This window comes from Bradyrhizobium sp. SZCCHNR1053 (assembly GCF_032381235.1).
Lineage (GTDB): Bacteria > Pseudomonadota > Alphaproteobacteria > Rhizobiales > Xanthobacteraceae > Bradyrhizobium.
Genome location: NZ_JAUHJM010000011.1, coordinates 112358 through 168790, shown reverse-complemented (window position 1 = coordinate 168790; position 56433 = coordinate 112358). Strand labels below are relative to the sequence as shown.

At 65.0% G+C, this 56433-nt stretch carries 54 protein-coding genes and 2 tRNA genes (2 of these 56 only partly in view); 25 read left to right on the top strand and 31 right to left on the bottom strand.

What is annotated here, in order from left to right; translation table 11 throughout:
- From QX051_RS23400 to QX051_RS23375, 6 genes are all read left to right on the top strand, one after another.
- Positions 1–1264: the 3' portion of an NAD(P)(+) transhydrogenase (Re/Si-specific) subunit beta gene (locus QX051_RS23400; RefSeq protein ID WP_315777751.1), read on the top strand. The gene continues 134 nt to the left of window position 1, outside the view; only the last 1264 of its 1398 coding nucleotides appear in the window; the start codon falls outside the window, past its left edge; its stop codon occupies positions 1262–1264.
- An 18-nt stretch (positions 1265–1282) separates the two neighbouring features.
- Entirely contained in the window at positions 1283–2083 is an 801-nt protein-coding gene (locus QX051_RS23395; RefSeq protein WP_315777750.1) for an alpha/beta hydrolase, read from the top strand.
- A 94-nt stretch (positions 2084–2177) separates the two neighbouring features.
- Positions 2178–3515 carry a sodium:proton antiporter gene (locus QX051_RS23390; RefSeq protein ID WP_315777749.1) on the top strand — a complete coding sequence of 446 codons (1338 nt, stop codon included), beginning with the start codon at positions 2178–2180 and terminating at the stop codon, positions 3513–3515.
- 115 nt (positions 3516–3630) lie between these two features.
- Positions 3631–4728, top strand: coding sequence for an ionic transporter y4hA (locus tag QX051_RS23385; protein WP_315777748.1), 1098 nt, complete (start codon positions 3631–3633; stop codon positions 4726–4728).
- A gap of 15 nt (positions 4729–4743) precedes the next feature.
- Positions 4744–5028, top strand: a complete 285-nt coding sequence (locus tag QX051_RS23380) for a cupin domain-containing protein (protein WP_315777747.1) — start codon at positions 4744–4746, stop codon at positions 5026–5028.
- 238 nt (positions 5029–5266) lie between these two features.
- Positions 5267–6175, top strand: coding sequence for a hypothetical protein (locus QX051_RS23375; RefSeq protein WP_315777746.1), 909 nt, complete (start codon positions 5267–5269; stop codon positions 6173–6175).
- A 224-nt stretch (positions 6176–6399) separates the two neighbouring features.
- Here QX051_RS23375 and rpsU read toward each other — a convergent pair whose 3' ends face one another.
- From rpsU to purE, 3 genes are all read right to left on the bottom strand, one after another.
- Positions 6400–6702 carry a 30S ribosomal protein S21 gene (gene rpsU, locus QX051_RS23370; protein WP_011924350.1) on the bottom strand — a complete coding sequence of 101 codons (303 nt, stop codon included), beginning with the start codon at positions 6700–6702 and terminating at the stop codon, positions 6400–6402.
- A gap of 166 nt (positions 6703–6868) precedes the next feature.
- Complete coding sequence (locus QX051_RS23365) at positions 6869–7978, bottom strand: 5-(carboxyamino)imidazole ribonucleotide synthase (RefSeq protein WP_315756070.1); 1110 nt, start codon at positions 7976–7978, stop codon at positions 6869–6871.
- Positions 7975–8463, bottom strand: coding sequence for a 5-(carboxyamino)imidazole ribonucleotide mutase (purE, locus tag QX051_RS23360; protein ID WP_315756071.1), 489 nt, complete (start codon positions 8461–8463; stop codon positions 7975–7977). Before purE ends, QX051_RS23365 begins: the two co-directional genes overlap by 4 nt.
- 87 nt (positions 8464–8550) lie before the next feature.
- Between purE and QX051_RS23355 the strand changes: the two genes are divergently transcribed.
- Positions 8551–9282 (top strand): GGDEF domain-containing protein, encoded by a 732-nt coding sequence (locus tag QX051_RS23355; protein WP_315777745.1) that lies wholly within the window; start codon positions 8551–8553, stop codon positions 9280–9282.
- Positions 9283–9360: 78 nt separating this feature from the next.
- Here QX051_RS23355 and QX051_RS23350 read toward each other — a convergent pair whose 3' ends face one another.
- From QX051_RS23350 to QX051_RS23340, 3 genes are all read right to left on the bottom strand, one after another.
- On the bottom strand, positions 9361–9612 hold the full coding sequence (locus QX051_RS23350; protein ID WP_315736344.1) for a hypothetical protein: 252 nt from the start codon (positions 9610–9612) through the stop codon (positions 9361–9363).
- Between the two features lie 81 nt (positions 9613–9693).
- A complete protein-coding gene (locus QX051_RS23345; protein ID WP_315736345.1) occupies positions 9694–9906 on the bottom strand; it encodes a hypothetical protein in 213 nt (70 codons plus the stop codon).
- A 142-nt stretch (positions 9907–10048) separates the two neighbouring features.
- Positions 10049–10255: a YdcH family protein gene (locus tag QX051_RS23340; RefSeq protein WP_009028242.1), complete on the bottom strand. Its 207-nt coding sequence runs from the start codon at positions 10253–10255 to the stop codon at positions 10049–10051.
- 290 nt (positions 10256–10545) lie between these two features.
- Here QX051_RS23340 and QX051_RS23335 point away from each other — a divergent pair, with 290 nt between their 5' ends.
- Positions 10546–10731: a YdcH family protein gene (locus tag QX051_RS23335; RefSeq protein WP_315736346.1), complete on the top strand. Its 186-nt coding sequence runs from the start codon at positions 10546–10548 to the stop codon at positions 10729–10731.
- Positions 10732–10932: 201 nt separating this feature from the next.
- Here the strand turns inward: QX051_RS23335 and QX051_RS23330 are convergent, their stop codons facing one another.
- On the bottom strand, positions 10933–12036 hold the full coding sequence (locus tag QX051_RS23330) for an NAD(P)/FAD-dependent oxidoreductase (protein ID WP_315777744.1): 1104 nt from the start codon (positions 12034–12036) through the stop codon (positions 10933–10935).
- 212 nt (positions 12037–12248) lie between these two features.
- On the opposite strand from QX051_RS23330, the gene QX051_RS23325 reads away from it, so the two are divergent.
- From QX051_RS23325 to QX051_RS23305, 5 genes are all read left to right on the top strand, one after another.
- A complete protein-coding gene (locus QX051_RS23325; protein ID WP_315777743.1) occupies positions 12249–14954 on the top strand; it encodes an EAL domain-containing protein in 2706 nt (901 codons plus the stop codon).
- 131 nt (positions 14955–15085) lie between these two features.
- Complete coding sequence (locus QX051_RS23320) at positions 15086–16636, top strand: glycerol-3-phosphate dehydrogenase (protein WP_315777742.1); 1551 nt, start codon at positions 15086–15088, stop codon at positions 16634–16636.
- A gap of 50 nt (positions 16637–16686) precedes the next feature.
- Positions 16687–17859: an ABC transporter ATP-binding protein gene (locus QX051_RS23315; RefSeq protein WP_315777741.1), complete on the top strand. Its 1173-nt coding sequence runs from the start codon at positions 16687–16689 to the stop codon at positions 17857–17859.
- Entirely contained in the window at positions 17856–18770 is a 915-nt protein-coding gene (locus QX051_RS23310) for an ABC transporter permease (RefSeq protein WP_315777740.1), read from the top strand. The genes QX051_RS23315 and QX051_RS23310 overlap by 4 nt, the downstream gene beginning before the upstream one ends.
- Before the next feature lie 171 nt (positions 18771–18941).
- A complete protein-coding gene (locus QX051_RS23305; RefSeq protein ID WP_315777739.1) occupies positions 18942–19754 on the top strand; it encodes an ABC transporter permease in 813 nt (270 codons plus the stop codon).
- Between the two features lie 27 nt (positions 19755–19781).
- Here QX051_RS23305 and QX051_RS23300 read toward each other — a convergent pair whose 3' ends face one another.
- The 5 genes from QX051_RS23300 to QX051_RS23280 form a co-directional block, all read right to left on the bottom strand.
- The gene (locus QX051_RS23300; protein ID WP_315777738.1) at positions 19782–20771 is read right to left on the bottom strand and encodes an alpha/beta hydrolase family protein; all 990 of its coding nucleotides are present in this window, start codon (positions 20769–20771) and stop codon (positions 19782–19784) included.
- A 7-nt stretch (positions 20772–20778) separates the two neighbouring features.
- Positions 20779–21630 (bottom strand): carbohydrate ABC transporter permease, encoded by an 852-nt coding sequence (locus QX051_RS23295; RefSeq protein WP_172109925.1) that lies wholly within the window; start codon positions 21628–21630, stop codon positions 20779–20781.
- Entirely contained in the window at positions 21627–22502 is an 876-nt protein-coding gene (locus tag QX051_RS23290) for a sugar ABC transporter permease (RefSeq protein WP_315736354.1), read from the bottom strand. Before QX051_RS23290 ends, QX051_RS23295 begins: the two co-directional genes overlap by 4 nt.
- 102 nt (positions 22503–22604) lie before the next feature.
- Positions 22605–23987 (bottom strand): ABC transporter substrate-binding protein, encoded by a 1383-nt coding sequence (locus tag QX051_RS23285; RefSeq protein ID WP_315717541.1) that lies wholly within the window; start codon positions 23985–23987, stop codon positions 22605–22607.
- Between the two features lie 142 nt (positions 23988–24129).
- Positions 24130–26079, bottom strand: a complete 1950-nt coding sequence (locus tag QX051_RS23280; protein WP_315777737.1) for an AsmA family protein — start codon at positions 26077–26079, stop codon at positions 24130–24132.
- 310 nt (positions 26080–26389) lie between these two features.
- On the opposite strand from QX051_RS23280, the gene QX051_RS23275 reads away from it, so the two are divergent.
- Together QX051_RS23275 and QX051_RS23270 are read left to right on the top strand one after the other, a co-directional pair.
- Positions 26390–27118: a CoA transferase subunit A gene (locus QX051_RS23275; RefSeq protein ID WP_315736355.1), complete on the top strand. Its 729-nt coding sequence runs from the start codon at positions 26390–26392 to the stop codon at positions 27116–27118.
- Positions 27118–27768: a CoA transferase subunit B gene (locus QX051_RS23270; RefSeq protein ID WP_315736356.1), complete on the top strand. Its 651-nt coding sequence runs from the start codon at positions 27118–27120 to the stop codon at positions 27766–27768. Before QX051_RS23275 ends, QX051_RS23270 begins: the two co-directional genes overlap by 1 nt.
- Positions 27769–27776: 8 nt before the next feature.
- Here QX051_RS23270 and QX051_RS23265 read toward each other — a convergent pair whose 3' ends face one another.
- The 4 genes from QX051_RS23265 to QX051_RS23250 form a co-directional block, all read right to left on the bottom strand.
- The gene (locus QX051_RS23265; protein WP_315777736.1) at positions 27777–29501 is read right to left on the bottom strand and encodes a hypothetical protein; all 1725 of its coding nucleotides are present in this window, start codon (positions 29499–29501) and stop codon (positions 27777–27779) included.
- A gap of 200 nt (positions 29502–29701) precedes the next feature.
- The gene (locus QX051_RS23260) at positions 29702–30583 is read right to left on the bottom strand and encodes an SUMF1/EgtB/PvdO family nonheme iron enzyme (protein ID WP_315777735.1); all 882 of its coding nucleotides are present in this window, start codon (positions 30581–30583) and stop codon (positions 29702–29704) included.
- 52 nt (positions 30584–30635) lie between these two features.
- Positions 30636–31730, bottom strand: a complete 1095-nt coding sequence (nirK, locus tag QX051_RS23255) for a copper-containing nitrite reductase (RefSeq protein ID WP_315736359.1) — start codon at positions 31728–31730, stop codon at positions 30636–30638.
- A gap of 343 nt (positions 31731–32073) precedes the next feature.
- Complete coding sequence (locus QX051_RS23250) at positions 32074–32283, bottom strand: hypothetical protein (protein ID WP_315777734.1); 210 nt, start codon at positions 32281–32283, stop codon at positions 32074–32076.
- Between the two features lie 215 nt (positions 32284–32498).
- On the opposite strand from QX051_RS23250, the gene hemN reads away from it, so the two are divergent.
- Positions 32499–33851, top strand: a complete 1353-nt coding sequence (hemN, locus tag QX051_RS23245; protein WP_315736361.1) for an oxygen-independent coproporphyrinogen III oxidase — start codon at positions 32499–32501, stop codon at positions 33849–33851.
- 84 nt (positions 33852–33935) lie between these two features.
- Positions 33936–34127: a DUF1858 domain-containing protein gene (locus QX051_RS23240; RefSeq protein ID WP_315777733.1), complete on the top strand. Its 192-nt coding sequence runs from the start codon at positions 33936–33938 to the stop codon at positions 34125–34127.
- Here the strand turns inward: QX051_RS23240 and QX051_RS23235 are convergent, their stop codons facing one another.
- Complete coding sequence (locus QX051_RS23235; RefSeq protein ID WP_315777732.1) at positions 34128–34847, bottom strand: Crp/Fnr family transcriptional regulator; 720 nt, start codon at positions 34845–34847, stop codon at positions 34128–34130.
- A gap of 170 nt (positions 34848–35017) precedes the next feature.
- Between QX051_RS23235 and QX051_RS23230 the strand changes: the two genes are divergently transcribed.
- A complete protein-coding gene (locus QX051_RS23230; RefSeq protein ID WP_315777731.1) occupies positions 35018–36229 on the top strand; it encodes an NnrS family protein in 1212 nt (403 codons plus the stop codon).
- On the opposite strand, the gene QX051_RS23225 is transcribed toward QX051_RS23230, so the two are convergent.
- Entirely contained in the window at positions 36214–39561 is a 3348-nt protein-coding gene (locus tag QX051_RS23225; protein WP_315777730.1) for a PAS domain-containing sensor histidine kinase, read from the bottom strand. The genes QX051_RS23230 and QX051_RS23225 overlap by 16 nt on opposite strands.
- Positions 39562–39773: 212 nt before the next feature.
- Between QX051_RS23225 and QX051_RS23220 the strand changes: the two genes are divergently transcribed.
- The 5 genes from QX051_RS23220 to QX051_RS23200 all read left to right on the top strand — a co-directional run bounded on the left by QX051_RS23220 (position 39774) and on the right by QX051_RS23200 (position 42627).
- The gene (locus QX051_RS23220; RefSeq protein WP_409998131.1) at positions 39774–40061 is read left to right on the top strand and encodes a phasin family protein; all 288 of its coding nucleotides are present in this window, start codon (positions 39774–39776) and stop codon (positions 40059–40061) included.
- Positions 40062–40266: 205 nt separating this feature from the next.
- Positions 40267–40701, top strand: a complete 435-nt coding sequence (locus tag QX051_RS23215) for a phasin (RefSeq protein ID WP_315777729.1) — start codon at positions 40267–40269, stop codon at positions 40699–40701.
- Positions 40702–40950: 249 nt separating this feature from the next.
- Positions 40951–41027 (top strand) — tRNA-His (locus QX051_RS23210).
- 297 nt (positions 41028–41324) lie between these two features.
- Positions 41325–41675, top strand: a complete 351-nt coding sequence (locus QX051_RS23205) for a hypothetical protein (RefSeq protein WP_315777728.1) — start codon at positions 41325–41327, stop codon at positions 41673–41675.
- Positions 41676–41949: 274 nt separating this feature from the next.
- Complete coding sequence (locus QX051_RS23200; RefSeq protein ID WP_315736367.1) at positions 41950–42627, top strand: ParA family protein; 678 nt, start codon at positions 41950–41952, stop codon at positions 42625–42627.
- Positions 42628–42738: 111 nt separating this feature from the next.
- Here the strand turns inward: QX051_RS23200 and QX051_RS23195 are convergent, their stop codons facing one another.
- The 4 genes from QX051_RS23195 to trxB form a co-directional block, all read right to left on the bottom strand.
- The gene (locus QX051_RS23195; protein ID WP_315777727.1) at positions 42739–42909 is read right to left on the bottom strand and encodes a hypothetical protein; all 171 of its coding nucleotides are present in this window, start codon (positions 42907–42909) and stop codon (positions 42739–42741) included.
- A 160-nt stretch (positions 42910–43069) separates the two neighbouring features.
- Positions 43070–43993: a 4-hydroxy-tetrahydrodipicolinate synthase gene (locus QX051_RS23190; protein WP_315777726.1), complete on the bottom strand. Its 924-nt coding sequence runs from the start codon at positions 43991–43993 to the stop codon at positions 43070–43072.
- A gap of 443 nt (positions 43994–44436) precedes the next feature.
- On the bottom strand, positions 44437–45360 hold the full coding sequence (locus tag QX051_RS23185) for a LysR family transcriptional regulator (RefSeq protein ID WP_315717522.1): 924 nt from the start codon (positions 45358–45360) through the stop codon (positions 44437–44439).
- 7 nt (positions 45361–45367) lie between these two features.
- Positions 45368–46333 (bottom strand): thioredoxin-disulfide reductase, encoded by a 966-nt coding sequence (trxB, locus tag QX051_RS23180; protein WP_315736370.1) that lies wholly within the window; start codon positions 46331–46333, stop codon positions 45368–45370.
- A gap of 288 nt (positions 46334–46621) precedes the next feature.
- Here trxB and QX051_RS23175 point away from each other — a divergent pair, with 288 nt between their 5' ends.
- The gene (locus QX051_RS23175) at positions 46622–47101 is read left to right on the top strand and encodes an Lrp/AsnC family transcriptional regulator (protein ID WP_015664493.1); all 480 of its coding nucleotides are present in this window, start codon (positions 46622–46624) and stop codon (positions 47099–47101) included.
- A gap of 82 nt (positions 47102–47183) precedes the next feature.
- Here QX051_RS23175 and QX051_RS23170 read toward each other — a convergent pair whose 3' ends face one another.
- The 5 genes from QX051_RS23170 to QX051_RS23150 all read right to left on the bottom strand — a co-directional run bounded on the left by QX051_RS23170 (position 47184) and on the right by QX051_RS23150 (position 53111).
- Positions 47184–47582, bottom strand: coding sequence for a DoxX family protein (locus QX051_RS23170; RefSeq protein WP_315777725.1), 399 nt, complete (start codon positions 47580–47582; stop codon positions 47184–47186).
- A gap of 256 nt (positions 47583–47838) precedes the next feature.
- Positions 47839–48315 (bottom strand): transcription elongation factor GreA, encoded by a 477-nt coding sequence (gene greA / locus QX051_RS23165; protein WP_315736372.1) that lies wholly within the window; start codon positions 48313–48315, stop codon positions 47839–47841.
- 207 nt (positions 48316–48522) lie between these two features.
- Positions 48523–51987, bottom strand: a complete 3465-nt coding sequence (carB, locus tag QX051_RS23160; RefSeq protein WP_315777724.1) for a carbamoyl-phosphate synthase large subunit — start codon at positions 51985–51987, stop codon at positions 48523–48525.
- Positions 51988–52222: 235 nt separating this feature from the next.
- A tRNA-OTHER gene (locus tag QX051_RS23155) sits at positions 52223–52299 on the bottom strand.
- Between the two features lie 107 nt (positions 52300–52406).
- A complete protein-coding gene (locus QX051_RS23150; RefSeq protein WP_315777723.1) occupies positions 52407–53111 on the bottom strand; it encodes a class I SAM-dependent methyltransferase in 705 nt (234 codons plus the stop codon).
- 108 nt (positions 53112–53219) lie between these two features.
- Here QX051_RS23150 and QX051_RS23145 point away from each other — a divergent pair, with 108 nt between their 5' ends.
- Positions 53220–53747, top strand: a complete 528-nt coding sequence (locus QX051_RS23145; protein WP_315717516.1) for a DNA starvation/stationary phase protection protein — start codon at positions 53220–53222, stop codon at positions 53745–53747.
- 94 nt (positions 53748–53841) lie between these two features.
- On the opposite strand, the gene QX051_RS23140 is transcribed toward QX051_RS23145, so the two are convergent.
- From QX051_RS23140 to QX051_RS23125, 4 genes are all read right to left on the bottom strand, one after another.
- A complete protein-coding gene (locus QX051_RS23140) occupies positions 53842–54636 on the bottom strand; it encodes a sulfite exporter TauE/SafE family protein (protein WP_315777722.1) in 795 nt (264 codons plus the stop codon).
- Between the two features lie 106 nt (positions 54637–54742).
- The gene (locus tag QX051_RS23135; protein WP_315772347.1) at positions 54743–55636 is read right to left on the bottom strand and encodes an MBL fold metallo-hydrolase; all 894 of its coding nucleotides are present in this window, start codon (positions 55634–55636) and stop codon (positions 54743–54745) included.
- 11 nt (positions 55637–55647) lie between these two features.
- Positions 55648–56100 carry a DUF6691 family protein gene (locus QX051_RS23130; protein WP_315777721.1) on the bottom strand — a complete coding sequence of 151 codons (453 nt, stop codon included), beginning with the start codon at positions 56098–56100 and terminating at the stop codon, positions 55648–55650.
- A gap of 6 nt (positions 56101–56106) precedes the next feature.
- A protein-coding gene (locus QX051_RS23125; RefSeq protein WP_315777720.1) for a YeeE/YedE family protein crosses the window boundary here: on the bottom strand, positions 56107–56433 show its 3' portion. It continues 144 nt past the right edge of the window; only the last 327 of its 471 coding nucleotides appear in the window; the start codon falls outside the window, past its right edge; its stop codon occupies positions 56107–56109.

The following is a 56433-nucleotide window of genomic DNA, read 5'->3' as shown; positions in this document are numbered from 1 at the left end:
CGCCACCACGCTGGCCGGGCATCCCCCGGCAGATGCGATCGCCTGGATCCTCGTGGTCCTCGGCGTTGCGATCGGCGGCGGCATCGGTGCGGTGATCGCGCGCCGGGTGCCGATGACGTCGATGCCCGAACTCGTGGCGGCGTTCCACTCGCTGGTCGGCATGGCCGCGGTGCTGGTCGCCGCCGGCGCGTTCTTTGCGCCCGAAGCCTTCGACATCGGTACGCCCGGCAACATCCATCCGCAGAGCCTGGTCGAAATGTCGCTCGGCGTCGCCATCGGCGCGCTGACCTTCACCGGCTCGGTCATCGCCTTCCTGAAGCTCTCGGCACGGATGAGCGGCGCGCCCATCATCCTGCCGGCGCGCCACATCATCAACATTGCGCTCGCCGTTGCGCTCGTCTTCTTCGTGGTCCGTCTGGTGATGACGGGCGGCGGGTTTGACTTCCTGATGGTGACGCTGCTGGCGCTGGCGCTCGGCGTGCTCATGATCATCCCGATCGGCGGCGCCGACATGCCGGTCGTGATCTCGATGCTGAACTCCTATTCGGGCTGGGCCGCGGCGGGTATCGGCTTCACGCTCGGCAATTCGGCCTTGATCATCACCGGCGCGCTGGTCGGCTCGTCCGGTGCGATCCTGTCCTACATCATGTGCCACGCGATGAACCGGTCCTTCATCTCGGTCATCCTCGGCGGCTTCGGCGGCGAGACCGCAGCGGCCGGCGGTGGTACCGGTGAGCAGAAGCCGGCCAAGCTCGGCTCGGCTGACGACGCGGCCTTCATCATGAAGAACGCCTCGAAGGTGATCATCGTGCCCGGCTACGGCATGGCAGTGGCCCAGGCCCAGCACGCGCTGCGCGAGATGGCCGACACGCTGAAGAAGGAAGGCGTCGAGGTGAAGTACGCCATTCATCCGGTCGCGGGCCGGATGCCCGGCCACATGAACGTGCTGCTCGCCGAAGCCAACGTCCCCTATGACGAGGTGTTCGAGCTCGAGGACATCAACTCGGAATTCGCCCAGGCCGACGTCGCCTTCGTGATCGGCGCCAACGACGTCACCAACCCGGCGGCTGAGGAGGACAAGTCCTCGCCGATCTACGGCATGCCGGTGCTGCAGGTCTGGAAGGCCGGCACCGTGATGTTCATCAAGCGCTCGCTCGCCTCGGGCTATGCCGGCATCGACAATCCGCTGTTCTACCGCGACAACACGATGATGCTGCTCGGCGACGCCAAGAAGATGACCGAGAACATCGTCAAGGGCATGTAGCTGGCATTATTGGGAGCCATGGCGGTCCTGAAATGGCTCCTGATCGTCGTGGTGGCGATCTACGCCACCGTGCTTGCTGTGCTGTTCATGCGCCAGCGCGCGATGCTATTTCCGATCCCGCCGGTCGCTCGCACCGCGCCGGACGCGGCCGGATTTCCGCAGGCTGAAGAGCACGTGCTGACCTCGGCCGACGGCGAGAAGGTCATCGCCTGGCATGTGCCGGCGCAGCCCGGCCGCAAGGTCGTGCTGTATTTCCCAGGCAATGGCGACTTCCTCGCCGGCGTGGTCTCGCGCTTCAAGGCGCTGACCTCCGACGGGACCGGCCTCGTCGCGCTGTCCTATCGCGGTTATGCAGGCTCGAGCGGCAACCCCAGTGAGCAGGGGCTGCTTCAGGATGCCGCAGCCGCCTATGCCTTCACGCGCGAGCGCTACGCGGCGGAGCGCATCGTGGCTTGGGGCTTTTCACTGGGCAGCGGCGTGGCCGCCGCGATCGCCGCTGAGCGTCCCATCGCAAGGCTGATCCTGGAGGCGCCCTATACGTCCACGGTCGACGTCGCCTCCGACATGCTCAAAGTGGTTCCCGTCAGCCTGCTGATGCGCGACCGCTTCCAATCCGATCAGCGCATCGCCAAGGTGCATGTGCCGCTGCTGATCATGCATGGCGCCAAAGATCCGGGGATTCCGATCCGCTTCGGGGAACGATTGTTCGCGCTTGCGCATGACCCCAAGCGCTTCGTACGGTTTCCCGACGGCGGACATAATGATCTGGATTTCTATGGTGCGACAGGTACGGCCAAGAGTTTCATCGACAGCCCGTAATGTCCTCGGTCGGTGGCCAGCTCTGCTTGTAGTCGCGATCGTCGCAGGTCTGCCGATCCCCGCGTATGCCGCCGCCGGCCTCGATGGCGCTGCGATGACCTGGCCGTTCGCGCTGCCGTTTGCGGGATTGCTGCTATCGATCGCGCTCGGCCCGCTGCTGTTTGCCCGCCTCTGGCATCACCATTACGGCAAGATCGCCTTGGCATGGGCCGTGGTGACGCTGGCGGCGCTGACCTGGCAGGCGGGACTGGCGGCCTCGCTCGCGTCCTTCATCCACGCGCTGCTCGCGGAGTATCTCAGCTTCATCGCGCTGCTGTTTGCGCTCTACACCGTCGCCGGCGGCATCCTGGTGACCGGCGACATCAGAGGTACGCCGGCGATCAATACGGCCATCCTGGCACTCGGCACGATCATCGCGAGCGTGGTCGGCACGACGGGTGCCGCGATGATCCTGGTACGTCCGCTGATCCGCGCCAATCTGACGCGGCCGCACAACGTGCACGTGCTGGTCTTCTTCATCATCCTGGCTGCCAATGTCGGTGGCGCGCTCAGCCCTCTGGGCGATCCGCCGCTGTTCGTCGGCTTTCTGCGCGGCGTCGATTTCTTCTGGACGACGCAACACCTCTGGCTGCAGACCGCGATCGTCGCCGGATTGCTGCTCATCGTCTTTGCCGCTATCGACTGGTGGCGCTTCCGAGCGGAGAAGCTTGCGTCGCAAGCGTTCGTAACGAAGGAGCCGGTGCGCATTCGCGGCCTCATCAATATCGTTCTGATCGCCGCGATCGTTGCCAATACGCTGCTCTCGGCGACCTGGAAGCCAGGCATCTCCTTCGACGTCTTCGGCACGCATGTCGAGCTTCAGAACCTCGTGCGCGATGCCATCCTCGTGGCGATCGCCGGCCTGTCGCTCTGGCTCACGCCGGACGAGCACCGCGAGGCGAACGGGTTCAACTGGGAGCCGATCCGAGAGGTCGCCAAGCTGTTCGCGGCGATCTTCACCGCGATCGTCCCGGTCATCGCCATGCTGAACGCGGGGCGCAGTGGCTCGTTCGGCTGGCTCTTGGATGCCGTGACGACACCCGCCGGCGCGCCGAGAGAGGTCGCCTATTTCTGGTTCACCGGGCTGATGTCGGCCTTCCTCGACAATGCCCCGACCTATCTCTTGTTCTTCGAATTGGCGGGCGGCGATCCCAAGGTGCTGATGGGCGAACTCTCGGGCACGCTGGCGGCGATCTCGATGGGCGCCGTCTACATGGGTGCGCTGACCTACATTGGAAACGCGCCGAACTTCATGGTCGCAGCGATCGCCAATGAGCGCGGCATCAAGATGCCGAGTTTCTTCGGCTACATGCTGCGGGCAGCTGCCGTCCTCATTCCGCTGTTCGTGCTGCTGACCGTGCTTCCGATCCATCCGCTGCTCAGCCCGCATTGACCTGATCGACGGCACTTTCAGAGACCGTCCTGGTTGACCCTGTCACGGCCGGACCGCGTGACGATCGCCTCGCTGTCGCGCATAGTCGGACAGAACGGATCGAAGGACGCGAATCATGAGCGTGAAGGGCGCCACGCCCGCATCATCGGTGGTCTTTCCCGGCCTGGCGGTCGCGCTCGTCGCAATCGTTACCGTGACGAATTATGACTTCACGCCGTCGGCCGCCGGCGTGGTCTTCGCCGCGGTGCTGCTGGTGATCCTGTTCGGCACGGTGTTCGCGGCCGTGCACCATGCCGAGGTGATCGCCCACGAGATCGGCGAGCCGTTCGGCACGCTGCTGCTGACCCTGGCGGTGACGGTGATCGAGGTGGCGCTGATCGCCACCATCATGCTCGGCGACAAGGCGGCGCCCGCGCTGGCGCGCGACACGGTGTTTGCCGTCGTCATGATCGTCTGCAACGGCTTGGTCGGCATCTGCATCTTCATCGGCGGCCTGCGCTACCGCGAGCAGGACGTGCTGGTCTCCGGCTCCAATCTGTATCTCAGCGTGCTGTTCACGATGGCGACCATCACGCTGGTGCTGCCGAATTATACGCTGACCTCGCCCGGTCCGGTCTATTCTGCCGTGCAGCTCGCCTTCGTCAGCGTCGTCACGATCCTGCTCTATGCCGTCTTCCTGTATATGCAGACCACCCGCCACCGGGACTATTTCGTCGGCGGCTCGGCTGGGTTCGCCGATGACGATGTCCGGCTGCCGCGTGCGAAGCTGTTGCTCAGTGTCGGGCTGCTGCTGGTCGCACTGCTCGCTGTGGTCCTGCTTGCCAAGAAGTTCTCGCTGGTGGTCGACGCCGGCGTTGCCGCAACGGGTGCGCCGCAGGCGGTCGCAGGCGTGCTCGTGGCGCTGTTGATCCTGCTGCCGGAGAGTATCGCCGCCCTCTCGGCCGCCCGCGCCAACGACCTTCAGAAGAGCATCAATCTCGCGCTTGGCTCCTCGCTCGCCACCATAGGGCTGACCATCCCGGCAGTGGCGGTCGCCGCCCATGTGCTCGACAAGCAGCTCGTCCTCGGGCTGGACCCGCAGGGAATAGTGCTGCTGGTCCTGACCTTCGTTCTGAGCATGCTGACCTTCGGCACGGGACGGACGAACATCCTGTTCGGGCTGGTGCACATGGTGGTGTTCGCGATATTCCTGTTCCTGCTCTTCGTCCCCTGATTCAAGAGATCCCCGATGCTCAGCGCCCAGTCCGACGTCCAGGTCGACACGCCCGAAGTCCGCGTCACGGAGTGGCGGCTATTGCCCGGCAGTGCGACGGGGCGCCATATCCATGAGATGGATTATGTCATCGTGCCGGTCACCGCGGGCGAGATGACGATCGTGGCGCCGTCCGGCGAGCGCTCGAAGGCGCAGCTCGCGGTCGGCAAATCCTATTTCCGCAAAGCCGGTGTCGAACACGATGTACTGAACGAGACCGGTTCCGAGATCGTTTTCCTCGAGGTTGAATTGAAGCCGTAACCATTTGTTTACCGGGATGCCGCTGATTGTGGTATCTTGAGCCGGCGATCCGGAAGCAGTTGGCAGCGCCCATACGATCTTGGATTGCAGCACGGCTTCGGTCTCAAAGGGCTTCAGGAGAACGACTTTTCGGCGGTTGCGCCTGCAGGGATCGCAGGTTGCGGGCTCCGGAAGGTACTGGGATGGTCCCTTAATTGTGCCTCAAAGTTCCCGCAAATACCGCGCGGGAGTGGTCAGCATGCTGAAATATCTCACAAAGTTCGCCATGGAGATCGTCCCGTCGGTGGTTGCCACCATCATCGGGGCCTACATCGTCAACCACTACATCAATACCAAGCCCGACTCGCCGCCATCGACCGTGGCGGCGGTGGCGTCGGCTGCCTACGCCAAGCTCACCGGCTCAAAGAGCGACGCTCCGAAATCCACGGGCAAGGGGACCGACCCCGCCAAGCTGGAAGCGAAGTCCGATCCCAGGTCCGACGCCAAGCCGGCGGAAACGTCGACGGAGGTCTCCAGCATTCCCGCTCCTGGCATCAAGGCCAAGGGGGTCTCGGAGAAGTCGCTCGCCGACAAGGCTGCGGAGAAGGCCGTCGAAGTGAAGCCGACCGAAACAGCGAGCCTCCCGACCGATGTGCAGGCCGCGCGCCATCCCGGGTCGCCGCGGGAAAAGCTGATTGCGCGCGGTACTCCGGCCGAGGCCCCAGCGGCCCAGCAGGACGATCGCCGGGATGCTGCTGATCTCGCCCGCGCGGCGATCGAGCGGTTGCGCGCGAGCGAAGGTGCCGGCAAGACGGCTGCCGAGAAGCCGTCGAGCGACGCAGCCCGGGGCGCTGGCGAGACCCCGCGCATCGCGACCGTCGCGCCACAGGTGTCGCCGGTCCGTCCGCTGCCGCCTCCCGTGACGGTCTCTGCGCCACCGGCCGAGCAGGGCTTTGCCTTGCCGTCGGCCTCGAGCCCGACCTACACGGGATCATTGCAGCCGGACGGGCGCCCGACCCCGCCGGCGGAGATCCCTGTCCAGCAGTTGCGTCCGCTCGACCTGCGCGCCGACAAGACTGATCCATCGATCAAGGACCAGATGTCCAGCGTGGCGCAGGACATGATGTCGGCGGCGAAATCGGTGTTCCACTCAGTGCTGCCGAAATAGCCGGTCGAATCGTTCGCGGACGTGATCGAGGCGGTGGGCCTGGCCGGTCTGCCGCTTTTTCTTTGGAGTGGCGAGCTCTGCAGCGATGCGAGGGGCGGGCGCAGCAACCCGGATTCAATCCGGTCGCCGGATGGCCAGAGGCGCAAAATCAAAAAGGAGCGCCCAAAACAAAAACGCGAGCCAAAGGCCCGCGCTTCAGACGACGTCAGATTGAAGTGGCCAGATCAGCGCGGCGCGCCGGGACGGGCACCTGCGCCCGGACCACGACCAGCACCACGGTCACCGCCGGGGCCAGCGCCGAACACCGGCTTCGGCTTCATCGGCAGCAGGCCTTCACGCTGCAACTTCTTGCGGGCCAGCTTGCGCGCACGGCGCACGGCTTCGGCCTTCTCGCGGGCTTTCTTCTCGGACGGCTTCTCGTAATGGCCGCGAAGCTTCATCTCGCGGAAAATGCCCTCACGCTGCATCTTCTTCTTGAGCGCCTTGAGGGCTTGATCGACATTGTTATCGCGAACGAGAACCTGCACGCGGCATCCTCTTTCTCAGTCTATCGGTTTGAAATCTGGTGAAGCCAGGGCTGGCAAATGCCCGCGCCCTTAACCTTGAGCGCGCCCGTGTATCAGAGGACACCGTCGCTGTCCACCCGCTGACGGGCTCTTGACCGCAAGTTTAACCTCGCCGGAGCGGTTTATTTCAGCCCTGCCTCGGCGGCAGTGGCGAGACCTGGGTCACATGCCCCATTTTGCGGCCCGGACGAGCGGCGCCCTTGCCGTAGAGATGCACGGTCGCGCCGGGAACCGTGAGCCACTGCTCGTAGCTGTCGATCTCGTCCCCGATCAGGTTCGTCATCGTGACGTGGCCGTGGCGCAGCGGCTTGCCAAGCGGCCAACCGGCGATCGCCCGGATGTGCTGTTCGAACTGGGAAATCGAGGCGCCATCGAGGGTCCAGTGGCCGGAATTATGCACCCGCGGGGCAATTTCGTTGACCAGGACGCCTGGAGTAGGACCATCCGATACCACGAACATCTCCACGGCCAGCACCCCGACGTAATCGAGGGCGGTGGCGATCCGGCTCGCAATGTCCCTGGCCTCGTCGGCGAGCGCATCCGGGATGCGCGCCGGCGCCCGCGACACCTTCAGGATGTGATCGCGATGCTCGTTCTCGGTGACGTCGAAGCACTCGACCTGTCCATCGGCCGCTCGGGCCGCCACGACCGATATCTCGCGCTCGAACGGAACGAACGCCTCAAGGATCGCCGACTTGGTGCCGAGTTCGGCCCAGATCCGCTCGAGATCGTCACCCGGGCGGATCTTGATCTGGCCCTTGCCGTCATAGCCGAACCGACGCGTCTTCAGCACGGCCGGCAAGCCGATCCGGAACGCGGCTTCGCGCAAGGTGGCGACCGAGGACACGTCGGCATAGGTCGCGGTGCTGATGCCCAGCGAGGTGACGAAATCTTTCTCGGTGAGGCGATCCTGGGTCGTCTCGAGCGCCGAGCGGCGCGGCAGCACCGGGCGCCTCGCCGCCAGCACCATGGCCGCGGCCGAGGGGACGTTTTCGAACTCGTAGGTGACGACGTCGACGTCATTGGCGAACAGCTCGAGCGCCTCGACGTCGGCATATTCGGCGCAGGTTGCGTTCAGCACCACGTCGAAGGCGGGGGAGTCCGGGTCCGGCGAGAACACCTGGCAGCGCAGCCCGAGCCGCGCCGCAGCAAGCGCCAGCATGCGGCCGAGCTGGCCGCCGCCGAGAATACCGATGGTGTCGCCGGGCTTGAGCTTCACCCGATTGGAGTCGGTCACGCCGTGCCCTCCGGACGTTCGGCGATCGCATTAGTCTGCGCCTGGCGCCAGGCCGACAGACGGCCGGCGAGTGCAGGATCGGAGAGAGCGAGCACGCTCGCCGCCAGCAGCGCTGCGTTAATGGCGCCGGATTTGCCGATGGCGAGCGTTCCCACCGGAATTCCGGCCGGCATCTGGACGATGGAATACAGCGAATCGACCCCCGACAGCGCCTTCGACTCGACGGGAACGCCGAACACGGGGAGCTCTGTCAGCGAGGCCGTCATGCCCGGCAGATGGGCGGCGCCGCCTGCACCGGCGATGACGACCTTGTAGCCGGCCGCCTTGGCGCCCTTGGCAAAGGCATACAGTCGGTCCGGGGTGCGGTGCGCCGAGATGATACGGGCGTCGTAGCTCACGCCCAACGCTCCGAGTGTGTCGGCGGCATGGCGCATGGTATCCCAGTCCGACTGGCTTCCCATGATAATGGCGATCGGGGCGGTCATAACCTCAAATCTTCTCGGGAATCCATCAGCATGGGCCGGAGTATAGGATCGGTCCCGACAGCGGCAAGCCATGGCATGGAGGCCCGAATGGACTATCCTGTCTTGGTTAAGCCCGGCAAGCCCAAACGACGGCGCGGCAGGTGTCCGATGAAAAAGAAGCGCATGGCGGCCGCGTGGCGGGCCGGGAAGCGAAGAACCCGGTACCGTCATCGGGTTCTTCGGGGCGCGCGCTCACCTGAACCTGGTTCCGCACCGGCGGGCACGCGGCAGACGATCCGACGCCTGAAGGCCGAGCTGAGGGCAGCGCAGGCGCGGATCGCCGAGCTCACGGCCTCCGCCGAGCGCGATTTCCTGCTCGACATCTTCAATCGTCGCGGCTTCGCCCGCGAGCTCCATCGCTCCATCGCGTTCATCAAGCGCTACGATGCGACCGGTGCCCTGGTCGTGCTCGACGTCGATCGGTTGAAACCCATCAATGACACCTTCGGCCATGCGGCCGGTGACGAGGTCCTGAAGGCGGTTGCGCGTGTCCTCGGCGAGCGGGTCCGATCCTCCGACGTGATCGGTCGGCTCGGCGGCGACGAGTTCGGCGTGCTGCTCTGGCACCTCAGCGCGACGGAGGCGCATGCCAAGGCGGCGGAGCTGGAGCAGGCCATCGACAGCCTGACCTTCACCTTCGGCGATCAGACCGTGTGTGCCGGCGCGTCGGCCGGGGTTGCCCTTCTCGACAAGCGCGTCAACCCAGTACGTGCGTTGGAGGAAGCCGACCGCGCGATGTACATGCGCAAGGGCCAGCGAAGGTACGAGAGCCCCGCGTAACGAACGACCCTGCCGGGCGACAAGCGGTGACGCTCGCCGGCCATCCGCGCCCACGACCGAGCTGGCGGAACACGGCGCTCACAACTCGCCGAGATCGTCAGGCAACTCGCCGAACTTGTGCAGCAGCCGGGCGTCGCTGAATTCTCCCTTCAATGGATCGCCGCTGCGGCTGAAGGCAATGGCGCCGATATTGTCTGATAAGCGCGACATGGCCTCCGCGCGACGCAGCGCGGCCGACGAGCTCTGGCATTCCTCAGCCGTTCCCGCGACCAGCATGCCACCCTCGTCCCGCCTGAACGGCATCGCGACGTAGTAGGTGATATCGGGCATTGCACGCTCCTCCTGACCTCTCGCCGAAGCTCCGAGCGAGTGCATGGGTCATCGCCTGGAGAGCCTCAAAGGCCGTCGGGCTCAGGCCGCATCGCTCTGCGCGGCGTCCGAGGCGGTGTTGGGCATGCAGCCGCAGGAGATCGCGGCCCGCAGCTCCTGCAGCTCCAGCTCGAGATACTCGTTCGCCATGATCAGCGCCTTGATCGTGGAGCGCAGATTGCCGTCGCACATCGCGATGGCTTGGTCACATGCCTGTTCGTAGAGGCGATCCTGTGGGGAGAAGGAGGCGGGCATCACAACCATCCTTGTTGTTGTCCGGGGACTACGAGGGATGGCCTAATTGTTCCCTTTTTGTTCCTTTTGTCAAGGCGCTTCGGCAAATCCTGCATCGCTGTCTTGCCTGGGTGCATACGGTCAGCCGTGCTGACGCTTCGCCTCAGGCGATGATGTCGGGCGTGATCTGGTCTTCGATGAAGGCGATCCGATCGCGTAGCAGAAGCTTCCGCTTCTTCAGTCGTTGCAGCCGCAACAAATCGGGGGCGGGCGATTGATGCAAAGCGTCGATCGCCGCGTCGAGGTCGCGGTGCTCCTGCTGCAGGCGCGCGAGTTCGGCCTGCAGTTCGCGCTCGTCTTGGTCAGCCATGATCTATGATAGCAAAAAAGCGGAAGGAAGTGGAAAGCCTTGCGAAGGCGGGCGCAAATATTGCGCCTGCGAAGCTGATAAGCAAGTCGCACCCCTCAAGATCCGTGCAGCTGTCCCGTGAATTTCAGGTTGGCGCCGGCGTTAGATTCGCCCGGATCAGCTCACGCTTCGTTACACACGGCGCTCAAATTTGCATGTGCGGTCTTTTGGCCCCATCGACAGGTCAAGCGACTAGTGTACACTCATTAGCCCTGGTCGAATCTCAGGTTCACCTACCGAGGAGGTTTCGAATGGCTATTCAGGCGCATCTCGTTGAACTGGAGCGTAAGCATAAAGTTCTTGAAAACGAATTGCATCAAGCTCTCCTGCATCCATCGACGGACGACCTGCGAATTGCCGAACTGAAGCGACGCAAACTGATGGTGAAGGATGAGATCGAGCGCTTGAGACAGGTAACCAGCGAAACACTTCACTGACATGTGACCATCATCCGCCGTATCATCTGATCGCAAGACCGTGCGCCTGGGATGGCGACGAGTCCATCCCAGACGCAACTTCAATCGAATTAGTTACGATACACGACTTAGTTTCGATACGCGACGACGCGAACGCATCTGCCTGCGTTGTCTCCCAGCGTGTCTATCGCGACAGGCTGTTCATCGCGATATCGAGGGTCTTCAGCTCGAGGCGAGATCGCCGACGTGAGCCGCGATCGCGAGCGATGACGTCAATCCAGGCGATTCGATTCCGAACAGATTGATGAGTCCGGGCACGCCGTGATCGCGCGGGCCCTGAATGACGAAATCCTGCGACGCCACGGCCGGCGGTACGATCTTCGGCCTGATGCCGGAATAGCTCGGCATCAGCGCCCCATCCGGCAGCGACGGCCAGTATTTGCGGATCGCCGGGTAGAAGCGCTCGGCGCGCGCCGGATCGACCGTGTAGTCGATGCAGTCGATCCACTCGACGTCGGGGCCGAATCTGGCCTGGCCTGCCATGTCGAGCGTGAGGTGAACGCCGAGCCCGCCCGGTTCCGGCACCGGGTAGATGAGCCGGCTGAACGGTGCCCGAGCGCTGCAGCTGAAATAGTTGCCCTTGGCGAGATAGGTCGTCGGCACCAGCGGCGACGGCATGCCGTCGATCCGCCGGGCCACCGCGGGCGCGTCGAGGCCGGCAGCGTTCACCAGCAGCCGGCAGCTCAGCGTCATCGGCTGCGCGCCGCCCGCGTCGACCTCGATTGATTCTCCGGCTGCCTTGGCCCGCAGCAGCGGCGTGTGGAAGGCGAAGGCGCCGCCGGCGTCCTCGATCTCGCCGCGCAGCGACAGCATGAAGGCATGGCTGTCGATGATGCCGGTCGACGGCGACATTAGGGCCGCCTCGCAGGCCAGGGCCGGCTCCAGCGCCAGCGCTTCGGATCCAGCCAGCAGCCGCATTCCTTCGACGCCGTTGGCTTCGGCGTGCGCGCGGATGCCCTGCAGCTTCTCGGTCTCGGCCGGATTGGTTGCAACGATCAGTTTGCCGCAATTGCGGTAGGGCACGCCATGCTCGTCGCAATAGCGGTAAAGCATGCGCTTGCCGGCCACGCAGAAGCGGGCCATCAGGCTCCCGGCCTTGTAGTAGATGCCGGCGTGGATCACTTCGCTGTTGCGAGACGAAGTGACGGTGCCGATGCCCTCGGCCGCCTCGAGAACGATGACCTCGCGTCCGGCGCGGGCCAGCTGTCGTGCGACGGCAAGTCCGACGACGCCGGCGCCCACGACGACGCAATCCACTCTATCCATGCACGGTCCTGAGACGATTCGGGGAAATCATGTCTTGCTGCAACCCCTGGTGGGTGGAGCCTTGGTCCGGAGTGCGCACGCCCTTAGCAAACCGTTCATCATAGGGAGGCCATTGACCAAATTTGCTTCGTCTTTTTCGAAGTTTGCCGAACCCGTTTACCCGATCCCAATAGGTGAAGCCAGATACTGTCGCCGAATACCGCGGGTGATTGATGGCTGGCAAGAATTGGCAGGCGAGCGACCGAAACGCGTTTTCTGCGTGCGTCGTTGCGGCCTCGATGGCCGCCATGGCAGCGTGGGCGGCTGCGCCGACGCGCGTCTGGGCTGCGTCGTCCGATTTCTCGCCCTCCGGCTACCTGGGCACCATCGAGCCGGACGTGCTCTGGGAAGTGTTGATCGCCGGGGTCGTCGTCTGCGCCTTCCTCGCCTCGGTCGTGATCTGGATCCATTCGGCCTTGCGGCGCGCCAAGCGGGCACAACTGCGGCGTAATGTTTTCATCAGCTCCGCGCTCAACAATCTGAGCCAGGGATTGATGCTGACGGACGCCGCCAACCGCGTCGTCTTCTACAACCATCGCTTCCTCGAAATCTACGGCATGAGCCGGGCCGACATTCCGCCCGGTTGCACCGGCCGGGATCTGGTCGAGTTGCGGCGGCAGCGCGGCCTGCTCAATCTGACGGTCGAAGACTATGCGCGCCAGGCGCGGGAGCCGGACGGGTGCCTGACCGAGCTGCCCGGCGGACGTGTGGTGCGAGCCCAGATATTCCGTCTTCCGACCGGCGGATCGATCGGCATCCACGAAGACTGCACGGTGCAGCGCCGGCTGGAGCGCGAGCTCGCCTCGACCAAGCAGTTCCTGGAATCGGTGGTCGATCAGGTTCCCGTCTGCGTCGCCGCCAAGAACATCGACGACGGCCGCTACATCTTCGCCAACCGAGCATTCGAGCAGTTCTCTCGGATGCCGCGGGATCAGATCATCGGACGGCGCCCGAGCGATCTCTTCGGCGACGCGACCGCGGCCGACATCGCGGCTGCCGACCGCGAAGCGATGCTGGCGCCCGGCACCACCTATTGCAGCGAGCTGGTCGTTCAACGCGGCAACGACAAGCGCATCCTCGAAGCCCATCGGGTCGTTGCACGCAACGACAAGAACGAGCCGCAGTTCCTCATCGCGCTGTTCGACGATGCCACGGAGCGGCGATCGCTGAGCCGCGAGCTGGAGAACAGCAAGAAGTTCCTGGAGCTGGTCGTTGACAACATTCCGGTCTCGCTCATCGTCGAGAGCGTCAGCGACGGCCGCTATCTGCTCGCCAACCGCAGCGCCGAGATCATCCTCAACCGCAAGCGCGAGGATGCCACGGGCCTGACCGCCGCCGACATTTTCAATCCGCGCGAGGCCAGACTGATCATGGCGCGCGACGAAGCCGCCATCAAGAAGCGCAGCCTTCTGACCGAGGAACATCCGATCTCGACCAAAGACGGTCTGCGGCTGTTCTTGACCCGACGGGCAACCGTGCTGGGCGAGACCGGCGAGCCGCAATATCTGATCAAGACCTATGAGGACGTCACCGACCGGCGCCAGACCGAATCGCGGATGGCGCACATGGCCTATCACGACGGCCTGACCGATCTGCCTAACCGCGCCGCGTTCCTGCAGGCCTTGAGCCAGATGATCGAGGCCTGCGCGGACACGGACGAGGAGTTCTCGGTCCTGAACGTCGATCTCAAGGGCCTGAAGGACGTCAACGACGTCTTCGGCCACGCCATCGGCGACAAGCTGTTGATCGAGGTCGCCCGCCGCGTCCATGCCGTTGCCCGGGGCGGGGTGGTCGCGCGTCTCTCCGGCGATGAGTTCGGGCTGATCATCGACGGCAAGCAACCGGAGATGGGCAGGGCGCTGGCCGAGCAGTTGGCGGCGGCGATCGCGGTGGACTTCCAGATCGACGGCAAGTCGATTCGCACAGCGCTGACGACGGGCATCTCGGTGTTCCCGCACAATGGTTCGGATCCGGCGTCGCTGCTCGCCAATGCGGGTGCCGCTCTGTTCCGCGCCAAGGCCAAATCGCGCGGCAGCATCACCTTCTACGAGCCCGAAATGGATCAGCAGATTCGCGACCGCCGCGTTCTGCATCAGGAGCTGTCTGTCGCGATCAAGCATGGCGAACTGTCGCTGTACTTCCAGCCGCAGGCCGCCTCCGGCCGCACGGTCGACGCCAGCGAGATCATCGGCTTCGAGGCGCTGGCGCGCTGGCAGCACCCGGTCCGCGGCTTCGTGCCGCCGAGCGACTTCATTCCGCTCGCGGAAGAGAGCGGCCTCATCGTCGAGATGGGCGAGTGGATCCTGCGCGAGGCCTGCCGCGAGGCGGCGTCGTGGCCGAAGCCGCTGCAGGTCGCGGTCAACCTGTCTCCGGCCCAGTTCGTTCATGGCGACCTTGTCGCACTGGTCCATTCGATCCTGCTCGAGACGGGGCTCGCGCCCGGCAGGCTCGAGCTCGAAATCACCGAGGGTGTGCTGATCGAGGATTTCGATCGTGGTGTCGCGCTGCTGCGCCGGCTGAAGGCGCTCGGCGTTCGCGTCTCGATGGACGATTTCGGCAGCGGCTACTCGTCGCTGAGCTACCTGCAGGCCTTCCCGTTCGACAAGATCAAGATCGACCGCGCCTTCGTCATGAATATCGGCCGCAACCCGCAATCGGCGGCGATCATTCGTGCGGTCATCGGTCTGGGTCACGGCATGAACATGTCGATCGTGGCGGAAGGCGTCGAGACGCCCGAGCAGCTCGGCTTCCTCGCCGAGCAGGGCTGCGACTCGGTTCAGGGCTATCTGCTCGGCAAGCCCCTGCCGATCGACAAATACGACGGCATCGTCGGTCGCGCTCACGACGACGACGACGCGTCCGTTCGCAAGACCGGCTGACCGGGCACTCGTGGTCAGAGGCCGTTGCGCAACAGCGCGAATTTATCCGCGCGCATGACAGCTAAGCCGCTACGAGAATCATCTCCGCCGGTCTACGATCGTTCGTCCTGGCACGCTCGAAGACCTTGCGTATGGCGGACTACGATCTTGCGATCATCGGCGGAGGTCTGAACGGCGTCAGCTTGGCGCGTGATGCGGCTGGCCGCGGTCTGCGCGTGCTCCTTGTCGAGCAGGGCGATCTCGGCGGCGGCGCCTCGTCGGCCACGTCGCGGCTGGTGCATGGGGATCTCGCAGCGCTGGAGCGCCGCAGCTTTCTGCGCGTGCGCCGCGCGCTCGCCGAGCGCGACGTCTGGCTCACGGTCGCGCCGCATCTGGTCCGACCGATCCGCTTTGCTATTCCAGCTCACGCCAATGAGCGGCCGCCATGGCAACTGCGCGCAGGACTCTGGCTCTACGACCGCCTCGCTGCGCGCAACCGGCTGCCGTCAGCGTCGGCGCTCGACGTCACGCATCATCCGATCGGAGATGCCCTGAAGCGTCCGATCGGGACGGCATTCGACTATTCCGATTGCGTGGTCGACGATTCCCGCCTGGTGGTCCTGACCGCGATGGATGCTGCCGAGCGCGGCGCGTCGATCCGCACCGGCGCCCGCTGCGTGCGGGCCGACCGCGACCATATATGGCGTCTCGCCATCATCGACCGCGGCCATCGACGCATCGTCACCTCGCGCGCGCTCGCCAACGCCACCGGCGCGTGGAGCGTCTCGACGGCGGAGACCGTGCTGCGTCAGCCGCCGCCGCGGGTCACCGCGCGGCAGGTCAGCCAGATCATCGTGCCGCGGCTGTTCGATGTCGAAGCGGTCTACGTGTTTCAGAATTCGGATGGACGGCTGATCTTTGCCCAGCCCTACGAGCAGGATTTCACCCTGATCGGCACGGTGGTCCACGGCTTCAAGGGCGACCCAGCCGTGGTGGCGGTGCCGGCGGCAGACGTGGCCTATCTCTGCAAGGCGGCGAACCGCTATTTCCGCTCGGACATCCAGCCTGCGGACGTGGTCCGGAGCGTGGCCGGCGCCAACATGATGGTGCTGCGCGCCGCCGACAGCGGGCGGCTGGAAACGGTCGTGAGCCTCGATGCTGGCCGCGCCAAGGCGCCGCTCCTGACCATGTGCGGCGGCGACGTCACGACAGCCCGGCACCGGGCCGAGCAGGCGGTCTCCCGCCTCGCGCGCTTTTATCCGATGTCGCCACGCTGGACTGCGAGAGCGCCGCTTCCGGGTGGCGACTTCGCCTGGGACCGGTTCGAGGATCTCGTCGATGACGCACGGGAGCGCTGGCGCTTTCTCAGCGAAGCCGAGGCCCGGCGGCTGCTCGGCGCCTACGGCACCCGGCTGGCGGAGATCCTTGGCGAGGCGAGGTGCCGGGCCGATCTCGGGCAGGCGTTCGGGCCGCAGCTGACCGAGGCGGAGGTCCGCTACCTCATGGCGCGCGAATGGGCGCGGTTTCCCGACGACGTGCTGTGGCGGCGGACCAAGCTGGGTCTGACGCTTCCCGCTGCCGAACGCGATGCGCTCGCTGCGTTCATGACCACTGCGGCCTGTGGCCGGGGCACGCCGCAGGCCGTTGACGCGAGCGGGGATAGTCCGGCCCGCGCGGTTGAGCTGCAATCCGTGGGCGGCTAGCTTGCCGACCGGTCGGCCGTTGTGGCCGGGCAGGGTGATTTGATCGGGACATGGCTGACGACATCGCAAACCCAGCGCCTGCCGGAGAGCCGGCAGCATCACCAGCGCCGGAACCGCGTCCCGATGCTCAGCCGCCGATCCTGCGGATCGAGAACCTCGTCAAGACATTCGGCAGCTTCCGCGCCGTCGACGGCGTCTCGCTCGACATCCGCGCCGGCGAGTTCTTCGCGCTGCTCGGCCCCAGCGGCTGCGGCAAGACGACCTTGCTGCGCATGCTGGCCGGCTTCGAGACGCCGGATGAAGGGCGCATCCTGCTTTCGGGCGAGGACATCGCGCAGGTGCTGCCGCATCAGCGGCCCGTCAACATGATGTTCCAGAACTACGCGCTGTTCCCGCATCTGAACGTGCGCGACAACATCGCCTTCGGCCTGAAGCGCGCCGGCATGCCGCGCGCCGAGATCGCCACGCGCGTTGCCGAGATGGTGGCGCTGGTGCGGCTCGAAGGGCTGGAGAAGCGCAAGCCGGATCAGCTCTCGGGCGGGCAGAAGCAGCGCGTCGCCCTGGCGCGCTCACTGGCGCGCCGGCCGCAGGTGCTGCTGCTCGACGAGCCGATGGCTGCGCTCGACAAGAAGCTGCGCGAGAGCACGCAGGTCGAGCTGATGGAGCTGCAGCGCAAGCTCGGCATGACCTTCATCATCGTCACCCACGACCAGGAGGAGGCGATGACGGTGGCGAGCCGGATCGGGGTGATGAACGCGGGAAGGCTCGAGCAGGTCGCGGTCCCCCGACGTCTGTATGAGGAGCCCGCGTCGCGGTGGGTCGCGGAGTTCGTCGGCGACATCAATCTGTTCGAGGGCGAGGTGACCGCGCGGGAGCCGCTCCGGCTCAGGGTCGTGACCCACACTGCGGGTGAGCTGGTCGTGGCGCAGCCGATGGCTCCGATCAGCGAGAGCAAGGTCGCGGTCGCGATCCGTCCGGAGAAGATCCGCCTCGCGCTCCGTCGACCGGCCGGCGATGCTGCTGCGATCAATTGTGTCGAGGGCGCCATCACCGATGCGAGCTATCTCGGCGGCAAGACCATATACAAGATCAAGCTCGACGGCGGCGCCGTGCTTCACGCCGCGCAGGCCAACACCGCCCGGCTCGATGCCGACGGCTATGGCCTGAACCAGCGGGTGGTCGCCTGGTTCACGCCCGACGATTGCCTGGTGCTGGAGCGATGAGCGCGCGCCGCATCTTCTCGCGTCCGGCCCGCTTTGCGGCGATCGCGCCCTATGTCTGGATGGTGCTGTTTTTCCTGGTGCCGTTCGCCTTCGTCGCCAAGATCAGCCTGTCGCAGACCGCGATCGCGCAGCCCCCCTATACGCCGGTGTTCTCGCTGGCTGATGGTTTGTCGTCGCTCCGGGATGCATTTGCGGCGCTGTCGCTCGACAATTTCCGTCTGCTGCTGTCGGACGATCTGTATCTCGCGTCCTATCTGCGCAGCGTCGTCGTCGCGGCGACGTCGACCGCGATCCTGCTCCTGATCGGCTACCCGATCGCCTATGGCATGGCGCGCCTGCCGAAGCGTTGGCAGGGCATCGCGATGATGCTGGTTATCGTGCCGTTCTGGACCTCGTTCCTGATCCGCATCTACGCCTGGGTCAACATCCTGCAGCATGACGGCCTCCTGAACCAGATCCTGCTCGCGCTGCATCTGGTGTCCACGCCGGTGGTGTGGCTGTCGACCGACAGCGCGATGTATGTCGGCATCGTCTATTCCTATCTGCCGTTCATTATCCTGCCGCTGTTCGCGACGCTGACCAAGCTGGAGCCGGCATTGGAGGAGGCCGCCGCCGATCTCGGCGCCTCGCCGCGTGAGATCTTCTGGCTGGTGACGTTTCCGCTGTCGCTGCCCGGCGTCGGCGCGGGCGCGCTGCTGTGCTTCATCCCGGTGGTCGGCGAGTTCGTCATTCCCGATCTGCTCGCCGGGTCGAAATCGCTGATGATCGGCCAGACGCTCTGGCTCGAATTCTTCACCAACAAGGATTGGCCGGTGGCCTCCAGCATCGCCGTGGTCCTCTTGGTCGTGCTGCTGCTGCCGCTTCTGCTCTACGACCGGCTGCAGCGCCGGCAGTTGGAGGAGAGCAGGTGATGGATGGCGCACAGCAAGGCACGCTCTCTCGCTCCCCTCCCCCTTGCGGAGAGGGGTTGGGGGTGGGGGTCCGCATTGGCGGTCTTTGCTGGGTGCCCCCCTTCCTGACCCTCCCCCACAAGGGGGGAGGGAACGGAGAAGGTTTCACTGGGATTGAGGGAGGAGGAGATCGTGCCTAATCCCTCCCGCCTGTCGCGCTTCAACGTCGCGTCGCTGACGCTTGGGCTCGCCTTTCTTTACCTCCCGATCCTGATCCTGGTGATCTACTCGTTCAACGCCTCGCGCCTGGTCACTGTGTGGGGCGGCTGGTCGCTGCGCTGGTATCACGAGTTCTTCAGCGATCGCGCCATGATCGATGCGGCCTGGATGAGCCTGCGCGTCGGCGCCACATCGGCCACCGCGGCGACGGTGCTCGGCACGCTGGTTGCGGTGGCGCTGTCGCGTGGTCAGGGATTTCGCGGCCGCATGCTGTTCTCCGGCATGTTGTATGCGCCGCTGGTGATGCCCGAGGTGATCACCGGCCTGTCGCTGCTGCTGCTGTTCGTGGCGCTGGACGCCGAGCGCGGCTTCTGGACGGTGACGGTCGCCCACACCACCCTCACGATGTGCTTCGTCGCGGTGGTCGTGCAGTCGCGGCTGGTCTCGCTCGACCGCAGCCTGGAGGAAGCCGCGATGGATCTCGGCTGCGACCCGTTCCGTGCCTTCGTCATGGTGACCCTGCCGCTGATCGCGCCGGCGGTGGTCGCGGGCTGGATGTTGGCCTTCACGCTGTCGCTCGACGATCTCGTGATCGCGAGCTTTACCACCGGCCCCGGTTCGGCGACGCTGCCGATTCGGATCTATTCCGAGGTTCGGCTCGGGGTGAAGCCGGAGATCAATGCGATCTGCACGCTGGTGATCGGGCTGATTGCCGTGGTGATCATCATCGCGTCGCTGGCCTCGAAGCTGTCGAGTGATCGCGGCGAGAGCGCAGCTCCGCTATAATGACGGAGAATGCTGAGACAGCATTGATCAACGCGAGAACAGCCGCAAGGCGGCGGTGACGACCGCGCGATGGATCGTGCCGCGGTCGACGGATGGCGGGTCGACGCAGCAAGCCGGATCGCTCTGTCTGCCGAGCTCGGTACTCTCCGGCAGGAAGACGTAGTGCCCGGCGTCGTCGGCGACGATCTCGAATGCGCTACCGCTCAGTCGCTCATGCAGCCAGCGTGAGGCCGGCAGCAGCGCATCGGCGCCGCCGACCATGATGCGCGTCGGGACGTTGATCGCGGCGATGCTGTCCTCGGAGAAGCCCTGCACCGAGCGCCCCGGCGCCTGCAGCAGCGCCGCCTTGATGCGGGGATCGCGATAGGATGCGGACATGCGCGCCCAGGAGTCGCGGAAGATTGGGCTCTTCTCCATCAGCCGCGGCAGATGATCGACGAGATCGGGAAACTCGCGAGGGCCGCGGCCGTGATTGGCGCCTGGCTCGAACGGCGAGCGGATCATGATGGCGCCGATCAGGGCGGTGGCCGTGACGCCGCCGAGCGAATAGCCGACGGCGTAGATGCGGTCGAGGTTGATGCGGCCTTCGAAATCGGGATGAGCCACGATGTGGTCGATCAGCAAGGACACGTCGCGTGGGCGTTCCCATGAGCAGAGGAAGCCCTCTGCTCGGTACGGCTCGGCATTGCTGTTGCCATGATGATTGACGGCGACCGCGACAAAGCCGCGACTTGCCAGCTCGCGCGCCAGCCATTCGAACTGCAGGCCGTTGCAGCCGGTGCCGTGAGAGTACACGACGAGAGGACAGGCGCCCGCGCTTGCAGCGAGCGGCGCATTCAAAGCCGCTGGTCCCGCTTTGAACCAGCCCTGCGGCCAAGGTGCGATAGCGAGCGCCGTCTCCACGGCGCCGTTGGCGGCTGGATACCAAGCGAACCAGTCGATCGGGCGCGGCCCGTCGCCATCCCAGTTCGGCCGCGAAGCGTCCTCGAACCGTCCCTGACGAAATCCGACCCTCATCGCTCCGTCACGACTTCACGGCGCCGGCGGTGAGGCCGCCCACCATGTAGCGCTTGAAGGCGTAATAGACCGCCGCGGGCGGCAACGCGTAGATGAAGCCGGTGGTCATCAGGAGCTCCCACGGCGAATCGTCGGCGGCCAGGAAGTTGCCGAGCGCCACGGGCAGCGTGATATCCTTGTCGTTCGAAAGCAGCAGGAACGCGTAGAGGTATTCGTTCCAGGCGAGCAGCACCGCATACGTTCCGATCGCGACCAGCGACGGCATCATCAGCGGTACATAGACGAGGCGGAAGATCTGCAGCGGGCTGGCGCCGTCCATGACGGCAGCCTCGTCCAGCTCGACCGGCAGCTTGTCGGAGGCCTGCTTCAGCACCCAGATCGCGTAGGGCGAGGCAATCGTCACCATCGCCAGGATCAGCGACCAGTCGTTGTTGAGCAGGCCGTATTTGCCCATGGTGCGATACATCGGTACCGCGAGGAACGCGGCGGGGATGAAATAGGTGAACAGCGCGAGGTTCATCACCACCCGGCTGCCAGGCACGCGCAGGCGCGAGATGGCATAGGCCGCACAGGTCGCAATGATCAGTGTCAGCGCGCCCACGGCCATGGCGATCACGACCGAGTTGCCGAACTGGACCCAGAAATCGCGCAGGAAGTAATGCTGCTGGTGGAACACGATCGAGAAATTGTGCAGCGTCGGATGGTCCGGCCACAGCTTGCCCGAGAACGCGTCCTCCTTCGGCGAGATCGCGAACAGGAACATGTGGTAGATCGGGATCATCGTCCAGATGAAGACGGGAATGCCGATCAGCAGCAGCCGGGCCTCGGTGCCGACTTCGCGGAGGGTGGGGAGCTTCATCGCGACAACCGCTTCATCATGAAATAGACCAGGGGCAGCACTAGCGGCATCGCGCAGACGATCGAGGCCATGGCGAGGCTGAGCTGATCGAGCCGGAGATAGCGGATGCCGAGCGTCGCCAGCACGTGGGTGAGATCGGCCGGACCGCCGCCGGTCAGGAGATAGACGCTGTTGAAGTCTCCGAGCGTCCAGATCATCGAGAGCAGCGTGCAGGTGATGTAGAGCGTCTGCATCGACGGCCAGGTGATGTAGCGGAACTTCTGCCACCAGGTGGCGCCGTCGACCTCGGCCGCCTCGAACAGGTCGTGCGAGATCGCCAGCCGCCCGGTCATCAGGATCAAGGTCCAGAACGGCAGCGACTTCCAGATGTGCATGCCGATCGCCATCGACAGCGCGACCGTCGGGTCGTTCAGCCAGTTCGGGCCATCTTCGCCGGTGAACTTGAAGATCAGCTGGTTCACCACGCCCCATTCGGGATTGAGCATGAAGCGCACCGACAGGATGGTCGGGATCGAAGGCACCGCCCAGGGCAGGATGAAGATGACCGACAGCCATTTGATCCAGCCGCGCTGCTGCACGAAGAAGCCGGACAGGAACAGCGCGATCACCATCTTCAGATTGATGCCGACCAGGAGGAAGATCAGCGTGTTGACGGCGGCCCGCGCGAAGATGGGGTCGTTGTACAGCGCGACGTAGCTGGCCGGCTCGCGGGCGAGCCACAGGCCGTAGCCGACGGGATAGACGACGAAGGCAAGGAAGACGAGCAAATAGGGGGCAAGCATGACGATGCCCCATACCTGTGACGGTGTCAGCAGCACCGGGCGCGGCGCTTCCGCGAGCGCGGAATCGGAAGCTGAGAGCGTGATCGCCATAGTCGTCTGTTCCAAGCCTATTGCCAAACCGGCCGCAGACACTGCGGCCGGCACTTGTTGTCGTTTTCAGGATCTCAAGCTAGTGTCTCGCGAGGCGAGAGACTAGCCGGCGACCTCCTTCAGCCGCGCGATCAGCTCATCGACGGCCTTTTCGACCGGCACCTTCTCGCTGACCACGCGGTTCATCGCCTTGGCCCAGACGTTCTCATTGTTGAGGATCGTGAACTTGTAGTTCTTGGTGAAGTCGAACGGCGTGGTGCCGCCGGTGAACTGGGTGTACACGGCCTTGCGATGGCGGTCGGCCTGCCAGAACGGGCTCTTCTGGCCTGCGGTCGTCACCGGGAACCAGCGGCCCAGCGCGCCCTCGATGTAGGGGCCGAGGTTCTCCTCCTGCATCAGGAACTTGATGAATTCCTTGGCCTGCGCCTTGTGAGGAGCATTGGCGAAGATCAGGCCGGTCTTGACGTCGGAGCGGTACTTGATCGGCGTGCCGTCCGGCTTGTTGGGGAAGGACGCGGTGATGATGTCCTCCTCATAGGCCTTCTTGCCGGCCGCGCGCTGCTCGGGCGTCAGCGCCGGGTTGGTGGAGTCCTCGAACCACTTAGCCGCGATCGAGATCGTGAAATTGTGGGTCATCACGATCGTCTTGTTGTGGAACGCGACGTTGTTGTCCGGATCCTTCCAGGTCGTGGACGACGGCGGCGTGCAGCCCTTGATGTAGGTGTCGGTATAGTCCTTCATCGCCTTGACGAGGCCGTCGCGCACCTTGGGGTCGTCGACCAGCAGCTTGCCGTCGTCGTCGACCAGCTTGACGTTGTAGGCGTCCATGAAGGTGTAGAACGACTGGAACGAGTCGGTGGATTCCACGCCCATCGGCTGACCGACGCCATACATGCGCTGGCCGGTGGCCTTGCGGACCGCCGGCTGCACCTTGTCGCACCAGAACGTCCAGTAGTCTTCCCACTTGGTGGGGATGTCGCTCTGCTTGAAGCCGGCCTTGCTCAGCAGGTCGCCCCAGATCTGGACGTGCATGCTCTGCTGCTTCAGCGGGAAGCCGTAATAGGCCTTCTTCTTGGTGACGTTGTTGTAGAGGTAGGCGGTCTCGAGCGTGTTCGGAGCGAACGCCGACTTCATCGGCTCCAGGATGTCGGTGAGATCCTCGAGCTTGCCTTCGTAGGCCCACTTGCCCTGGGCCTGAACGTCGTAGGTGTCGGCGTAGGCCACGTCGGGCACGGTGCCCGAATCGAGCGCGGCGACCGTCTTCGGAATCATGTCCTGGATCGCGTATTGCGACAGCTCGACCTTGATGCCGGTCTTGGCCTCGAACTTCTTGACGACGTTGAGCAGCGCATCGTCCTCGGACTTGTAGAAGCCCTTGCTCCACCAGATCGTGATGGTGTCCTGCGCGATGGCTGGTGCTGCAGCGCAAAAAAGCCCGGCGGCTGCGACTGCGATCGAAAGCGCACCCATTCCCCTGGATTTCACGTGTCTCTCCCTGATCCGCCGATCTTGCTTGATCGGTTGTGGCGGGACACTAGCCCAGGGACCCGACGCGATCCAGAAGTAATATATCAGACATGGGTCGGGGCGGCGGCCGTGTATCGGCACGCGAAGCAAGCCGCGTTGGTCAGTTCTGCTTGGTGGGAGTGTCGCCTGTCGGAGCGTCAGCCTGCGGCACGTTGTCCGGCTGGGCCGGGCGCAATCCGCCGCCGGTGAATCGTTCCAGCACCGAGCGCACCGCATCCCTCGTCTTGCGGTCCTTGACCGCATCGAGCAGAGGGGCGGCGGCCGGGGCGCGGCGGATCAGGCTTTCCGGATCGGGAAAGATCAGCGGATCTTCCCAGGGGCCCTGGACGACGAAAGGCAGCTCGAAGCCGTTGCTGCCATTGCCTGACGACAGCAGGCTCGCGACGCCCTTGAAATCGTATTCCCGTGTCGGCACCGAGGCCGTGCCGGTCATGGTGATGCGCGCGGTCGGGCTCTCGACGCGGATGTCCTCGGCGGTCGCGATGCCCTCGGAGAATTTGACCGCGATCGTCAGCGAGTCGTAAGGCGTCGAACCGGAGCGGAAATTGCCGCCGCGCGACAGCGGGCTGCGCTCGAGGCGCTTCAGGAGCTGCTCGACGTTGAAGCCGGAGATCGCGCCATCGCGGCCCTGCAGGTTGGCGCTGCCATCGAGCGACTGGGCGAGCCCGAACGGGCTCGAGCCCGAAGCCGTCAGCGAGACGTTGAGATTGCCGCGTCCCGACAGAGACGACACGCCGAACATCTCGTTGGCGCAGGCCTGCAGATCGACGTCGTTGAATTGCAGCTCGGCCTTCACGTCGGCCACGGTGTCGGCACGGGCGATCCCAAACGAGCCGCGCACGATGCCGCCATACATCTGCGCCTCGCCGACCGAGAGGGCGAGTACGCCGTTGCGCAGGTTGGCGCCGAACGCCGTGCGTCCGATTTTCGAGGAGCCGACCGTGACCTTTGCGGCCGATAGCCGCATGTCGAGGTCGGTGGTGGACAAGGCCTTGAGGTCGAAGAGCTGCCGATTCCAGTCGCGGGCCCCATTGGCCAGCAGCCGGATTGTCGAGATGTAGGGGGTGAAGTCGAGCGCGTCGGCCGCCAGCGTCGCCTGCAGCGTCTGCCGGCCGTTATTGGCGTAGGTCATGACGCCCTCGGCGGTGTTGCCGTCGAGCTCGACATTGACATTGGTGAGTGCGATCGAGGCGCCGACCACGTTGGCGCGCGCACGCAAGGCGAAGCGCCCGAAGCCGCCGCCGCCGAGCGGCGTCTGCCCCGTCCAGCGCAGCGCGTCGCGAAGCGACGGGCTGTCCACCGTCAACGTACCTTCCATCAGCGCGCTGGTGCGATTCGCGACCGTGCCGTCAAAGGCGACCTTCAGCGGCGGGCTGGCGAGCCGCATCTTCAAGCCGGACCGGTCTCCCGACAGCGCAGCCAGGAAGTCGCTGACGCTGATGGAGCCCTCGATGCGCTGACCGCGCCAATCGAACTGTCCGGTCGCCGCGAACGAGCGCGAGATCGACGGCCAGGCGAGCGACAGGTCGATATCGTCGAGCCGCTCGGAAGCATGATGGCCGGTGTCCTCGTAGACCAGGATGCCATCCTGGATGCGGATCTCGGAGAACGACATCTGGTTGTCGGGCCCCGGGCGCATCGTGCGCGCGATGGTCTCGATGAAGGGCGTCCAGTTGCTGTTGCCGTCGGCCTCGCGGCTGACGTTGATCTGCGGCCGCAGCATCATGACGTCGGCGATTTCGAACCGCTGCAACAGCAGCGGCAGCAATTGCAGATTGGCGGTCAGCACGTCGACGCGCAGAGCCGGATCCTCGGTACCGCTGCCCTTCAGACCGACATCGTGGAACGAGACATAGCTGCCCGGAAACAAGGAGACGTCGATATGTCCCTTGACAACGAGCTCGAGCCCGGTCACGGCGCGGATCTGGCTCTCCACCGCCTGCCGCAATGCCTCGCGATTGACCAGCCAGGAGCTCGCCAGCAGGCCCACGAACGCGATGCCCAGCAGCACCGCGATCGGTGTGCCGAGGCGCCTCATTCCTTGGGCCATGGTCACGGACATGTCCTGGGATCGTCGGATCGCTGGTTACTCGGGATGGGCAGGGTGCGCCGAAAACCCCTGCCAACATCAACAACTTGATGCGCTTTCTTGACGCTTTCAAGGCCATGCCGCCGGTGTGGCCGGATTGCGGCGGAGCCCTGATATCCCGGACTCCGGATCGCCTCGGAGGCGCAGGCTGGTGCGACAGCTAAAGCAGGATGTGCGCGTTGGGAAGGCATCATTGACGCATTGCGAAGATTTCGCCTAATAATCCGGTCGATATCCGCGCGATCGCCGCTCTGCAGCAGGTCATTCCCGTATGAACAAGGTCTATCCGGACGCCAAATCCGCCCTTGCTGGCCTCCTCAAGGACGGCATGACCATCATGTCGGGTGGGTTTGGTCTTTGTGGCATCGCAGAAACGCTGTCCGACGCCATTCGCGAGTCCGGGGTGAAGGACCTCACCGTCATCTCCAACAATGCCGGGGTCGATGGCATCGGCCTCAGCCGGCTGCTGGAGACGCGGCAGATCAAGAAGATGATCTCGTCCTATGTCGGCGAGAATAAGCTGTTTGCCCAGCAATATCTGGCCGGCGAGCTGGAGCTCGAATTCTGCCCGCAGGGCACCCTGGCCGAGCGCATCCGCGCCGGCGGCGCCGGCATCCCGGCCTTCTTCACCAAGACCGGCGTCGGCACGCTGGTCGCGGAGGGCAAGGAGGTGCGGGAGTTCGACGGCGAGAAATATCTGATGGAGCGCGGCCTGTTTGCCGATCTGGCGATCGTGCACGCCTGGAAGGGCGACACCGCCGGCAACCTCGTCTACCGCAAGACTGCGCGCAACTTCAATCCGATGATGGCAACTGCGGCCAAGGTGACGGTCGCGGAGGTCGAGCACCTGCTGCCGGCCGGCCAGATCGATCCCGACCACATCCATACGCCCGGCATCTTCGTCAAACGCATCATCCAGGTCGGAACCGAACTGAAGCGCATCGAGCAGCGCACCGTGCGCAAACGTGAAGCCGCCGCTGCAGCCGGGGAGGAAGTCTGATGGCCTGGACGCGAGAGCAGATGGCGGCGCGCGCCGCCAAGGAGCTGCGGGACGGCTACTACGTCAATCTCGGCATCGGCATCCCGACGCTCGTCTCAAACTACATCCCGCCGGGCGTCGACGTGGCGCTGCAGAGCGAGAACGGCATGCTCGGCATGGGTCCGTTCCCCTATGAGGGCGAGGAGGATCCCGACCTGATCAATGCCGGCAAGCAGACCGTCACCGAGCTGCCGATCACCAGCTATTTCTCGTCAGCCGATTCCTTCGCCATGGTCCGCGGCGGCCACATCGACCTGTCGATCCTCGGCGCCATGCAAGTCGCCCAGAACGGTGACCTCGCCAACTGGATGATCCCCGGCAAGATGGTCAAGGGCATGGGCGGCGCGATGGATCTCGTCGCCGGCGTCAAGCGCGTCGTCGTGGTCATGGAGCATAGCGCCAAGGACGGTCCGAAGCTGCTCAAGCAGTGCACGCTGCCGCTGACCGGCGAGCGCGTCGTGGACATGGTGGTGACCGATCTGGCGGTGTTCACGATCGACAAGCACGGCAATGACGGCATGGCCCTGATCGAGCTCGCCGATGGCGTGACGCTCGACGAGGTCAAGGCCAAGACCGAAGCCGAGTTCCGGGTCGCGCTGAAGAATGCCTGAGGGCGCGACTACCAGCGCCGGCAGAGCATCTCCGCGACCTTGACAGCGAGCCGGCATGCCGCATGCCGCGCCCGGCTCGCAGCAGCGGGCGGCGCCGTCTCCGCCAACCCCTGAATGATCAGGCACGGCACACTGCGGCTGAGGCAGATCAGTCCCATCGCATAGGCCGTGTCATCCGTCGCAAGCGCGCCTGGAAACGCCGCCGAGATTTCGGCGTCGGTGCCGTCGCCATCGCACGTCACTGTCATTCCTTCGAAGAACACGTCGATGTCGTCCAGCATGCCATTTGCGGCCTCGTGCGCGAGGCGGCAAAGCTCGGGATCGGCCGGAATGATCATTCCGCTGTCATCGACCGAGGGCGGCTCGGCCATGCTGAGCGCGTCGCGCAGCTTGATCTGAATCCGGAATGGCGCGACCGAGGTGGCGATGACGAGATCGCCGGGGCCGGCGCCGATGAATCGCGGGCCGCGGGCCACTTGCGGGAGATTCGCTCCCAGGAGGGCATCGGCCCGTCCCGGCATGATCAGCCACTGCGCCCCATGCTCTTCGATCGCCACTGCGGCCGCGCTCGCCACCTCGGCGATCGATCGCCCGAGGCACACGACTGCATGGAAGCAGGAATGCCTGATGATGGCGCGCGCCGCGTTGCGCTGTTCGATCAGCGTGCCCGGGCCCATCGCCTGGACCAGGGCTTCGATATCCTCCGGAGTTTCGACCACGAAACCGATCGTGTTGGCTTTGGCATGGAGAAATCGCAGCGCGTCGAGCATCGCGTTGATGCTGGCCTTCTCACGACCGTCGAGCTGCTGCCACAGCGCTTCGAGCACGTCCAGGGAGGCCTCGATGTCGGCGCCGATCACGCCCTGGCCGAGCGGCCGGCCGGGTGTCTCGCAGCGATAGAGCTCTTCGAAGGCCTGCAGGACGGTCCTGCGGTCCTTCACCGCGCAGGCGCCTTGCAGGATGCGCGCGAGAACTTGGGCGCGCTTGCTGAGTTCGAGGGGAACGGCGAGCCAGGCAAAATCAGCCAGCTCGGCCGCCTGCTCGCTTGCGGCGCGCTGGAATTCGCCGACGACCTGACCGTAGTGCCAGCTCAATTGCCACGGCGTCACCTGCCGTCCGCGATACCTGCCGCGCTCGATGCGTTCGAGCGATTGCGCCTGCAACTCGTTGCGCAGGTCGGGATCTATTCCCGATGCGCGGGAATCCAGCAGACGATAGGCGCGTGTTGCGATCGCCGGTCCGAACCATTCGTGCTCGAGGTCGCCGACCGAGAGACCGCTCGGCATGCGGATGTGGACGGTCCTGCGAAACTGGTCGAGCTCGCGTCTTGCGACCTGGGCCGCGGTCACCGAAACCTGCTGTACCTCGCACAGACCGTCGACCACACTGGCCCAGTCCCAGAAGTCGTCGCCATAGAACGGAATGCGATATTGGCGGCTCGCGACGATCCGTGCGCAAACCCGTTCGATGGCGGGAGCCACGCGATCGAGAATATCGTTGCGCGCCAGCGCGCCGTCCGTGAGACATTGATGCACGAGACGCGCCGCGCCCGCATTCACCACGTGCCAGTCCTTGGCAGCGAATTTAGGCGACGTCCGCAGATATTCGAGCGCGTCGATGAGGCAGCGTCCAGCCAGTGCGCTCGGCGAATCGTCGTCGAACCAGCTGGTGTTGCCGATCCCGTAACCATGCAGGTCGGACGTGAAGAAGACCGGCGGATGTCGAGAAATCACACTCGCCTCCTGGTCCGCTCATCGCGTCGCTCAACGGCAATTGTCTAACGTTTGCAACTCAGATTTCGCAACCGAAAGTTGTTTTTGCGTGACTGTCATTTGTGCCAGTGTCAGGGCACCGTCGATCCGGCGCCGGCGTAGGTTGCAGGCAAGCGTGCTTCGAGCGCACTTTTCGAGCGGACTTATGGAGGCCGAGCATGTCAGGCGCGGATGGCGCCGAGTAGCCGGCCGAGGCGCCGCGTCATGCTGCGGCTCCATGAGGGGTGCTCGCGGACAAGCCGGAAACCGAGATTGGCAGGTGGCGTGCCGGAGGCGCAGCCGCCGGCGCGCGCATCGCGGATGAAGTCGGTCACGTAGGCTCGATGGGCGCCTTCGGCCAGACGGACGCCGCAATTGCTGACGGTCTTGATGACGCGACCGGCACTATCCTGCAGCTTGCGTGTGAAGCAGGTCGAGGTCCATTCCCAGACATTGCCCGCGAGGTCGGCAATGCCGTGCTCGTTGATGCCGAAGCCGCCGAAGCCGCGCGTCTTGGGATCGTCTTGCAGGGTGGCTTCCCGTTCGTAGCGGGCGATCCAGCGCCGCGAGGGATCGGCGTTGTCGATCGAGATGCCATCGTCCTTGAATCGGCTCCCGGCCGCATAGGCCCACTCGGTATCGGTCGGCAGCCGATAGCTCTCGCCGGTCTTGTGCGAGAGCCACGCGGCGTAGGCAACGGCGTCGTGCCAGCTCACCTGCACCGCCGGACGATCGATGGCGATGGGGACGTCGCGATCGAGCGCGCGGCATGCATGGGCTTCGACGCAGGCGTGGTAGTCGGCGGCGCTGACCTGGTTCGTCATCATGGTCAGCGGATGATCAAAGCGGACCGTCGTGATGGGAGCTTCGGCCTGGCGGCCGTTGCGGAGATGGTCGCCGGAGTCGCGGTAGCTGATCGTCCCAGGTGCGATCTCGGTGAGGGCGGGGCCGTCGAGACCGGCGGCGCGGTCTGGCAGCCCTGCAAGGATCGGGGCCATTGTGGTCGGGCCAGCCAATCCGACGACGCAGGCGAGGGTGAGCTTGATCTTGAAAGCGAGCAGCATGGCAGCACACTGAGAAGAGTGGGGGGCCGGACATGCCGGCCCCCTGGGCCGATCAGTTCGTCGTGCCGGTCGGAATGTCGGCCGGGGCCTTCACCTGCATCATCAGGTCGTCATTCCACTTGCCTTCGACCTTGAAATGGGCCGTTGCGCCGAGATTGGCCGCCTCGATCAGGTTGTGGGTGACGTAAGCGTAGATGCCGGGCTGCAGGAATTTGTAGAGCGCGGCACCCGCGGAGCCGCCGCGGATGAACCAGGTCTCGAGCCCGGTCTCCGGCGCGTTGGAGAACTTGCCGGTCTCCCAGACATAATCGCCGTGGCCGCCGATCAGATGCGGACGACTGTCGCGGTTCGCCTGCGAGTGCACGATCAGCACGTTCTCGCCGACATTGGCCGTGAGCGCATTCTTTCCGGTGAGCGCGCCGGCCTTGCCGTTGAACACCACATGGGTCGGCGTGAGCTTGCGCATGACCTCCTCGGTGTCGCTATAGGCCTCGCCGGGCGAGTCATAGGATTTGAAGTTGCCCTTGTCGTCGCGCGGGACGTAGAGGTCCTGCTCGCCGATGTAGTAGACGCGATCGTAGCGCAACGCGTGTCCGCGGCCGTCATTGAGACCGTCGCGCGGCAGCACCATCACGGCGCCGTTCATGCCCGAGACGACATGCCAGGGGATCATCGGTCCGCCTGGGGCGCAATGATAGACGAACACGCCGGTCCGCGTCGCCTTCCAGCGCAGCACGACCTGCTCGCCGGGATTGACCAGGGTCAGCGCGCCGCCACCCAGCGCTCCGGTCGCGGAGTGGAAATCGATGTTATGCGGCATGCTGTTGGTCGCGGGATTGACGAGGGTCACCTCGACATAGTCACCCTCATGGACCACCATCAGCGGGCCCGGCATCGAGCCGTTGAACGTCATGGCCTGGAAGGTGGTGCCCTTCTCGTCGATCACCATCTTCTTCTCCTGGACCACGAGCTTGAACTCCATGATCTTGGGCCCCTGCTTCGTCGCCTGCTCGTGCGCATGCACGAACGGCGGAGCCACCAGATCGACCTTCTGGCGCGGCAGCTTGAGGTCCTCGGCCATCGCGGGAGCCGCAAGCATCATCGCGGCGATGGCTGCACTGAACATGGCGGTGCGGCGGGTCAACATGGATCGCTCCTTCATTGGATCTGTTGTAGTGCCGCAATCATCATGCTCCCGTTGGAACCCGGCTTGTTTGTGCTGCAACAAGCAACTTCGCATTTGCGGAATGCGGTGGCGGGTTCGGAGCGAAATTGGCGCGGCTGCGCCAGCGCAGCGCGCGAATGAGTTGCATCGGCGAGTAGTTCTTGGGGAGTCCGGACGGGGCGCGGAGCAAAGGGGGCTGGACTGTCCCCGCGCAACTACGCGCCGAGAAATGATCCATCCGTTTGCCGAGATGGCAGGACAGTCACGAGCACCAGGATGCGAGGTTCAAGGCATTGCCCCGGTCGACGATGGGCTACCAAACTCGTCAGCTCAGCCAGCGCACCGCCAGCAACGCGGCGAAGGCCCCTGCCGCCGCGAGGCAAAACATCGTGGTCATGAACATGGCGATATTGCCGAGCAGGCCTGTCGGCCCCGACTCGTCGCGGAACGATTCGAATCCGTCGGACTGGGGGATATGGCCGCGGATGCCGGCGAGGAGAGCAAATGAACGGATCAGCAGTTGCAGAGCTTCCATTGCGGTTTTCCTCGAATCGTCGACAGATCAATGATGATGTGAAATGAGCCGGCCACTTTGAGGAAGCGCAAAGTCCGGGGCGATAACCGGCGTTCTACTGGTTATCCAACGGGGCATCTGCCGGCTGCGCCTTGAGAAAGCTCAAGGCCGCCCCTCTTGCCTTATGTCAAGGACCTCCGAACCCCAGGTCGACACGCTCAGGTGACAGGCAGGACATGAGACCAGATCTTGCGGCATGCTACGGACAGGAGCGCCTTCCGCGCTACACCAGCTATCCCACGGCGCCTCATTTCTCCGCCGCGGTCGGCCCGTCCACCTACGCAGAATGGCTGCGCGCGATACCGGCGAGCGCGACGGCATCACTTTACCTGCATGTGCCCTTCTGCCGCTCGATGTGCTGGTATTGCGGCTGCAACACCATGGTCGCCAAGCGCGACGAGCCGATTGCGGTCTACGAATCGGCACTGCGCTGCGAGATCGACATGGTGGCGCGCCAGATTGGCCGGCGGCTGCAGGTCGGGCACATTCATTTCGGTGGCGGCACGCCCACCATCATGGCGCCGGAGTCCTTTGTGGATCTCGTCGGATCGCTGCGCCATTCATTTTTCGTGCTGCCATCGGCGGAGATCGCCATCGAGATAGATCCCCGCACGCTGACGCCGGAGATGATCGCCGCGCTGGGGGTGAGCGGGGTCAATCGTGCCAGCCTGGGCGTGCAGAGCTTCGATCCGCGGGTGCAGCAGGCCATCAACCGGGTACAGAGCTTCGAGCAGACCGCGGCGGCCACGAATGGATTGCGTCAGGCCGGCGTTGCCGGCATCAATTTCGACCTGATCTACGGGCTGCCACATCAGAGCGTGGCGTCCTGTCTCGACACCGTCCGGCGTGCCATCGACCTTCGCCCCGACCGGCTCTCCGTGTTCGGCTACGCTCATGTGCCATCGTTCAAGACGCACCAACGCAAGATTCAGGACTCGGCGCTGCCGGACAGTCTGGAACGCTACGATCAGGCCTGTGCGATCGCTGATGCGCTGAAGAACGCAGGCTACGTCCAGATCGGGCTCGATCATTTCGCCTTGCCCACCGACCCGATGACCATCGCGTTCCGCGAAGGCCGGCTGCATCGCAATTTCCAGGGCTACACGACCGATGCCAACGATCTGCTGCTCGGGTTTGGCGCCTCGGCGATCGGGCAACTGCCGCAAGGTTATGTCCAGAACGCGCCGCAGGTCCGGGCCTATGAGCAGAAGATCGCGTCCGGCAGCCTCGCGACCGTGAAAGGCTATGGACTGACGGATGACGACCGCCTACGGGCCGACATCATCGAGCGCATCATGTGCGACTACGGCGTGGACCTCGACGTCATCTGCACCCGCCATGGCACGGACACCGACGACATGCTGAGATCGGCGCCGCGGCTGCAATCGCTGATCTCCGACGGTGTGGTCGAGCTCAACGGCGGTGCGCTCGCGGTGACCGAGCATTCCCGGTTCTTGGTGCGCAGCGTCGCTGCGGCGTTCGATGCGCATCTCGACGCGTCGAAGCAGCTGCACAGCCGGGCGGTCTGACCGGCCAGCTGCCGCGGTGCTTGTGCCGCGACAAAGACCGCCAAGGGCATGCCCGCTACCATTCGCGCTGGAATGGAGGCGCGCATGCCAATCTCCTTCGATGAACTGGTCGACGACGTCATGCGGCGAAGGCCGGAGACCATCCGCGTCTTTCTTGCTTTCCAGATGCGTTGCGTCGGTTGCCCGATCGCCTGTTTTCACAACGTCGCGGATGCCTGCCACGAGCATGGCGTCGATCCCGACGCGTTCCTCGCGGCCCTAGGTGCCTGCGCGTGATCAGGTCCGCGATGCGGCCGCGTCACCGGCGTTCTGCTGCGCCAGGAGCACGATCTTGTGCGGCTCGCGCAGCACGATCTTCTGACGTCCGCTTTCGACGAGGCCGAGCTGCTCCCAGCCCGAGAGGATGCGGCTTACCGTATGCAGGGTCGTTCCGGTCATCTGCGCGATATCCTGCCGGCTGATCGGGAAGTCGATCTGAACGCCGTGATCGAGCTTGCGGCCGGCCTGGTTGGCGAGCCGAAGTAGGGCATGCGCGATGCGCTGCTCCACCTGCTGCGTCGACATTTCGATCACGCGCGCATGGGTTTCCTGCAGCCGCTGGCCGACCGTCTGCAGCGTGTTCGCCGCCAGCGACGGGAACTTCGCGACCAGCCGCGGCCATGAGGCGGACGGCCAGGCCAGCACGATGCTGTCGTCGACGGCTGTCGCTGTCGCCGGATAATGTTGGAGACCGATGGCCGGGGCGACGCCGAACGTGTCCCCTGCCACCACATAGCGCACCACGATCTGGTCGCCGGTGGGCGTCGTCTTGCTGGCGCGGACATGACCGTGGAGCAGCAGGAAGAACGAGGTCGCATCGGCGCCCTGCTCGAACACCGCGCCGTTGCGGGGGACGCGAAGGGAGCGGGCTTCCCGCAGCACGTCCGTGAGATCCTCAGCGGACAGCCCTGCAAACAGCGGCAGATGCGCGACCAGCGAACGGTCGATGGAAGCCATGATGTTCTCCGGGGCCGGGTTCGGCTCAATTTTGCGGCGCTCAATAGCACGTTTTTGCGATCCGTCGGAAGTTTGTGCTGGCGCAAGTCATAGTGGGCGACGCGCAACTACATGTTAAGCACAACGCCGCGATCGGTGCGGTTCCCGTCCTTCATCGAGCGAGCATGCACATGGCCATTCCACGCAACTATCAGGGCTGGACCGTTCTCGCCAACGGGTTCAGGCCGTTCTTTCTGCTGGGCGCGCTCCAGGCCGCGCTGGCGATCCTGATCTGGGTCCCGGCCTTCTACGGCGAGCTGAAGCTGAGCTCCGGCTTCGCTCCCCGAGACTGGCACGTGCACGAGATGCTCTACGGCTATTTGCCGGCCGTCGTCACTGGCTTCCTGTTTACGGCGATCCCGAACTGGACCGGACGTCTGCCGATCCGGGGCCTGCCGCTGCTCACCCTCGTGATCGTGTGGACGGCCGGACGACTGGCCGTCACGATGTCCGCGCTGGGCCCCTGGTGGGCCGCGCTGCTGATCGATGCGAGCTTCCTCATGCTTGTCGTTCTGGCCGCCGCGCGCGAGATCGTCGCCGGTCGCAATTGGCGGAATTTGCCGGTGGTCGCAATCGTCGCGGTGCTGTGCGCCGGCAACATCGCGTTCCACGTCGAGGCTCATCTGCGTGGCTCGGCCGACTACGCCATTCGCGTCGGTGTTGCCGTGATCGTGCTGCTGCTCGCACTGATCGGCGGCCGCATCACGCCGAGCTTCACCCGCAACTGGCTAGTCAAGCACAATCCCGGTCGGCTGCCGGCGCCGTTCGGCCGCTTCGACATCGCCGTCGTGCTGTTCAGTGCGCTGAGCCTGCTCGGCTGGATTCTGGTTCCTGAGAGCGCGCCGACCGCGCTTGCGCTCACGGCGGCCGGATTGTTGCATGTGGTGAGGCTCGCGCGCTGGGCCGGCGATCGCACCTTGCGCGAACGGCTGCTGGTCATCCTGCATGTCGGCTACGTGTTCGTCCCGCTCGGCTTCCTGCTCACGGCGGCCGCCAGCCTCGGATGGGTTCTGCCAAGCGCCGGGCTGCACGCCTGGATGGTCGGGGCCGCCGGCATCACGACGCTTGCAGTGATGACGCGGGCCACGCTCGGCCACACCGGCCAGGCGCTGACGGCCGCGCCCGCGACCCAGGTGATCTATCTGGCGATCATCGTCGCAGCGGTCACGCGGGTCTGCGCCGTGTTGGCGCCGGCGCATACCGAGGTGCTGCTGCACGTCGCGGCGCTTGCCTGGGTGGTCGCATTCGCCGGCTTCGTTCTGGCGTTCGGTCCGCTGCTGCTCGGTCTCAAGCGGCGTGCGCTGGCCGTACGCCGGGCAGGATCGGTTCAGCCGGTGCTCTGATTGCGCGCCATGGCGCGCGAGAACACCACCTCGATCAGCGTGCCGGATTTCGGCGCGGCCTTGATATGGAACTGCGCCCGGTTGGCTTCGACAAGCGCCTTGGTGAGCGACAGGCTGAGACCGGCGCCATCGGAGCCTTGCTCGGAAGCCGAGGGCGCACGGAACGGTTCGAGCGCCGCGGCCACCTCCTGATCGTTCAGGCCATGACCGGTGTCGCGGACGCGCAGCGCGACCTCGCCGAAATCGGTCAGCGCGGTCGAGACGATGACCTGGCCGCCGGGATTGGCCAGCGAGATCGAAGCCGAGATCACGTTCATCGCGATCTGGCGCAGCGCCCTGGCGTCGGCGATGACCGGCGGCAGCAGTTGCGACAGCGAGGTGCGGATGATGATGCGGGCGCGGTTGGCCTGCGGCTGCATCGCTGCGACGCAGCTCTCCACCAGTTCGTTGAGATTCTGGCTGGTGAAAGCGAGCTCGAGCTTGCCGGTCTCGATGCGCGACAGCTCCAGCAGATCGTCGATCAGGGAGACGACGCGCTCGCCCGAGGTGCGGATGTCCTTCATGTATTCGGCGTAGCGGGTGTTGCCGATCGTGCCGAACCGTTCGCCGATCATCACCTCGGCAAAGCCGATGATCGCGTTCAGCGGCGCGCGTACTTCGTGGCTGATCCGGGCCAGCATGTCGGCCTTGGCGTTGGCGGCCCGATCGGCCACGCGACGAGCCTGCAGCAACTCGCTTTCGCCGCGGTGGAGCTGCGACAGATCGCGGAACACGGCAAAGAAGTTCGGACCGTCGGGCCTGGTCCGGCCAATTGCCATCGACAACGGAATGAGGCCGCCCTGAGCGATCTTCCCGAGCACCTCGCGGCCCTGATCGAACCCGCTCGACGCGCCGGCCTGCTGCACGCTGTCGAGGTAATCGAGCACGAGGCGGGCGCTTTCCGGCGCGAACAGCTCGATCAGGTTACGGCGCACCAGCGCCGCGCCGTCGTGACCGAACAGCGCCTCGGCGCTGCGGTTGCAGGCGTGGATGTTGCCGCCGGCGTCGAACATCAGGATGCCCTCGGCTGTGACGTCGAGGATCGCCGCAAGATCTTCGGCTTCGGCGTGGCCGGCGGCCGGAGGCGGGGCCACGACCAGGGGGGCTGGTGCAGCCGAGGCCGGCACTGGCATCGGCGCAGCGTCGGTCGCCGTCGGAACCGCGGCCGCGGTTCCGGGCACCGGAGCGAAGATCAGGGCATGGGCGGTATCGCCGTCCCAGGTGATCGTGAACAGGCGGGCTTCCGCCTTCACCTCCTCGCTGGAGGAGCCATCGGCTGCCGAGATCGTGACGGGGGTGCCGGCCTCGGATTTGTTCGACGCTGACGACACGCCCGGCTCGACATAGAGCGCATCGAGCCCGCCCGCCTGCTCCAGGGCCGCAAGGTCGGCGTAGCCCATCTGCCTGAAGAAGGCCGGATTGCCATAGAGCAGGCGATCGAGCCGGTAGATCAGCATGCCCGTTGGCAGCAGGTCGAGCAGGATGCGGTCGCGCTGGCTGTCGCCCTGGGCCGGCGGCTCCTCGGGGATGAGCCATTCGGTCTGCAGCCCCGCGCCATGATCGGTCGCCGTCTCCGTCGCCGATGGGGTCTGCTGCTGCGGCGGGACCAACGGATCGCTCACGCGCGATCCCGGCTCGAACGCCGTACTCGCGACGTCCGCGGCTGAGTTGCGGATCTCGCCTTCGAGCCGGGCCGACAGCTGACGCGCGAGTTCATGAAACGCACTGTTCTCCACCGGCGTGAGCACCGGATGCTTGGACTCGCCCGGAGCGCGGAACGGGACCACGTTCCCGGTCGTTTCGAGCCCGATGCCGTCGATGTGGTGTACGTCCGCCGCAATGGAAGCCTCACGCGATGACGCCGTGACGTTGTCCTGCTGCGGCGGCACATCTGCGGCCTGCACATGGTCGGATTGGGCAGGCTCGGTTTCGTCAGCGTCCGGAGCATCGGCCGCGTCTGCATCGGCCAATGCGGGGCGACGCAGTGCGGCCAGCCGGTCGAGAGCGTCGAGGTCGCGACAGACGCCGAAGCCGCGATAGCCGGCATGGGTCCTGTCCTCCGTCAGGACAGGCAGTCCCGACAATTCGACCGCAAGCCGCTCGCCGTCCGCGGGCCAGCTGACGACGAGCCCGCTCCAGGTCTCTTTCGTTTCGATCGCCGCACCGACCCGCCCGTCTGGATCGAGGCCTAGCGATGCAGTGAGCTCATGCCAGGGACGGCCGAGCTTGGCGGCGCTGTGCCGCCCGATCAGGCGGGTGAATTCGTCGGAGCCGATCGAGAACCGTCCCTCGGCATCCATCTGCCAGGAAAATCGGAGTGGGTGGCGGCGGCCGACTGAAGGCTCCGCCGCGCCGGACTCGGCAGGATGCGTCTCATCCGTCGTTTGCGGCACCGGCACCGGCGCCTCGAACAGGTCGGCCTTGGCCGGATCGTCGATCAGCAGGAACTCGGCCGGCGCTTCGTTCGACAGCGCGGGGGATTCGTAATCGGTTCGGCGTTCAGTCATTGCATCCACCGGAAGAGGAGGCGAAATCACGACGACGGGCCCAGCGGCAACGTGCGCGGGGGCTGGTGATGCGGGGGCGGCATCTGCGGTTGGCTCTGATGTCTGCGCCGAGCCTGGCGCCTCCATCCCGTCGGCTAGGGCCGGCATCGGGACGGCCACCAGCCCGACCTGGTTGCCGCTGCCGATGCGGTAGAGCGCTGCGCGCTCGGTGCCGAACGTCACCTCGGCCATGCCGTCGATAAGCGCCGCTCTGCGGATCTCGGCGAAATCCGGCTCGCTCAGGTCGCGCGTGCCAAACAGGCGCCGTCCGGCTGCACTGATGCCGGCGAACTGGCCATCCTGGGTGAATGCGATCAGCGCATGTCCGCTGGCTTCCACGAGCCGCTTCAGGCGTTCCGCCAGCGGGACGCTGCGTCCGCCCCCGTCGGTGCTGGTGATCAGCACCGCGCGCGTGCCATCCGGCAGATCGATCCTGGTGCAGCCGCAGGTCGCGAGCGTGCCGAGCGGCGCGCCGAAGCCACGGAGGCGTTCGAGTCGCAAGGCGCCGGTCTCGGGCAGACGCCGTCCCAATTGAGCGACCTGGCGGCGATGCGCGTCGGCGGGGCCGAGCGCCTTCGCGATCAGCGCCGTTGCGCTCGCCGCGCCGAGGGCGCGTGCACCGGCCGCATTGGCCCACAGCACACGGCTGCCATCGGCCGACCATAGCCAAGCCGGCAGACTGCCGGCGGCGTGGACAGCCAGCCGGGGGTCGCTGAGGGCCTGCAATTCGAGATCGGCGTAGGTCATGGGCGACGACGGCGAACGGCTCTTGTGATGTTGATCGGCGGCCGGAACTGGTGGCGTTAAGAATTCGTTACTATCGCGCGTTTTGAGGGCCAAGGTCCACGGCGGGGCCGTACCCCTGTCCTGCTAAAGCTTGGATAACCTTAATGTGTTCCTCGTGAGCGCAGCGCACGGAATTGCGGCGAACCCGGGCATGGCCCGTTGCAATCCCCCCGTTGGGGACCACGGCGGAGGCGACGGCAGGCTCGCTCGAACAGCGCAGCGCGACGGTACGGGCCGGGACCAAGGACATCGGCGCCAAGGTCTTGTCCTATGCCGAAAAGAACGTCCAATCGTCGCTCGACGACGCTCAATCGCTGGTGCACGCCAAAAACCTGCCCGAGGTGCTGCGGCTGCACCGCGAATTTTTTCAGGGCCAGATGCGGTCGCTCGCCGAACAGGCAAGCGAAATGGGCGAAGCCATCGGCAAGGCTGCGATCGACACTACCAAGCCCAAGGCCTGAGGGGACGTTCTCCGCTCCCGTAAATTCTGGAGGCGGGCGCGACAAAGAGTTCCTGATAATGGAATTTCCATTGCGTTGCACAAAAACGACACGATATAGCTCTACGCGAGGTTGTTACCTCCCAGGGGCGGTTCCTCTGCGTGATCCGAAGTGACTTCCCGATTGCCGGGACGGTCCAGTCTCAATGTTTCGAAGGATACATGCCATGACCAATGCCACCGATCCGTTCTCCGCGTCCATCATCCCGTTTGAGGTTCCCGAGCAGGTGCGCGCGCTCGCCGAAAAAGGCGTGTCGCAGGCCCGTGAGAACTACGCCAAGTTCAAGGACGCTGCGGAAACGCACAATTCGGCCATCGAGGCCTTCTTCGCAAACGCCAGCAAGGGCGCCGGCGTCTACTCGTCCAAGGTCATGGAATTCACGAAGGCCAATACGACGGCTTCGCTCGACTTCGCCCAGGAGCTGTTCGGCGTGAAGTCGCCGTCGGAGGCGATGGAGCTGTGGACCGGTTTCGCGCGCAGGCAGTTCGAGACCTTCACGTCCCAGGCCAAGGAGCTCGGCGAGCTCGGCCAGAAGGTTGCGGCCGAGACGGTCGAGCCGATCAAGGAAAGCGCCAGCAAGCTGTTCAAGACGGCGGCCTGATTCGAGCCAGGTGCGCGGTACGGCCGTGCGCCGGTGAGGCCAGCGGAAGATCCAGGACCCGGACGAGTTGCGGCCGGGTTCGATGCTTTCTGGGCTCCCGCTTGAACGGGGGCTCACTCGGGCCGAAACAGCGTCAAAAAACGCCGGCATGGCCGGGGACTTTATCCGTTCTCGGCCTTGCCAAATTGGCCCGTTGCACCTAGTTTCCGGCCCGTTCGGACGCCCCCTCGCGGGCAGTCCATGGCGGATGCAGTTGTAGCTCAGTTGGTTAGAGCGCCTGTCTGTGGAACAGGAGGTCGGTGGTTCGAGCCCACCCAACTGTACCATGGCCAGGACCATTGCTGTGCCGTTCGCAAGCTCACCTCTATCCGTGCTCCGCGCCCGGTTGATCGTGCACCGTGATTTGTAGCCCTGTCGCGACCTCTCGCGTATGGCTGTAGACTGGGCGTGTGCGCAGAGCTGTGCGGAAGCCTGAGCCCGGTCTCCGTATTTCGACGGATATATCGCCGGGGCGTGCGCTCGCTTGCGGTTTGCTGCGCCGGATCAGAAGCACGGCGTGGCGCTGTTGCTTGCGAATCCTGTCTCCTTCAATCACACTTTGCGGCAACGAGGGGGAGGGGACGATGAGAGGGATTGATCTCGATCCATGCATCTCTGCCGTACTGATCGTAGTAGCCGCGCTGTTAGTCCCCGTAACCGCACGGGCCTATACCCCCGAGCAGGAGCAGGCGTGCACGGGCGATGCGTTCCGGCTTTGTAGTTCCGACATTCCCGACGTCGATCGTGTCACTGCCTGCATGGTCCGCCGCAAGGCCGAGCTGTCGCCGCCATGCCGCGCCCAATTCGGGCCACCGCAGCGCCAGGCCGCGTCATCTGGCCGCGCGGAACGGCCGATGAGCATTCGTCCTGTCACCAAGCCGGTCACTGCGCGCGCCGGCAAAGCGAGGAAGTCGACGCGACCGGACGCGACTTGAGCGATGCCGATGGCCGCATTTGGCGGCACTCGGAATGACCGAGGTCCTTGGATGCGCACCTCGATGCGCAGCCTCAACATGTAAATGCGATGGGACATGACCGGATGTTGTCGAACATCGCGGCCGGATCTGCTGTTTTGCCTGCTTTGGTGTGACTCAAAAACCAATCCGTTTCGGCAATCAGGAGTTACGTCTTATTAATCGCTAAATTTTTCTTCCGCGAATCAGTCCGCTGATTCATTTTCGCTGCCGGGGTCAATCTGGAGGCCAAGGTATGAACGTCATTGTTTTCGCATCGCGTAAGGGCGGCTCAGGCAAGAGCACCCTGGCCGCCCATCTCGCTGCGCAGATCAAGTCGAGCAAGTCTAGTCTGCTCATCGATGCGGACCCTCAGGGGTCGCTGACGCTTTGGCACAAGCTGCGCGGCACCAACGAGCCGCCGATCAAGACGGCCGTGAACTCGGTGAGCGCGATCGTGTCCGCCGCCCGCCGTGACGGCGTCGAGTGGGTGCTGATCGATACGCCGCCGACCATCTCGGCCGTCGTCGAGGATGCGATCAAGAACGCGACCATGGTGATCATCCCGGCCCGCCCCGGCGTGTTCGACGTCAACGCGGTGCAGGAGACGATCCAGACCTGCCGCGCCGCGCGCAAGCCCTACGCGGTCGTTCTCAATGGCGCACCGGCGCGCCGCGACGATGCCGAAAGCCCGATCGTGACCATCGCCCGGGAGGCGCTGGCGAAGTTCAAGGCGCCGGTGTGGGGCGGCCAGATCACCAACCGCGCCGATCTGCTGATGGCGCTGGGCCAGGGCGAAGGCGTGCGTGAATATTATGCGGAGGGGCGTGCCGCAGCCGAGATCGCGCGCCTCTGGGCTGCGATCGAGCGCTCGGTGCGGGCGATTCGCGGGACCGTGTCGGCCAACGGCGCCATGCACAAGCAGGCGGCCTGATCGCGGCATCAGATGAGGCATCGACGCGCGGTCTTCCGCGCGTTTTTTGCGTCGGGTCACACGATCTCGCGTGAGTGCCGACTTCGCGCCGCGCGAGAGGGCGCGGCGAGGTCAGGCGACCATCAGGAAATAGAAGGCGATAGCCGGCGTCAGGGTCAGGATCACGGACCAGATCCCGACCGCCCAGAGAATGTCTTCGACGCTGAATCCCTGATGCTCAGGGTATGGATGATCCTGCAAAGCCACGACGCCCCCGCGCTCTTTGACGTTTTCAACATCCATAGCGGAACATCTTTAAACACGAGGTTGCGGACTGCGCCGCTTTTGATCGCGTTTGTTAGCTCGGATTAACCACGGAGGTGTCGGCCTCCGTGGTCTCCGATGTGGCCCGCGGCCGCGCTGCGGCTTCGTCTCTCGGTCCGACGATCGTTTCGGGGAGCGCTCAGGCGACGCAGCTCTGCGTCCTTGTCGCCGTGCGGCGCTCGATCTCCTGGTCGAGGCGTACGGCAAGGCCGGCACCGATCTCCACCATAGGTAGTCGCACGTCGGGGCTCGCGATGATGCCGGTTCGCGCCAGCCAGTACTTGGCCGGGGCCGGGCTCGGCTCGGTGAACAGCAGCCGCGTGAGATCCTCGACCTGCGCCCAGCACGCTGCTGCCGCGTCGTGACGGCCGGCCTTTACGTGCTGCAGGATTGCGGCAAACGTCTCGGTCTCCAGATGCGCCGAGAGCAGGATGGCGCCGTCGGCACCGGCCTGCAGCGCATCGAAGCTCTGGGCGTCCTCGCCGGTGAGGATGCGAAATCCGGGCGGTCGGCGTGCGATCAAGTCGCGCGTCTGCATGCGATTGGCGCAGCAATCCTTGAGGCCTGCGACGGCCGGATGTTGCGCGAGCCGCAGCAGCGTCTCGTTGTCGAGGCCGACCGCCGAGCGATAGGGAATGTTGTAGAGCACGATCGGATGGGTGGTGCGGTCAGCCAATGCGGTGAAATGCGCCAGCAGGCCGCGCTGCGACGGGCGCACGTAAGGCGGACTCGAGATCAGATAGAAGTCGATCGGCCATTCCGCGGTTCGGTCGAGCGATTCGCTCACCTCGGCCGTCGCCACGCCGCCGACACCGAGACAGATCGGCAGCGACCGGCCGGTGGCGTCGAGCTCGTCCCGGACCACGCTGATCAGGCGGGCGCGCTCGTCCCAAGACAGCGCCAGTCCTTCGCCTGACGTGGCACCGAGCACCAGTCCATCGATCGGCTTGGCGGCGTAGTGCCGAACCAGATTGCGTAAGGATGGCTCGTCGAGCGCGCCATCGCGGAACGGCGTGATCAGGGGCAGCCAGAGGCCCTGCAGTCGGGTCGTAATGTTGGTCATGGTCCATCTCCTTGGGTAGCAGGAGCCGGAGACGGGACACGCAAAAAAGCCCCGTCCTCGCGGCGGGGCTGGTGATGCGGCGGTGAATTCGAGAGATTCTAGCGCGCGCGTCCACATGTCCCCGGGAGGGGAGCTTTTTTCGACGACAGCTTGGCGTGCGAAGACGTGGACATGCGATCTAGATGCGCGGTGCAGGCGATGCTGTCAACGCCGCATCGGGCACGACACGGAAACATTCGGCAAAAAAAATAGCCGGGCCCAAATGAGCCCGGCTGGAGGTACTGGCCAACGAGGCCGACACAATCACCTTCCAGAGGGATTTCTGAACGCTCGCGCCACTGGAGGAGGGGGACAATGCGCAACGCCAACGCTCAGCACAACTTCAGTATGGGCTCAATGGCGTCGCAGCAACCATGCAAGCCGCATGTCAGACATGCACAATCTCACGCCGGCCAGCGCTGCGCTTTGCTCACGACGAAGTCACGGAACACTTGAACGCGTGCGACCGTTTTCAATTCCTCGGGATAGACGAAGTAGGTGTCGAGCTGGATCGAATCCGACTCTCCGAACAATTGCACGAGACGGCTGTTTTCCTCGACGAGGTAGTCCGGCAGCGCGGCGATGCCGAGGCCTTGCTGGCAGGCGCGGACCAGGCCGAGGATGTTGTTGACCCTGAAATAGGCCTCGCGCGGACCGGACCCGTTGCGGCCGGCATCGACCAGCCAGCTGCGGTTCTGGAGATGCGGGGCGACTTGGCCGTCGGCCAGCATGATGATGCGATGATCATCGAGCTCGTCGAGTGTGCGCGGTGTGCCGAAGCGCTTGACATATTCCGGCGAGCAATAGGCGTGGAAGCTGATCGCGAACAGCTTGCGCTGGATCAGATCGGGCTGGGTCGGCTTGCGGGTGCGGATCGCCACGTCGGCCTCGCGCATCGACAGATCGAGCTCCTCGTCGGTGACGATCAGCGAGATCCGGATCTCCGGATAGAGCGCGGTGAATTCGCCGAGTCGCGGGATCAGCCAGTTGATGCCGACGCCCGGCGTGGTCGTGATCTTCAGGTCGCCGCTCGGGCGCTCGCGGCTGTCGGTCAGCTTGGCGCGCGCCGCCTGCAGCTGCATGAAGACGTCATGCGCGGTTCGGAACAGGAGGTCGCCTTGCTCCGTCAGGATCAGTCCGCGGGCGTGGCGGTGGAACAGCGAGACTGCGAGCTCCTGCTCGAGCGCGCTGACCTGGCGCGACACCGCCGATTGCGACAGCCCGAGCTGCTCCCCGGCATGCGTGAAGCTGCCTGCTTCCGCCGCTGCGTGAAACACCTTCAGCTTGTCCCAATCCATATCCGTAAATCCATCCCGTGATCGTGGCATCGTCAGTTCATTCCGCCGCGGCGCGTTCGCTCGCGGCGTGGGCGAGGAAGCGTTCGGCCTCCAGGGCGGCCATGCAGCCCATGCCGGCTGCGGTGATCGCCTGCCGATAGGTTTCATCGGCAACGTCGCCGGCTGCAAACACGCCGGGAACGGAGGTCGCGGTCGAGCCCGGCATCACCTCGACATAACCGGACGGTTTCAGTTTCAGTTGCCCCGCGACCAGCTCGGTTGCTGGCGCGTGGCCGATCGCGACGAAGACGCCGTCGGCGGGCAGCTCGGTGAGCGCGCCGGTCTTGACGTTCTTGAGTCGGACATGCGTGACCTTGGATGGCGAGCTGGCGCCGCAGATCTCATCGAGGGCGCTGTCCCAGACGACCTTGATCTTGGGATGCTTGAACAGCCGCTCCTGCAGGATGCGCTCGGCGCGGAAATGGTCGCGCCGGTGCACGACGGTGACGGTCGAGGCGAAATTGGTCAGGAACAGCGCTTCCTCGACCGCGGTGTTGCCGCCGCCGACGACGATGACTTCCTTGCCGCGATAGAAGAAGCCGTCACAGGTCGCGCAGGCCGAGACACCGAAGCCCTTGAAGGTCTCCTCCGACGGCAGCCCGAGCCAGCGCGCCTGGGCGCCGGTCGCCAGGATGACGGTCTCGGCGAGGTAGACGTCACCGGAGTCGCAGGTCAGGCGGAACGGACGCTGCCCCAGCTCCAGCTTGGTCACGAGGTCGGTCTTGATCTGGGCCCCGACATGCGTCGCCTGCTTCTCCATCTGCTCCATCAGCCAGGGACCCTGGATGACGTCGGCAAATCCCGGATAGTTTTCCACGTCGGTGGTGATGGTGAGCTGGCCGCCGGGCTGGATGCCCTGGATCAGCACCGGCTCCAGCATAGCTCGTGCCGCGTAGATCGCCGCCGTATAGCCGGCAGGGCCGGAACCGATGATGACGACTTTGGCATGGATCGGAGCTTGCATGTGGCCGAAGACTCGCTGGAAAAGGGAGGATTAACGACGCAGCGAGCGGAATGCGCGGAAGAAACGCTCCGAAGCCCCATCGAAAATGTCAAATCCAAGTCTAAGCCATCTGGCAAGCTATGCAAGAATTGCAACGCATCTCGGCGAATTTTCCCTTCACGACCCGGTCAACAGGGGAAATCTAAAGTAATAAAATTGCGCGAATTGACCGGCTTGCGCTAAGAGAGTTGCCCATCGTCTCCCGGCGCCCCTGCGCCTCCTCCTGTTCCGCCAGAGCCCACAATCCCCGTGTCCAAGAATCTTGATGAGATCGATCTCAAAATCCTGAGTGAAATTCAGGCCGACGGCAGGATCACCAATGTCGAGCTCGCCAAGCGGGTCGGCATCTCGCCGCCGCCTTGCTTGCGCCGGGTGCGGACCCTGGAGGAGGAAGGCTACATCACCGGCTACCGGGGCCTGCTCGACCCGCGCAAGCTCGGCTTCGACGTGACCGTGTTCGCCTCGGTCCACCTGTCGAGCCAGGCGGACGCCGACCTGAAGGCGTTCGAAGAGTTCGTGCGGTCCGAGCCGCTGGTGCGGGAATGTTGGATGCTGTCCGGCGAGGTGGACTTCATCCTGAAATGCGTGGCACCGGACATGGCGACGTTTCAGGAGTTCGTCACGCACCTCACGGCGGCGCCCCACGTCCGCAACGTGCGGACGTCCCTGGTGCTGCATAACTCGAAATACGAGGCGGCGGTGCCGCTCGAGGTCAAGGGGCGCAGCTAGGCCCGGCTGTCCTTCCGGGCCAGCCTCGCGAAGGCTGAACCCGGAAGCTCGAGGTCGCGAAGCGAACAGAACGCGAGAGAGTTCAGTTCTTTTTGCGCAGCAGCGCGTCCAGACTGATCGAACCCCCGCCCGAGGTCGTCAGATAGAGGCAGGCAAAGCAGAGGGCGATCGCCAGCGAGCCGTTGTTGACGACCGGGAAGAAACCTCTCGGGAAGTGGCCAATGAAATAGGCGAAGGCCATCTCGCCGGACAGGATAAAGGCGACCGGGCGCGTGAACAGCCCAAGGATCAGCAATCCGCCGAGCACCAGTTCGAGCGAGCCGGCCGCACCGTACAGCGACAGCAGCTCAACTTTGGCAAACATGTCCACGGCCGGAAACTTGAAGATCTTCGCCACGCCATATTGAAACAACAACAGGCCCGTGACGAAGCGAAACAGGCTGAGCACAGCCGGTTGCCATTTCGAGAACATCTGCTCCATGTCGATCATCCCCCAATCAAAGCCATCATGATGCGACGGACCGGACCCATTCTCCCGGCACGGCTCGTCGGTTCTGCACTAGCTCATTCCCGAAAGCCCGTCACCGGCGTGTGGCCTGCAGCCCGATGAATTGACCGTGTGCTGCCGAACGCCATTGTGCCGCAGTGCGGCCGGCCAAACGACGAAGGGCCGCGCCTTCGCGCAGCCCTTGGTTTCGTCCGAACGGTCACAGGCACCGCTCCGATGCCTCGGGTCCTCAGCGCCACTCGACCTTGGCGATCTCGTAGGACTTGGCGCCGCCGGGCGCCATGACCTCGACGGTGGTGCCCATCTTCTTGCCGATCAGCGCGCGCGCCAGCGGCGAGGTGATCGAGATCTTGCCCTTCTTGGCATCCGCCTCGACCTCGCCGACAATCTGCCAGACCGCCTTCTTCTCAGTGTCCTCGTCGATCAGGGTCACCGTCGCGCCGAACTTGATCGTGTCGCCGGAGAGCTTGGTCACATCGATGATGTCGGCGCGCGCGAGCTTGTCCTCGAGCTCGGCGATGCGGCCCTCGTTGTGAGACTGCTCTTCCTTGGCGGCGTGATATTCCGCGTTCTCGGACAGGTCGCCATGCGAACGCGCTTCCGCGATATGTTCGATGATGCGCGGACGGTCCACCGATTGGCGCTGCTTGAGCTCGTTCTCCAACGCGGCGTAGCCCATCGAAGTCATGGGAACCTTTTCCACCATCTCTTCTCGTCCTTCAGTCGTGCGGGCGGGGGCGCGCACGATCAGCAGCTTCAGAATAGGCCTTTGCGGCTCAAAGCAAAGCCTGAAGGCCCGGCAAGACCGTCCCGTCAAAGGCCGGTACAACATCGAACGGGGCGGCGGGTTCCTGAAAGCTTCTATTGCCGATTGTTGCCAACCGCTTAGCGGGCGTTCGCCCGCGCGCTGCGATTAGTTTTCGGAAAAGTAACTCTGCAGGGTGCGGACCTCAAGGTCTCCCCCGAGATAGGCACGGATGCCTTGCGCGGCCGCCACGGCACCCGAAAGAGTGGTGTAATACGGCACTTTATGCAAGAGGGCAGCGCGCCGCAGCGAACGGCTGTCGGCCAGCGCCTGCGGGCCTTCGGTGGTGTTGAAGACCAGCTGGATGTCACCGTTGGTGATGGCGTCCACGATGTGCGGCCGTCCCTCCAGCACCTTGTTGATCTTCTCGGTCGGCACGCCCTGGTCGGTCAGGAAGCGCTGGGTCCCGGATGTCGCCACCACCTTGAAGCCGAGCTCGTGCAGCATCCGCACCACCTCGGTGATGCGCGCCTTGTCGCTTTCACGTACTGACACGAACACCGTGCCTTTGCGCGGCACGCGTGTGCCGCCGCCGAGCTGGCTCTTGGCGAACGCCACGGCGAACGAGCGGTCGATGCCCATCACCTCGCCGGTCGAGCGCATCTCCGGGCCGAGCACGGTGTCGACGCCCGGGAAACGGGCGAACGGGAAGACCGATTCCTTGACGCCGACATGCCTGAGCGCGCGCTTCTTCAGGCCGAAATCGGCGAGCTTCTCGCCGGCCATGATTCGGGCGGCGATCTTGGCGACTGGCGTGCCGACCACCTTGGCGACGAAGGGCACCGTGCGCGAGGCACGCGGATTGACCTCGAGCACGTAGATCGTGCCGTCCTTGATCGCATATTGCACGTTCATCAGGCCGACGACGTCGAGCCCGAGCGCCAGCTCGCGGGTCTGCCGCTCCAGCTCGGCGATGGTCGCCTCGTCGAGCGAATGCGGCGGCAGCGAGCAGGCCGAATCGCCGGAGTGGATGCCGGCCTCCTCGATGTGCTCCATGATGCCGACGATGAAGGTGTCCTTGCCGTCGGAAAGGCAGTCCACGTCGATCTCGGTCGCGTCCGACAGATAGCGATCGAACAGCAGCGGGTTCTTGCCCAGCACCGTGTTGATCTGGCCGGTCTTGTCGTTCGGGTAGCGCGCCTTGACGTCGGCCGGTACCAGCTCGGGCAGGGTGCCGAGCAGGTAGTCGCTGAGTTGGTTGTCCTCGCGGATGATCTGCATCGCGCGGCCGCCGAGCACGTAGGACGGGCGCACCACCAGCGGCAGCCCGAGATCGGCAGCCACCAGGCGGGCCTGCTCGACCGAATAGGCGATGCCGTTCTTCGGCTGCTTCAGATGCAGCTTGTCGAGGACGCGCTTGAAGCGGTCGCGGTCCTCGGCGAGGTCGATGGCCTCCGGCGAGGTGCCGAGGATCGGCACGTCGGCCGCCTCCAGCGCACGCGCCAGCTTCAGCGGCGTCTGGCCGCCGAACTGCACGATGACGCCATGCACCGTGCCGTTCTTGCGCTCGGTCGCGATGATCTCCAGCACGTCCTCGGAGGTCAGCGGCTCGAAATAGAGCCTGTCGGCGGTGTCGTAGTCGGTCGAGACCGTCTCCGGATTGCAGTTGACCATGATGGTCTCAAAGCCGGCGTCGGACAGCGCGAAACAGGCGTGGCAGCAGCAATAGTCGAACTCGATGCCCTGGCCGATCCGGTTCGGACCGCCGCCGAGAATGATCACCTTCTTCTTGTCGGACGGCGCGCTCTCGTCGGCGAGTTGGCCTGCGAACAGCGTTTCGTAGCTCGAATACATGTAGGCGGTGGGCGAAGCGAACTCCGCCGCGCAGGTATCGATGCGCTTGAACGCCGGACGGACGCCCAGCGCCTGCCGCTTGGCCGCGACGTCGGCTTCGGTGGTGTTGGTCAGCACCGCGAGCCGTGCATCCGAGAAGCCCATCGCCTTCAGCGTGCGCATGCCGCTCGCGTTCGGCGGCAGGCCGTGCCGGCGGACCTTGTCCTCCATCTCGACGATGCCGCGCATCTGCGCCAGGAACCACGGGTCGATCTTGCAGGAGTTGAAGATGTCCTCGTTCGACCAGCCCAGCCGCATCGCCTGCGCGACCTGCAGGAGACGGTTCGGCGTGGGCGTGCCGAGCGCAGCCCGGATCGCGTTCTTGTCGTCGCCGCGCCCGAGACCTTCGATCTCGATCTCGTCGAGGCCGGTGAGGCCGGTCTCGAGACCGCGCAGCGCCTTCTGCAGGCTCTCCTGGAAGGTGCGCCCGATCGCCATCACCTCGCCGACAGATTTCATCGAGGTCGTCAGCGTGGTCGAGGCGCCCGGGAATTTCTCGAATGCGAAGCGCGGGATCTTGGTGACGACGTAGTCGATGGTCGGCTCGAACGAGGCCGGGGTCGCGCCGCCGGTGATGTCGTTGGCGATCTCGTCCAGCGTGTAGCCGACCGCGAGCTTGGCCGCGACCTTGGCGATCGGGAAGCCGGTCGCCTTGGAGGCCAGCGCCGAGGAGCGCGATACGCGCGGATTCATCTCGATCACGACCATGCGGCCGTCGGCCGGGTTGACGCCGAACTGCACGTTGGAGCCGCCGGTCTCGACGCCGATCTCGCGCAGCACCGCCAGCGAGGCGTCGCGCATGATCTGGTATTCCTTGTCGGTCAGCGTCAGCGCCGGCGCGACGGTGATCGAGTCGCCGGTGTGCACGCCCATCGGATCGAGGTTCTCGATCGAGCAGACGATGATGCAGTTGTCCTTCTTGTCGCGGACCACCTCCATCTCGTACTCCTTCCACCCGAGCACCGATTCCTCGATCAGCACTTCGTTGGTGGGGGAGGCGTCGAGACCGCGCTCGATGATGTCGAGATATTCTTCCTTGTTGTAGGCGATGCCGCCACCGGTGCCGCCCATCGTAAAGGAGGGACGGATGATCGCGGGCAGGCCGATCTCGGACAGCGCCATCAGCGCCTGTCCCAGCGCATGCTCCTGGTAGCGCTTGCGGCGCTCGTTCTCGCCCAGCGTCCACTGTCGGTCGAGCTCGTCGCGCGCGGCGCCGGACAGCTTCTCGCGCTCGGCGAGATATTTGTCGCGGTACTGCTTCTTCAGCGCGGAGGCGTTGGCGAGACGCGACTTCGGCGTCTGCAGCCCGATCTTCTCCATCGCATTCCGGAACAGCTGGCGGTCCTCGGCCTTGTCGATCGCGTCAGCCGTGGCGCCGATCATCTCGACGTCGAATTTCTCCAGTGTCCCCTGCCGGCGCAACGACAGCGCGCAGTTCAGCGCGGTCTGCCCGCCCATGGTCGGCAGCAGCGCGAAGCCGCCGGGGATGACGTGGCGTTCCTTCTCGATGATCTTGGCGACGATCTCGGGCGTGATCGGCTCGATATAGGTCGCATCGGCCAGCTCCGGATCGGTCATGATCGTGGCCGGATTGGAGTTGACGAGGACGACGCGATAGCCCTCCTCCTTCAGCGCCTTCACCGCCTGCGTACCGGAATAGTCGAATTCGCAGGCCTGGCCGATCACGATCGGACCGGCGCCAATGATCAGGATGGTCGAGATGTCGGTTCGTTTCGGCATTCAAGCTCACGGGCAAGGAACGGGCAGGAATTGGGCACAAAAAAAGGGCGCGCGTATCGCGCGTCCCCGTAAGGCCCAGGCGCGACCAGTGCTCGCGCGCGAGCGGTCTTTAGACCAGTTTCCTCTGAGCGAAAAGGGTTTTGGGCCGAAATCAACGGCCAATTTGGCGGAGAGGGGCGGAGGGGCGCCCTGCCGTCGCTGGCTCGCCGAGCCGAAGCTGCGCAGCAGCGAAGGCTGGAGGCCCGGCCTGGACTTGAACCAGGTTCAAGAGCGTTGCACCGCTCTTCGCGTCGTAGCTTCCGCCACCGGGCCGAGGGTGATCTTACCTCTCACGGCCGCGTGAGCCAGCCCGTGTTTCAGTTAACCCTAATCCAGTTGCTTGATGTTGGCAGTTGCGGCCGGCTGGTCGGCCCACGCGGTCACCCGGTTCCCGTCATCGGCCGAGCCACGAAGGTCATCCGCCAGGGATTGTGGCCGATATTCTTGGGCGCCCGGACGGCGCTGAGGTCGGCCTTCTTCAGTCTCGCCAGGATCTCGGCCTCGCTGTAGTGCTGCAGGCCGACCTTGGTGCGCAGTTGCCGGTAATCCGACAGCGCCGTGGCGACCAGCCCGACCAGGGCATCCTTGAGGAAGCCGTCCCGTGCGGCGAACATCAGCAGCGCGAGCACGTCACGGCCCATGCCAACGTCCGGACGCAGGACGTCGCCGAGAATGAACTTTCCCGACGACTTCAGCAGCCGCCGGATCACGGCAAGGGCCGCGTCGAATTCCGCCTCGCTCATGTACTGCGCCACGGAGTTCATGACGACGAGGTCGATCGAGCCTTCCTGCATGTTGCGCAGCTCGTCCAGCGAGCGCACGCGGATCTTGGTGTTGGGCGCGAAACGCGCGATCAACCGGCCGCGCACGCCCGGCGCCGGCTCGGCCAGGATCAGCGTCATGCATGCGTCGGCGACCTTGGCGGCCGATAAGGCCTCTCCGCAGGAATAGTCGAGAACGACCGCGTCGGGCGAGGGAATATACCCGACGATGTCGCGGGCAATCCCCTGGAAGTGCAGGTCGCGATGCAGCTTGCTCGCATAGATCGTGTGCGTGGAATCGTAATAGTCGATCCAGTCGTCCATGGCGTGTTCCGGCAAACACAGTTCCTTGATCGGAACTGGAGGGGTCAGCGAGCGTTAACGGGTCCGATCACCCGTGTCCATCGCTGCTTCTAACAGGAAGGTTAGGCCGTGAGTAAAGCAAAGACCGACAAGACCGCCCCCGAGCTCGATACCCCGACCGATCTGTCGCCGGACGCCGTAAACAAGATCTCGACAGCTTTGAACACGCTGCTTGCCGACGCCTTTGCGCTCTATCTGAAGACCAAGAACTTCCACTGGCACGTCAGCGGACGGCATTTCCATGACTACCATGAGATGCTGGACGAGCAGTCGGACGCGATCTTTGCCACCACGGACCAACTGGCCGAGCGGGTGCGGAAGCTCGGCGGCACGACGCTGAAATCGATCAGCCAGATCAGCAAGCTGCAGACCATCAAGGACAACAACGAGGAGTATGTGCCGCCGCGCGAGATGCTGCGGGAGTTGATGGAGGACAACAAGCACGTCGCGGCTGCGATGCGGAAGGCGCACGGGCTGTGCGACGACAATGACGATCCGGCCACCGCGGGATTGCTGGAGACCTTCATCGACGAGACCGAACGCCGCACCTGGTTCTTGTTCGAAGCGAGCCGCCAGGAAGGCAGCAACGCGGCATAAGCGGGCCCGCGTTGAGTTGAGCTCCGGGCGCGCTGCGAGGACGTGGGGCGCCCGTCCGGCCTCGATGCCGGCTCCGGCTCATATCCACGCCGCACTATCCGGAGTGGCCGAGTGCCGACCAACTCCGATAGATCATGTAAGCCGCCACCACGAACACCACGGTGGCAAACACCTTGTTCAGGGTGCCGCGCGTACTGGACAGGCGAGCGGCCAGCTTCGCACCGACCATGCCACCGGCGATGCCGGCGACGAGAAAGGTCGCCGCCAGCGCCCAGTCGACCAGTCCCGACAGCGCGTAGTTTGCTGCGGTCGTCAGTCCGAACGCCGTGACGGACACGAGCGAGGAGCCGATCGCGTAGAGGATCGGCATGCCTGTCGCAAACATCAGAGCCGGAACGATCAGGAAGCCGCCGCCGATGCCGAAGAAGCCGGACAGCATTCCCGTGCCGAAGCCGAATGCCACTAGCGGCAACAGATTGTCGCGTGAAAGCTTGACGTCCAGCTGGCTGTCCGTGCCGCGCTTGCGCAGCATCAAGAGGCCGATCACGATCATGACCAGGGCGAACAGCAGCAGCAGCTTCTGGCCGTCAACCATCTTGCCGAGCGTCGAGCCCGCGAAGGCGCCGACCACGCCCGTTGCAGCAAACACCAGCGCGCAACGCCATTTGACGTTGCCGGAGCGGGCATGATTGGCGAGATTGGCCGCCGCGTTGATTGCCACGGCGACCGCGCTCGTGCCGATCGCCACGTGGGGATTGCCGACGCCCACCAGATAGACCATGAGCGGCACGGCCAGCACCGATCCGCCCCCGCCGATCAGGCCGAGCGTGAATCCGACGAAAGAGCCGGACAGCGAGCCGAGCGCAAGCTCGGCAGCGGACAGCGTCATCCTGTGATGCTCCGGAGTGGCATGCCGCGCCGGTGCGCGGACGCTGCCAAATGGGAAAGCCGAGCCGCGACGTCTGCCGCGTGCTCGGCGGGGCGGAGGGGGGGTCTTAGAGCGTGTTGAGCGGCACTTTCAGGAAGCGCCGGCCGTCCTGATCGGGCGTCGGCAGCCGTCCCGCCTTCATGTTCACCTGCAACGAGGGGATGATCAGCTTGGGCATGTCCAAGGTGCGGTCGCGCGCCTCGCGGGCGGCGACGAACTGATCCTCGGTGATGCCGTCGCGGACGTGGATGTTGTGCGCGCGCTGCTCGGCCACTGTCGTTTCCCAGCGAATGTCGCGGCCATTCGGACCGTAGTCGTGGCACATGAACAGCCGCGTCGCGTCAGGCAGCTCCAGCACCCGGCGGATCGAGCGATACAGCGTGCGGGCATCGCCGCCGGGAAAGTCGGCGCGTGCCGAGCCGCCGTCCGGCATGAACAGCGTGTCGCCGACGAAGGCGGCGTCTCCGATCACATGAGTCATGCAGGCCGGCGTGTGCCCCGGCGTATGCATGGCGAAGGCGGTCATTGCGCCGATCCGGTAGGTATCGCCATCATGGAACAGGCGGTCGAACTGGCTGCCGTCGCGCTGAAATTCGGTGCCTTCGTTGAAGATCTTGCCGAACGTTTCCTGCACCATCCTGATATTGGCGCCGATGCCGATCCTGCCGCCCAGCCTTGACTGGATGTAGGGCGCCGCCGACAGATGGTCGGCATGGACATGGGTCTCGATCAGCCAGTCCAGTTGCCAGCCGCGATCCTCGATCAGGCGAATGATCTTGTCGGCGGAATGGGGCGCGATGCGACCCGAGGCATAGTCGATGTCCATGACCGAATCGATCACGGCGCAGGCCCGCGAGCCTGGGTCCTTGACCACGTAGCTGACGGTGTTGGTGGCGGGATCGAAGAACGGTGTGACCTCGGGTTTCACCGACAGGTCGACCGGATGTGGAATGCCGGACATTCAAGCCTCCCTCATTCTGAAGCGACCGCGGCGAGCGAGGGCCGGCGGCTCGCGAGAATGCGGGCTGCGGCCATTCCGATCATCATGGCCGTGACAAACAGGACGATGGTAGGCGAGCCGTAGCCGAGCGCTACGAAGGCCGGGCCCGGGCAGATGCCGGCGAGGCCCCAGCCGATGCCAAAGACGGCAGGGCCGGTTGCGATCCGCCAATCCAGCGTCTGCGAGGATGGCAGGTGGAATTGGTCACCGAGGACGGGACGCCGGCGCCGGAAAACCAATCGAAAGCCGGCGAAGGTGACCCCGACCGCTCCAGCCATCACGAGGATCAGGCTCGGATCCCAGCCGCCGGAGCGGATCGCCGCGAAATCGAGGAAGTTGAGCACCTTCTCCGGATTGGACATGCCCGAGAGCAGCAACCCGAGACCGAAGACGAGGCCGACGATGAACTGGATGAAGATGATCATGGCGTCTCACAGCACGTGGCGAACGAGGAAGGTGGTCGCGACCGCGGTGGCCATGAATATCAGCGTGGCGACGATCGAGCGCGGCGACAGGCTGGCGATGCCGCAGACGCCATGACCCGAGGTGCAGCCGTTGCCCCAGACCGCCCCGAAGCCGACCAGCAGTCCGGCTGCAACCATATCTATCGGACCGACCTCCAGCTTCAGCGGCGGCAGGCTCCCGCTCACGATGCGGACTGCAAGGGCGGCCGCGACCAGCCCTCCTATGAAGGCGAGCCGGCCAGCGAGCGCGCCGTCCCAGGGCGGCAACAGCCGCGCGGCAATGCCGCTGACGCC

What these genes read in the sequence shown, in the direction of transcription:
- QX051_RS23200 (WP_315736367.1), top strand. Translation starts at nt 41,950, where the DNA reads ATGAACGTCATTGTTTTCGCATCGCGTAAGGGCGGCTCAGGCAAGAGC.
- QX051_RS23270 (WP_315736356.1), top strand. Translation starts at nt 27,118, where the DNA reads ATGGCCTGGACGCGAGAGCAGATGGCGGCGCGCGCCGCCAAGGAGCTG.
- nirK (WP_315736359.1), bottom strand. Translation starts at nt 31,730, where the DNA reads ATGTTGACCCGCCGCACCGCCATGTTCAGTGCAGCCATCGCCGCGATG.
- hemN (WP_315736361.1), top strand. Translation starts at nt 32,499, where the DNA reads ATGAGACCAGATCTTGCGGCATGCTACGGACAGGAGCGCCTTCCGCGC.
- QX051_RS23340 (WP_009028242.1), bottom strand. Translation starts at nt 10,255, where the DNA reads ATGGCTGACCAAGACGAGCGCGAACTGCAGGCCGAACTCGCGCGCCTG.
- QX051_RS23325 (WP_315777743.1), top strand. Translation starts at nt 12,249, where the DNA reads ATGGCTGGCAAGAATTGGCAGGCGAGCGACCGAAACGCGTTTTCTGCG.
- QX051_RS23130 (WP_315777721.1), bottom strand. Translation starts at nt 56,100, where the DNA reads ATGATCATCTTCATCCAGTTCATCGTCGGCCTCGTCTTCGGTCTCGGG.
- QX051_RS23335 (WP_315736346.1), top strand. Translation starts at nt 10,546, where the DNA reads ATGGCTATTCAGGCGCATCTCGTTGAACTGGAGCGTAAGCATAAAGTT.
- QX051_RS23350 (WP_315736344.1), bottom strand. Translation starts at nt 9,612, where the DNA reads ATGCCCGATATCACCTACTACGTCGCGATGCCGTTCAGGCGGGACGAG.
- QX051_RS23375 (WP_315777746.1), top strand. Translation starts at nt 5,267, where the DNA reads ATGCTGAAATATCTCACAAAGTTCGCCATGGAGATCGTCCCGTCGGTG.
- QX051_RS23300 (WP_315777738.1), bottom strand. Translation starts at nt 20,771, where the DNA reads ATGAGGGTCGGATTTCGTCAGGGACGGTTCGAGGACGCTTCGCGGCCG.
- QX051_RS23260 (WP_315777735.1), bottom strand. Translation starts at nt 30,583, where the DNA reads ATGCTGCTCGCTTTCAAGATCAAGCTCACCCTCGCCTGCGTCGTCGGA.
- carB (WP_315777724.1), bottom strand. Translation starts at nt 51,987, where the DNA reads ATGCCGAAACGAACCGACATCTCGACCATCCTGATCATTGGCGCCGGT.
- QX051_RS23150 (WP_315777723.1), bottom strand. Translation starts at nt 53,111, where the DNA reads ATGGACGACTGGATCGACTATTACGATTCCACGCACACGATCTATGCG.
- QX051_RS23170 (WP_315777725.1), bottom strand. Translation starts at nt 47,582, where the DNA reads ATGGAGCAGATGTTCTCGAAATGGCAACCGGCTGTGCTCAGCCTGTTT.
- QX051_RS23320 (WP_315777742.1), top strand. Translation starts at nt 15,086, where the DNA reads ATGGCGGACTACGATCTTGCGATCATCGGCGGAGGTCTGAACGGCGTC.
- QX051_RS23385 (WP_315777748.1), top strand. Translation starts at nt 3,631, where the DNA reads ATGAGCGTGAAGGGCGCCACGCCCGCATCATCGGTGGTCTTTCCCGGC.
- QX051_RS23225 (WP_315777730.1), bottom strand. Translation starts at nt 39,561, where the DNA reads ATGACCTACGCCGATCTCGAATTGCAGGCCCTCAGCGACCCCCGGCTG.
- QX051_RS23380 (WP_315777747.1), top strand. Translation starts at nt 4,744, where the DNA reads ATGCTCAGCGCCCAGTCCGACGTCCAGGTCGACACGCCCGAAGTCCGC.
- QX051_RS23205 (WP_315777728.1), top strand. Translation starts at nt 41,325, where the DNA reads ATGAGAGGGATTGATCTCGATCCATGCATCTCTGCCGTACTGATCGTA.
- QX051_RS23190 (WP_315777726.1), bottom strand. Translation starts at nt 43,993, where the DNA reads ATGACCAACATTACGACCCGACTGCAGGGCCTCTGGCTGCCCCTGATC.
- QX051_RS23355 (WP_315777745.1), top strand. Translation starts at nt 8,551, where the DNA reads ATGGACTATCCTGTCTTGGTTAAGCCCGGCAAGCCCAAACGACGGCGC.
- trxB (WP_315736370.1), bottom strand. Translation starts at nt 46,333, where the DNA reads ATGCAAGCTCCGATCCATGCCAAAGTCGTCATCATCGGTTCCGGCCCT.
- QX051_RS23395 (WP_315777750.1), top strand. Translation starts at nt 1,283, where the DNA reads ATGGCGGTCCTGAAATGGCTCCTGATCGTCGTGGTGGCGATCTACGCC.
- QX051_RS23275 (WP_315736355.1), top strand. Translation starts at nt 26,390, where the DNA reads ATGAACAAGGTCTATCCGGACGCCAAATCCGCCCTTGCTGGCCTCCTC.
- QX051_RS23235 (WP_315777732.1), bottom strand. Translation starts at nt 34,847, where the DNA reads ATGGCTTCCATCGACCGTTCGCTGGTCGCGCATCTGCCGCTGTTTGCA.
- QX051_RS23230 (WP_315777731.1), top strand. Translation starts at nt 35,018, where the DNA reads ATGGCCATTCCACGCAACTATCAGGGCTGGACCGTTCTCGCCAACGGG.
- QX051_RS23330 (WP_315777744.1), bottom strand. Translation starts at nt 12,036, where the DNA reads ATGGATAGAGTGGATTGCGTCGTCGTGGGCGCCGGCGTCGTCGGACTT.
- QX051_RS23185 (WP_315717522.1), bottom strand. Translation starts at nt 45,360, where the DNA reads ATGCCACGATCACGGGATGGATTTACGGATATGGATTGGGACAAGCTG.
- QX051_RS23345 (WP_315736345.1), bottom strand. Translation starts at nt 9,906, where the DNA reads ATGCCCGCCTCCTTCTCCCCACAGGATCGCCTCTACGAACAGGCATGT.
- greA (WP_315736372.1), bottom strand. Translation starts at nt 48,315, where the DNA reads ATGGTGGAAAAGGTTCCCATGACTTCGATGGGCTACGCCGCGTTGGAG.
- QX051_RS23280 (WP_315777737.1), bottom strand. Translation starts at nt 26,079, where the DNA reads ATGGCCCAAGGAATGAGGCGCCTCGGCACACCGATCGCGGTGCTGCTG.
- QX051_RS23315 (WP_315777741.1), top strand. Translation starts at nt 16,687, where the DNA reads ATGGCTGACGACATCGCAAACCCAGCGCCTGCCGGAGAGCCGGCAGCA.
- QX051_RS23240 (WP_315777733.1), top strand. Translation starts at nt 33,936, where the DNA reads ATGCCAATCTCCTTCGATGAACTGGTCGACGACGTCATGCGGCGAAGG.
- QX051_RS23195 (WP_315777727.1), bottom strand. Translation starts at nt 42,909, where the DNA reads ATGGATGTTGAAAACGTCAAAGAGCGCGGGGGCGTCGTGGCTTTGCAG.
- QX051_RS23390 (WP_315777749.1), top strand. Translation starts at nt 2,178, where the DNA reads ATGACCTGGCCGTTCGCGCTGCCGTTTGCGGGATTGCTGCTATCGATC.
- QX051_RS23290 (WP_315736354.1), bottom strand. Translation starts at nt 22,502, where the DNA reads ATGGCGATCACGCTCTCAGCTTCCGATTCCGCGCTCGCGGAAGCGCCG.
- QX051_RS23135 (WP_315772347.1), bottom strand. Translation starts at nt 55,636, where the DNA reads ATGTCCGGCATTCCACATCCGGTCGACCTGTCGGTGAAACCCGAGGTC.
- QX051_RS23295 (WP_172109925.1), bottom strand. Translation starts at nt 21,630, where the DNA reads ATGAAGCTCCCCACCCTCCGCGAAGTCGGCACCGAGGCCCGGCTGCTG.
- purE (WP_315756071.1), bottom strand. Translation starts at nt 8,463, where the DNA reads ATGACCGCCCCGATCGCCATTATCATGGGAAGCCAGTCGGACTGGGAT.
- QX051_RS23310 (WP_315777740.1), top strand. Translation starts at nt 17,856, where the DNA reads ATGAGCGCGCGCCGCATCTTCTCGCGTCCGGCCCGCTTTGCGGCGATC.
- QX051_RS23250 (WP_315777734.1), bottom strand. Translation starts at nt 32,283, where the DNA reads ATGGAAGCTCTGCAACTGCTGATCCGTTCATTTGCTCTCCTCGCCGGC.
- QX051_RS23140 (WP_315777722.1), bottom strand. Translation starts at nt 54,636, where the DNA reads ATGACGCTGTCCGCTGCCGAGCTTGCGCTCGGCTCGCTGTCCGGCTCT.
- QX051_RS23215 (WP_315777729.1), top strand. Translation starts at nt 40,267, where the DNA reads ATGACCAATGCCACCGATCCGTTCTCCGCGTCCATCATCCCGTTTGAG.